The organism is Marinobacter sp. JSM 1782161 (genome assembly GCF_011421605.1).
In the GTDB taxonomy this organism is placed as follows: Bacteria; Pseudomonadota; Gammaproteobacteria; order Pseudomonadales; family Oleiphilaceae; genus Marinobacter_A; species Marinobacter_A bohaiensis.
In genome coordinates, this window is sequence record NZ_WSSA01000002.1 from 2,124,429 (window position 1) to 2,179,882 (window position 55,454).

The following is a 55,454-nucleotide window of genomic DNA, read 5'->3' on the forward strand; positions in this document are numbered from 1 at the left end:
CAGCGGCAGCCGCCGAAGTCCTTGTGCTTCTCGTCGCAGGAGCGACAGGGCTCGGGCATCCAGGCGTCGCCGCGGTAATGGTTGAAGCCGGAGCTGTCGTACCAGATCGACTGCAGGGCGTGTTCCTGCACGTTGGGAAACTCGATCGGCAGGATGCGAGCGCTGTGGCACGGCAGCGCGGTACCGTCCGGCGTGACGGTCAGGAAGATGCTGCCCCAGCCGTTCATGCAGGCCTTGGGGCGCTCTTCGTAATAGTCCGGGGTGACGAAGATCAGCTGCATGGCCGAGCCGGCCGCCTGCAGTCGCTCGCGGTGTTCGTTGACCGTCTTCTCGGCGGTGGCCAGTTGCGCCGCCGACGGCATCAGCCCCTCGCGGTTTTCGAAAGCCCAGCCGTAGTACTGGCAGGTGGCCAGTTCGACATAGTCCGCGCCCAGCTCTTCACACAGGCGGATAATGTCGTCCATCTGGTGGATGTTGTGGCGATGGATGACGAAGTTGAGGACCATCGGATAGCCCTCGGCGTGCACCGCCCGGGCCATGGCCAGCTTGCTGTCGAATGCCTTGCGCGAGCCCGCGACGGCGTTGTTCAGTTCCGGGTCGGAGGCCTGGAAACTGACCTGGATGTGGTCCAGCCCGGCCTCGCGGAACTGTTTGACCTTGCCTTCGGTCAGGCCGATGCCGGACGTAATGAGATTGGTGTAGAAGCCCAGCTGGCGCGCTTCGGCGATCAGCTCGGGCAGGTCCGGGCGCACCAGCGGCTCACCGCCGGAGAAACCCAGTTGGGCCGCGCCCATGGCCCGGGCTTCGCGCAACACGCGGATCCAGGCCTCGGTGTCCAGCTCCTGCCCCTGCTGGGCGAAATCCAGCGGGTTGGAGCAGTACGGACACTGCAGCGGGCAGCGGTAGGTCAGTTCCGCCAGCAGCCAGAACGGCGGTCCCGGCCGGGGGTTACTCAAGGATGATCCAGTGTCGCTCACGGGCTTCCTCCAGGAACTGGCAGATGTCCTCGGACAGGTCACCGGCGTCGGGGAATCGGGCCTGCAGGCTGTCGATGATCTGGCCGACGGTTTGCTCGCCGTTCACTTCCCCAAGAATAGCACCGGCGCTCTCGTTGAGCTTAACCATGCCCTCCGGGTACAGCAGCACGTGGGCCTGCTGGGCCGGCTCCCACTGGAAGCGGAAACCCGGGCGCAGTTTCGGCGTTTGCGTTTTCATCGATCGAGTCCCCGATGCCAGACCTGGGCATCCGTCACGGTATGGTACGGCGGCGTCTTGTGGACGTAGGCCATGGTCAGCGCGTCGAGCAGGCTCCAGAGGATGTCCAGTTTGAACTGCAGGATGTCCAGCGCCCGCTGCTGCTGTTCCGCCGTGGTGAAATGATCCAGGGTGATGGTCAGGCCGTGTTCCACGTCGCGGCGGGCCTCGCCCAGGCGCTTGCGGAAGTAGCCGTATCCATTGTCCTCGATCCAGGGGTAGTGCTGCGGCCAGCTGTCCAGCCGCGACTGGTGGATCTCCGGCGCAAACAGCTCGGTCAGTGACGAGCAGGCCGCCTCCTGCCAGGTCGCCCGCCGCGCGAAGTGGTAGTAGGCGTCCACCGCAAAGCGCACTCCGGGCAGCACGTGGCGCTGATCAATCACCTCGCCCCGGCTCAGGCCGACCGCTTCGGCCAGCCCCAGCCAGGCTTCGATGCCGCCGTCCTCGCCTTCGGCGCCGTCGTGATCGAGCACCCGCTGCAGCCACTGGCGCCGCACTGAGGCATCCGGGCAGTTGGCCATGATGGCGGCATCCTTGCGCGGGATGTTCACCTGGTAGTAGTAGCGGTTCGCCACCCAGCCCTGGATCTGTTCGCGGGTGCATTCCCCGGCGTACATGGCCCGGTGGTACGGGTGGTGGATGTGGTAGTACTGGCCTTTGTCGCGCAGGGCCTGCTCAAAGGCGGCCCGGTCCAGCGGCTGTTCGATGCGGCTCATTCGGTTCCCCCCTCCCGTTCCAGGTCCAGATGCATCCCGTCCCAGGCCACTTCGATGCCGTGGCGGTCGAGGATCGCGCGCTCCGGGGAATCCTCGTCCAGGATCGGGTTGGTGTTGTTGATGTGAATCAGGATCTTGCGTCGCGCCGGCATCGTATCGAGCAACTCGATCATGCCGCCCGGGCCATTCTGGGCCAGGTGCCCCATCTCCTGACCGGTCTTGCTGCCCACGCCCCGGCGTTTCATTTCATCGTCGTCCCACACGGTGCCGTCCACCAGCAAGATGTCGGCGCGGCGCATCCAGGCTTTCAGACGGTCGTCCGGCTGGCCCAGGCCCGGCGCGTAAAGCACCGTGGTGCCGCTGCGGGTGTCCTCGATGAACAGGCCCACGTTGTCCCCCGGGATGGTCTTGCCGCGGCGCGGCGAATACGGCGGCGCGTTGCTCAGCAGCGGCAGGGCCGTCAGGCGCAGGGACGGGGCGGCGGGCATCGTGAACACGGTCTCGTCGCCATAGGGCATCTCGTGCCAGTTCAGGCCGCCGTTCCAGTGCTCCAGCATGGTGAACAGCGGGAAACCGGTGGACAGGTCCTCATGGACTTGGGGCGTGCACCAGACATCGAACGGGCAGCCTTCGCGCAGAGTCAGCAGGCCGGTGGTGTGGTCGATCTGGCTGTCCATCAGCAGCACCGCATCGATGCCCGTGTCACGCACGGCGCGGGCCGGCTGCAAGGGGGCAAACGCCGCCAGCTGGGCGCGTATATCGGGGGAGGCATTGCACAGGATCCAGCGCTCGCCGTCTTCGCTAATGACAATCGACGACTGGGTGCGCGCACGGGCATTGAGGGTGCCGTCGCGCAGGCCCTGGCAGTTGGTGCAATTGCAGTTCCACTGGGGGAAGCCCCCTCCGGCAGCGGAACCGAGAACATGAATCTGCATGGGGGATCTCCGGAACGCAAACGGCCGGCTGTGGGAGCCGGCCGTTCAATCAATCTGCTTACGCAGCTGAAACTTCAACGGTTGGCGAAGTACATGGTGACTTCGAAACCGATGCGCATGTCTTCAAACGCGGGCTTGGTCCACATAGACGTTACCTCTTACCTGTTGCGGGTGAATGAATGCCACTCTTCGATCCTAGAAGGAATCGCGCAGGGTCAACATGATACTTTGGAACGAACTTCGTAGGGATCGTTCCCTCCTTGCGTGCAATGGGTGTCATTCCAGGAAGCAAGACGGCGCCGGACCCGGCGGGCCGACCATATCGTTTGCTTGCTAACATAATACACCGAATACGCCAACACCGCATGCCCGCACGACGTCGAACGCCCGGATTAACGGGGTTTCTTTCGGTATTTACGGAGCTGCCGGAGCATCAGATGATACCGGGGCAAGCGGCGGTCACCGCCTCTCCGTCCACGGAATCGCCAGCGACCGGTCAATCACCGTCCCGGCCATCATCGACAGGAAACCCGAACACGGCACTCCAGATTAAAGTCTTATATTTCATTGGCTTAAAATTAAAAACGCCTTGGCGTCGGTCAAACCACCTAGCCTTTAGTCTTATCGACCAATGTCGACATTGCCAGCGCCGCAAACGGCTTCTAGCCTCACATATGTATGATGTATGACAACAGACAGCCGCCTCGCAGGATTCGACACGGCTGTCCTGAGTCAGTCACCAACGTCATGCCGCGATAACGTCAAAAACAAGAAACCGGAACAAGGATGACCAGTGAACTTCTCTCAACGCGATGTCATTAACGCGGTCGGGGACGGCCTGCTTTCGTTTCCCGTTACCGACTTCGACGCCAACGGCCAGTTCGACGCCGAAAGCTACCGCCAACGCCTGGAATGGTTTGTCAGTCACGATATCTCCGCGGTATTCGTGGCCGGCGGAACCGGTGAGTTCTTCAGCCTGACGCTGGACGAGTACCGCCAGATCGTTGCCCTGGCCGTTGATACGGTGGGCGGCCGGGTGCCGGTGATTGCCAGCGCCGGGCTGAGCGTCCGGGCCGGTCAGGCGTATGCCCGGGCCGCCGAAGAGGCCGGCGCCGACGGCATTCTGCTGATGCCGCCCTACCTCACCGAGTGCCCGCAGGAGGGCCTGGTGGAATACGCCCGGCAGATTTGCGAGGCCACCTCCATCAACGTGATCTACTACAACCGCGGCAACGGCATCCTCAACGCCGCGTCGGTCAAACACCTGGCCGCAACCTGCCCCAACCTGATCGGCCTGAAAGATGGCAACGGCGATATCCAGGCGCTCAACCGGATCATCAAGACCGTCGGCGACCGGCTGATCTACATTGGCGGTGTTCCCACGGCGGAAATCCTCGCCGAAGCCTATCTCTCCATCGGCGTGACCACCTATTCCTCGGCGGTCTTCAACGTCGTGCCGGACATGGCGCTGACGTTCTACCGGGCCCTCAGGAACGGCAACCGAGAGGTGGTCGGCGAGATAACCCGGCGGTTCTTCATTCCCTTTGTCGAACTACGCGAAAACCGGAAGGGCTATGCGGTCAGCCTGATCAAGGAAGGCGCCGCCCTCATCGGCAAACCCGCCGGACACGTCCGCCCGCCGCTGGTGATGCCAACCGCGGACGAGCGGCAACAACTCAAGGGACTGATCGATACCGCCCAACACCTGTAACGACAAAACAAACAACTCAACAGGAGCCATATCATGCCTACAACAAAGCGCTTTTCTGTCACCGGTTGTCTGAAAATCACGGCGATGGCAGGCGCCCTCAGCGCCATGGCCCTGCCGGTCCAGGCAGAACAGTGGCGCGGCTGGAACATCCACCCGCCGGGCTACCCGAACAGCGAGGCCCTGGAAAGCTTCGCTGAGGAAGTCGCCGAGAAAACCGACGGGCGCGTCGAGCCCAAGGTCTATCACAACGCGGTGCTGGGCGATCAGCCCGACGCCATCGAGCAGACCCGCAGCGGCGCACTGGATTTCGCCAACTTCAACATGGGGCCGATGGGTCCGATCGTGCCGGCGACCAACGTGCTGTCCCTGCCGTTCATCTTCAACAGCGTCGACGATATGTACCGGATCATGGACGGCGAGATCGGCCAGCGCTTTGCCGATGCCCTCGCCGAGAAGAACCTGATCGCCCTGTCCTGGTTCGGCTCCGGGGCGCGCAGCCTGTACAACACCGACCATGCGGTCAATACGCCGGCTGACGTCCAGGGCATCAAGGTGCGGGTCATGAACAACGACCTGTACGTGGACATGATCGACAACCTGGGCGGCAACGCCACGCCGATGGCCTACAGCGAGGTCTACCAGTCGCTGAAGACCGGCGTCATCGACGGCGCGGAGAACAACTACCCGTCCTACGAAACCAGCGGCCACTACGAAGTCGCCCAGTACTACTCGCTGACCGAGCACCTGATCCTGCCGGAATGCCTGTGCATCGCCAAATCCAGTTGGGAGGAACTCAGCGCGGAGGACCAGCAGGCGGTTCGCCAGGCCGCCGAGAACGCCGCTAAAACGCAGCGGCAGCTCTGGGCGGAGCGCGTCGAGAAGAGTCGGCAAACCGTCCTGGATGCGGGCGTGAAGATCAACGACGTGGCCGACAAGTCCGCCTTCCAGGACAAGATGCAGCCCATCTACGATGACTTCATCGCCCAGAACCCGCAGCTTGAATCGCTCGTCAAAGACATTCAGGCGGCGCAGTAACCCCTGGCACCATCATCACAACAGTCCCTCAACGCTCCGGCCCGGCAGTGCACCGGAGCGTTGAGGAAGGGTGAGCTACCGTGAATTCCTACTCCGATCAACTCAACGAGCCGGTGGCCGAAACGCCGATGGCCGACACCGGGCGCAAGGCGCTGCTCGATCGCTCGCTGGATGGGCTCGCCCATCTCTGCATCATCGTGGCGGGCGTGCTGATGGTCTTCCTGATCATGACCTTCGGCTGGCTGGTGTTCGGCCGCTATGTGCTCAACGACACGCCCACCTGGGTGGAGCAGTCCTCCCTGGTGATCGTCGTCTACATCACCTGTCTCGGGGCGGCAGCGGGCGTCCGCAACAACAGCCACCTGAGCATCGATTTCGTGCGCGAAGCGTTACCACGCGTTCCCCGCACCATCATGCGTTACCTGTCGGATCTGTTCGTCGCCTGCTTCGGCGTTTTCATGGCCTGGCAGGGCGGCTATCTGGTCATGGAAAACCTGGACCGCCCGGTGCCCATGATCGGTATCTCCGAAAGCTGGCGGGCGGCGCCACTGGTGATCTGCGGCGCGCTGATGGTGCTGTTCTCGGGCGTGAACATCGTCCAGCGCCTGTTCAAGTTGAGGGAGGTTTGACGCCATGGGACTGATGATCCTGTTCGGTCTGTTTTTCCTGGGTCTCGTGGTCGGCGCGCCGGTGGCCTTTGCGGTCGGCATGGCCGCGGTGGGGACGTTTCTCTACGAGGGGCTGCCTCTGTTCGTCGGGTTCCAGCGGATTCTCTCCGGCATTTCCGTGTTTTCGCTGCTGGCCATTCCCTTCTTCATCTTCGCCGGCGAGCTGATGCTGCACGGCGGTATTTCCACGCGTCTGGTACGCCTGGCGTCGGCGGCGGTGGGTCGCGTGCGCGGAGGGCTGGGCATGGTCAATGTCAGCTCGTCCATGCTGTTCGGCGGCATCTCGGGTTCGGCGGTGGCCGACACTTCGGCGCTGGGCTCGCTGCTCATTCCGGTGATGAAAGAAAAAGGCTATGACGCCGACTACTCGGTCAACGTAACCGTCACCTCGTCGGTCGCCGGGGTGGTGATTCCGCCCAGCCACAACATGATTCTCTATGCGGTGGCGGCGGGCGGCGGCATCTCGATCACCCAACTGTTCATCGCCGGCATCGTACCGGGCATCCTGATGTGTCTGGCGTTGGCGGTGGCCGCTTACGTGGTGGCGGTGAAGCGGGGCTATCAGGGCGAGCCGTTCCCCGGATGGTCAGCGCTGATCATCAGCTTCGCGGCGGCGATTCCCGGGCTGATGACCGCGGTGATCATCGTCGGCGGGGTGCTGTCGGGTGTCCTGACCGTGACCGAGTCCGGCGCCTTCGGAGCCATCTACGCCATCGTGGTGACCGGGCTGGTCTATCGCGAGCTGCGCTGGGAATCCTTCAAGCGGGCCGTCTACCAGGCGGTGCGCACCACGTCGCTGGTGATGATCCTGGTGGGTTGCGCCTCGGCGTTTTCCTACCTGCTGGCGCTGTACAGCGTGCCGGAACTGCTGACGGACACCCTGCTGGGCATCTCCGACAACCCTTACGTCATCCTGCTGATGCTCAACCTGTTGCTGCTGGGGCTGGGGATGATCATGGACATGGCGGCGCTGATCCTGATCTGCACGCCGATCTTCCTGCCCGTGGCCGCGCAGTTCGGCATGGACCCGATCCAGTTCGGCATCATCATGATGATGAACCTCGGCCTGGGCCTGTGCACGCCGCCGGTCGGCTCCTGCCTGTTCGTTGGCAGTGTGATCGGCAAGATCAAGATCGAGCAGGCGGTGCGCACCATCTGGCCGTTCTACCTGGCGCTGTTCGCGGTGCTGATGCTGGTGACCTACGTACCGGCGATCTCGCTGACGCTGCCCGGCTTCCTCGAGCAGTGAGTTTCCTCTATTCGTTCATGGGCTAACCGACATGAAGATTGAACGCATACACACGCACATTCTCGACTACAAACTCGAGCAGGCCTTCGAAAGCGCGTCGATGCGCTTCGAAAGACGCCAGCACTGTCTGGTGGAAGTGGTCTGCGACGACGGCACGGTGGGCTGGGGCGAGTGCCTGGGCCCGGCGAAACCCAACGCCGCCGTCGTCGACACCTACGCCGCCGCCCTGATCGGCCGCAATCCGCTGGAAACCGAAAAACTCTGGCTCGACCTCTACAACCGCCTGCGCGACCAGGGCCAGCGCGGGCTGACCGTCACCGCCCTGAGCGGGATCGATATCGCGCTGTGGGACATCAAGGGCAAGCACTACGGTGCGCCGGTCAGCGAGCTGTTGGGCGGGCGCTTCCGGGACAGCGTACGGGCCTATGCCACGGGCTCGTTCCGCCGCGAAGGCGTCGACCGGGTGCAGGATGTCGCCGATGAAGTGGCCGGCTACGCCCGCGAAGGCTTCCACGGCGTCAAGATCAAGATCGGCTTCGACGTGGAGGAAGACCTGCGCGCCATCGCCGCCGCGCGCGACGCCATCGGTCCAGAGCGGCGGCTGATGATCGACGCTAACCACGGTTACGACCTGCTGGAAGCGCTGGACGTCGGCAAACGCGCCGAGCGCTACCGGATCGACTGGTTCGAGGAACCGGTCCTGCCCGAGCAGATAGCCACCTACCGTGCGGTCCGCGATGGCCAGCCCATACCGGTGGCCAGCGGCGAGAACTGGCACGGTCGCTACGCCATGCTCGAACCGCTCTCGACCCGCGCGGTGGATATCGTCCAGCCCGATGTCTGCGGCGTAGGCGGGTTCTCGGAAATGCGCCGGGTGGTCGACATGGCCGCCCTATTCGGGGTGCGCCTGGTGCCGCACGTGTGGGGTACGGCGGTCTGTCTCGCAGCCAGCCTGCAGGTCATGGCGGCGCTGCCGCCCAACCCGCCCCGGCGCAAGCCCATCGAGCCGATCATGGAATTCGATCGCACCAAGAATCCCTTCCGTCAGGCTGTCGTGCAAACGCCGATCGAGCACAACCAGAGCGTGGTGCCGATTCCGGACGGTCCCGGCCTGGGCATCGAGATCAACCGCGATGCCCTGCGCCAATTCGCTTTGAAGGAGACATAAGCGTGTCAGAGATTCCCGCCAACACCCGCCCGCTCGAAGGTCCGGCGCCCAGACTCAAGGCGCCGGCCGGAGCCACCGACTGCCACATTCACCTGTACCTGCCGGGCTACGAAGCCCAGCCCGGCGGGCCGATGATTCCCGAGCTGGCCACGGTCGAGGACTATCGCAAGCTCCAGCAATGGCTGTCGCTCGACCGCGTCGTGGTCACCCAGCCCAACGCCTACCAGCGGGACAACCGCGCCCTGCTTGCGGCCCTGGAGCAGCTGGGCCCCGACACCGCCCGCGGTGTGGCGGCGGTCACGCCCGACACACCGGACCGCGACCTGCAGGCCTGGCACGACAGAGGCATTCGCGGGGCGCGGATCATGAACCTGCCGGGCGGTGCGGTCACCCATGCGGACATGCTCGCCGTCGAGAAGCGCATCCGCCCGCTGGGCTGGCACCTGATGGTGCAGTTCAACGGCTGCCAGCTGAACGACTATCTCGACAACCTGCAGCGCCTCGAAAGCGAATACATCATCGACCACATCGGCAAATTCATGCCCCCGGTGCCGGCGGACGACGCCCGGGTCGACGACATCCTGCGGCTGCTCGATCGCGGCAACGCCTGGTTCAAGATCTGCGCCGGCTACGAAGCCAGCCAGACCGGCGGCCCCCACTACGCCGATGTCGGGGCGATTGCCAGGCGCGTCATCGCCCATGCGCCCGAGCGCATCATCTGGGGCACCAACTGGCCCCACGTCGGCGTTTCCCGGGACAACTACCCCAGCGACGCCGACCAGCTCGACATGCTGCTCGACTGGGCGACTCCGGAGCAGCAACAGAAGATTCTGGTCGACAACCCGGCGAGGCTCTACGGCTTCTGAGTCGAAACCGACATCCATCAAGCGATGCCAGCGCGCCAACCACGCTGGCCGGCAAAGTAAGGAGACAACCATGCTCAAACGTTTATTGGTGACCGGCGCCGCCGGTGGCGTGGGTTCCGCGATTCGCCCGCACCTGAACAAACTGGCCGAGACCGTGCGCCTGTCCGATATCGCCGATCTCGGCGAAGCCGCCGCCCATGAAGAGCTGGTCCCCTGTGACCTCGCCGATGCCCAGGCCGTCCGTGAACTGGTCAGGGACTGCGACGGCATCATCCACCTGGGCGGCGTGTCGGTGGAGCAGCCCTGGAACAGCATCCTCCAGGCCAACATCATCGGCGCCTACAACCTCTACGAAGCGGCCCGCCACCTGGGCAAGCCGCGCATCGTGTTCGCCAGCTCCAACCACACCATCGGCTATTACCCGCGCACCACGCGCATCGATACCGAGGTGCCGCGCCGGCCCGACTCCCTGTACGGCCTGTCCAAATGCTTCGGCGAGGATCTGGCGAGCCTGTATCACGACAAGTTCGGCATGGAGACCCTCAGCGTGCGCATTGGCTCCTGTTTTCCCCAGCCGAAAGACACGCGAATGATGGCCACCTGGCTGAGCGTGGAGGATTTCATGCGCCTGATGAAGCGAGCCTTCGTGGCGCCCAAGCTCGGCTACACCGTCATCTATGGTGCCTCCGCCAATACAGAGCTGTGGTGGGACAACAGCAAGTCAGCCTTCCTCGGCTGGGTCCCGCAGGACAGCTCCGAGCCCTGGCGGGCGGAAGTCGAGGCGCAGGACAACGACATCGACCCGCGCGACCCGGCGGTGGTCTACCAGGGCGGCAAGTTCGTTGCGGCCGGTCATCCGGACGACAACGGCTAAGTCAGGCAACACGTCCCGGCACAGGAGCGATCTCCATGACGGAACACACCAGACTGTCGCTCGATGAAGCCTGGCAGTTGAGCGTTGAGGTCCTTGAGCATCATGGCTTCTCGAACGAACACGCCGCTGCGATCGCCCGGAGCATGGTGGCGGCCCAGCGCGACGAGTGCCATTCGCACGGGCTTTACCGGTTGCTGGACTGCGTGCGCACGGTCCGTCACGGAGGCGTTGATCCCCGGGCGGTGCCACAGGTATCCGACCGGGCCCCCGGGGTGGTCAACGTCGACGCCGCCGGCGGCTGCTCGCTGCTCGCTTTCGAGACGGCGCGCCAGGCACTGGTCGATAAGGCCCGCAGCCAGGGTGTGGCGGTGCTGGCCATCAACAACGCCTTTCACTTCTCGGCACTGTGGCCCGAAGTGGAATCCCTGGCGGAACAGGGGCTGGCGGCGCTGGCGATGACGCCGAGTCACGCGTATGTGGCACCGGCCAGCGGGCATTCGCCGCTGCTGGGCACCAACCCCATCGCCTTCGCCTGGCCCCGGCCGGACGGTCTGCCGTTTGTGTTCGATTTCGCCACCAGTGCCGTCGCGCGTGGCGAGATCGAACTGCATCGTCGGGCCGGGAAACCGCTCACCGAAGGCTGGGCACTCGATGAGGTCGGCCAGCCGACAACCGATCCGACGGCGGCCCTGGCCGGGGCGCTACTGCCTTTCGGCGGGCACAAGGGCACCGCCCTGTCGATCATGATCGAGCTGTTGGCCGGCCCGCTCATCGGCGACTGCCTGGGGCACCAGACGCAGCCAGCGAATGCCAATGGCGACGGCAAGCCGCAGCATGGGGAATTCATTCTGGCGCTGGACCCGCACGCCTTTCTCGGAGCGGATACCGAGGCCCACCTGCAACGGGCCGAGACACTGTTTTCCGGTGTCCTCGACCAGGGTGCCCGCTTGCCGTCCCAACGTCGCCACGCGGCCAGAAGGCGCAGCCTGGCGGAGGGCATTACGATTCCCAAGGCGCTTCACGACGACTTACTCCGGCTTCTGGAAGGTCGGGAGAACTGATGGCCTGGGCCGATCGGCGGACCTCGCCGATACCCGGGAATGAGCTGAATGCACATCGCACCGTGGCTTGGTGGAGTCCGATATGACAGGCAAGAGTGACGCGACAAATGGCTTGTGGGCGCTGAACGTACAAAGCGTCTCGCGACCAGGCAGCCTATCGATACACGTGGCGGACCAGTTGGAAACGCTGATCGTCAACGGCGAAATCCCCGTCGGTGAGAAGCTGCCCACGGAAAGCGGGCTGTGCGACTCCTTCGGGGTCAGCCGGACGGTCATCCGCGAGGCGATAACCCACCTCAAGTCACTGGGGCTGGTTGCCACGCGGCGGGGCGTGGGCACTACCGTGTTGCGCAATACCGCCCTCGAGGCCATGCCTGCCAACCGGATCTGCCCGACCACCGTGGAGGACATCCTGCATGTGCTCGAATTGCGCCTGAACCTGGAACCGGCCGCCGCCGAGCTGGCGGCGTTGCGTCATAATGACGAGGACCGGCGCATCCTGCGCGACAGGCACGAAGCCTTCATCCGGGCCCGCGCCGAGCATTCCCAGGCGCGCACCGAGGACTACGAGTTCCACCACGCCATCGCTTCCGCGACCCACAACCCGTTTTTCAAGTCGCTCTACGAGCAGCTCAGCCAGAGCGTTATTCCCCGAGCCAAGCTGATGAGCATCGAGATCAACACCTCGGCCACCGACAAGTACCTGAGCCGCGTCGAGGATGAGCACGCGGCCATTCTCGACGCCATCCTCGCCCGCGATGGCGAAGCCGCGCGAACCATGATGCACCAGCACCTCAACCGGGCCTGGCACATGTATGCGAAGTTTCAGGAATCGTAGGGACCGAGGCGTTGGCACGCTCGTGTAGCCGACGTTTCAGCTTCGGAGGCGCCGTCAGGTGCCCTGATCACCCTCAATTCCCGAGGTGTATCGGCAGGCTGGCGCCTGCTCCGAAGCTGAAGCTTCGGCTACATTTTCCGGGATACCTTCGGCTACAGCACCCTTAAAAAGCAGCCTGCAGGGACCGCAAAGAACGACAGGGAGACGCGCAGTTAGCCGTCAACTCGGGCACGTAGCCGACGCTTCAGCTTCGGAGGCGCCGTCAGGCGCCCTGATTCCCTCAATTCCCGAGGTGTACCGGTAGGTTGGCCCCTGCTCCGAAGCTGAAGCTTCGGCTACATTCTCCGGGATACCTTCGGCGACAGCACTTTTCGACACCCACAAAAAAGCGGCCCGGAGGGGCCGCTAAAATGGCAGGAGGACACAGACGCAACCTGACTTGGCCCGGCGACTCTTCCGGGCATCAGGGCCGACACGTCCCTGTGTCACCTCGCCTCGTCTACTGACTTCTCAGCCAGATTCGGGGCTTGCCGGGCCTCAGAAGAAGCCCAGCGGGTTGGTGTCGTAACTGATCAGCATGTTCTTGGTCTGCTGATAGTGTTCGAGCGCCAGCTTGTGGGTCTCGCGGCCGACACCGGATTTCTTGTAACCGCCGAAGGCGGCGTGCGCCGGATAGGCGTGATAGCAGTTCATCCACACCCGACCGGCCTGGATGGCACGGCCCATGCGGTACTGGCGGTTGGTGTCGCGGGTCCAGACGCCGGCGCCGAGACCAAACTCGGTGTCGTTGGCGATGGCCAGAGCTTCGGCTTCGTCCTTGAAGGTGGTGACACCCACCACCGGGCCGAAGATCTCTTCCTGGAAGACGCGCATCTTGTTGTCGCCCTTGAACAGGGTCGGCTGGATGTAAAAGCCATTGTTGAACTCCACATCCAGCTCTTCCTTGCCGCCACCGGTCAGCACTTCGGCGCCTTCCTGCTTGCCGATTTCCAGGTAGGACATGATCTTGTCGAACTGTTCCTTACTGGCCTGGGCGCCCACCTGCACGTCGGTGTCCAGCGGGTTGCCGCGCTTGATGGTCTTGGTGCGCTCGACCACCTTGGCCATGAACTCGTCGTAGATGTCCTCCTGCACCAGCGCCCGGGACGGGCAGGTGCAGACTTCGCCCTGGTTGAAGAACGCCAGCACCAGGCCCTCGACGCACTTGTCGATGAACTCCGGTTCGCCCTGCATGATGTCGGAGAAGTAGATGTTGGGCGACTTGCCGCCCAGCTCCACGGTGGACGGGATGATGTTCTCGGCGGCGCACTTCATGATGTGCGAGCCCACCGGGGTAGAGCCGGTGAAGGCGATCTTGGCAATACGCTTGCTGCTGGCCAGGGCCTGGCCGGCTTCGCTGCCGTAACCGTTGACGATGTTGATCACCCCCGGGGGCAGCAGGTCACCGATCAGCTCCATGACCAGCAGGATGGACGCCGGGGTCTGCTCGGCCGGCTTGAGCACGGTGCAGTTGCCGGCGGCCAGGCACGGCGCGAGCTTCCAGGCGGCCATCAGGATCGGGAAGTTCCAGGGAATGATCTGCCCCACCACACCCAGCGGCTCGTGGAAGTGATAGGCAATGGTGTTGCCGTCGATCTCACCCAGGTGGCCTTCCTGGGCGCGGATGCAGCCGGCGAAGTAGCGGAAATGGTCCACCGCCAGCGGGATGTCGGCGTTCAGGGTCTCGCGCACCGCCTTGCCGTTGTCCCAGGTCTCGGCCACGGCCAGCAGCTCCAGGTTCTGCTCGATGCGGTCGGCGATCTTCAGCAGGATGTTGGAACGCTCGGTGGCGGAGGTCTGGCCCCAGGCCGGAGCGGCCTTGTGGGCGGCGTCCAGCGCGACGTCGATGTCTTCGGCGGTGGAGCGCGGGATTTCACAGATCACATCACCGGTAATCGGGGTGATGTTGTCGAAGTACTGACCTTTCACCGGGGCGACCCATTCGCCACCGATGTAGTTTTCATAGCGGGGTTTGAAGGAGACGACGGAGCCTTCCTTGCCGGGTTGTGCGTAAATCATGATAGTGACCTCTCTTGTTATTGACCGCGACGGCGTTATTGGACCGCGACGGGCGCGGTAGCTGCCTTTACGATTTCACTCTAGCGACCACCTGTTGGCTTAAAAATGGTCCCTTCGATGCGTCCGTCTCGTCATTTGGTAGTAGGTGAAAAACCACCGTTACGCAAGCGCCGAGCGGCCTGTTCCAAGAATGGATTTCAAAAACGGAAAAGGGCCGCCGCGCGGCCCTTTCCGGGTCGTTGCCGACACTCAACGGCTGGCGACGTTGCCGTTAGGCAGCTTGAAGGTCCAAACAGTTCCGCCCTGATTGAAATCTTTCACCACCTTGGCCACTTCACCGCCCCAGAGCGGCACCGCACCGCCCCAGCCGGTGCTGATCGAAACGTACTGCTCACCGCCCATCTTCCAGGTGATCGGCGTACCGACGATGCCCGTGCCGGTGTTGAAGCGGTACAGCTCCTCGCCGGTCCGGGCGTCGAACGCCTTCAGGTAGCCTTCCGGCGTGCCGGTGAACACCAAATTGCCGGCGGTGGTCATCACCCCGCCCCACAGCGGCGCGGTGTTCTCGTAGCGCCAGACTTCCTCGCCGGTTTTGGGGTCCATCGCCCGCAGTACGCCGATGTAGTCCTCGTTCGCCGGCTTGATGGTGAAGCCCGCGCCCAGATAGGCCGCACCCTTCTTGTAAGACACCGGCTCGTTCCAGATGTCCATGGACCACTCGTTGGAGGGCACGTAGAACAGTTCGGTCTCCGGATTGTAGGCCATGGGCATCCAGTTCTTGCCGCCCAGGAAGGCCGGCTGGGCCACCACCACATCGCCCTTGTCGCCGCTCATGTCCGCCGGGTTACCCGGACGTCCACCGTCGGTGAAGATCGGCCGGCCGTTGTCGTCCAGCCCCTCGGCCCAGGTGATCTTGTCCACGAACGGGAAGCCACGGATGAACTCGCCGCTCTCCCGGTTCAGCACGTACATGAAACCGTTGCGATCCGCCGTGGCGGCGGCTTTGACGGTCTCGCCATTCTCGTTCAGGTCGAAGGAAATCAGCTCGTTGACGCCATCGTAGTCCCAGCCGTCGTGCGGGGTGGTCTGGAAATGCCACTTGATGCGGCCGTCGTCCGGGTCGATGGCCAGACGGGAGGAAGAGAACAGGTTATCGCCGGGGCGCAGATGGGAGTTCCACGGGGCGGGGTTACCGGTGCCGAAGAACAGGCTGTCGGTCTCAGGATCGTAGGTGCCGCCCAGCCAAGTGGCGGCGCCGCCGTTCTTCCACATGTCGCCGGGCCAGGTCTGGCCGGCTTCGCCGCCGGAGATACCCGCCTCGACCTTCTTGCCGTCCTCGTAGACGTAGCCCATGTGGCCTTCCACGGTCGGGCGCGTCCAGACGATTTCGCCGGTGTTGGCGTCGTAGGCTTCCACCTTGCCGACGATGCCGAATTCACCGCCGGAAACGCCGGTGATCACCTTGCCTTTGACCACAATCGGCGCGGCGGTGATGGCGTAGCCGGCCTGGTAGTCGGCCACTTTCTTGATCCACTGGACCTTGCCGGTGTCCTTGTTGAGGGCCACCAGCTTGGCGTCCAGGGTGCCGAAGATGACCTTGTCGCCGTACAGGGCCACGCCCCGGTTGACAACGTCACAGCAGGGCATGATGCCGTCGGGCAGGCGCGCGTCGTACTGCCAGAGTTCCTCGCCGTTGGTGACGTCGATGGCGTAGACGCGGGAATAGGACGCGGACACGTACATCACGCCGTCCTTCACCAGCGGCTGGGATTCCTGGCCGCGCTGCTTCTCGCCGCCGAAGGAGAAAGCCCAGACGGGCTGCAGGGATTTGACGTTGTCGGTGTTGAGGTCGTTCATCGGGCTGAAGCGCTGGCCCTGGACGCCCATACCGTAAGTCACCACGTCATCGACGGTGTCCTGGTCGTTGAGGATATCGTCGTCGTTAACCGCGTAGGCGCTCATGGAAACCGCCAGGGCCAGCGCACTGGCCGCAAACCGTTTCCCCAGTCGTGTTGCATTCATGTTGCGCTCTCCAAGTCTCTTGTTGTCAGTTTCTGCGGCGAACCGGGATCGTTTCCCGCCTCTTTCCACATTCTTGGTTGCGAGGTACAGAGCAACAATTGACCGGCAGTGCCGGTTGTCTCATCACTTGGTAGTAAGACCCGGCTGAACGCCTCTTGGGTAAGCGGTCCCAATGTAGTCGGCAGCTCTGAGCAAAAAAGCCCGACGATGATAGCCGGGTATAACGTGACGGGCCCCCGCCTCAACGGGTGTCCTGCGGAATCAGGGCGGACCACAGGACACCGCTTTAGCTACTCCCCCGGCAACAGACGCAACGCCGCCTGCTCATAGCGGGGATACAGGTGCGTCGTCGTGCGGATCAGCTCGTAGGCGGCCTCGTCCACGTCGGCAAAACGCTCGGGAACCGGCGTGGTCATGACCTCATTGGCCGTGCGGCCCTGGGCGGCGCTGTCGCGGAGCAGGTCGTCGAGCCAGTCAATGTAGGCGTGCATCTGGTCGAACGCGCGGTGGTCGGAGACGGGCGGCCCGTGCCCGGGCACCAGTTGCCTGAACGGGATGGCCGCCAGCCGGTCCAGCTCGTCCTGCCAGACCGTAAGCCCGGGCGTCTGGGGTGTGGTCAGCGCACGCTTGAAGAACACCATGTCGCCGGCAAACAGCGTGCCGGTGGTCTCATCGAGGATCACCAGATCGGCGCCGGTATGGCCGGTGAACCGGTACAGCCGGAAGTCGTGGTCGCCCACAGTCAGCGGACCGGGTTCCAGCGCCCGGGTGGGCAGGGTCACCTCAGTGCCTCGCATCCAATCACCCACCAGCCGATACATATTGTCGGCGAAGGTGTCGCCCTGCGACGCCAGCATCTCCGTCGTCTCCGGCAAGGCCGCCAGCGCCCTTTCCGGGAACGCCTGGTTGCCGAACGTGTGGTCCGGGTGATGATGGGTCAGCCACACCTCGACAACCGGCTGGTCGGTGATCGCGCGAATGGCGTCGTGCAGGGCATCGCCGTACTGCAGCGACGGGCCGGTGTCGATAACCACCACCCCGGCGTCCGTAACGACAAACGCCGTGTTGACGATGTCGCCGCCGTTCGCGCGGGAGAAATTCTCCGTGGCGCCTTCCACCAGCCAGGTGTCCGGTGCGATCTGCCGGGGCGTCAGTTGATAGCGCAAGTCGGCGTTCGTCGGCGCAGCCAGCAACAGCAGCAGGAGGCTCTCCAGCAGGCGGATCATCGCGCCCCTCCATTGTCCACGATGCGTTCGAACTGATTGCCGTTGTTGTCGCGCATCCAGACGTCGTACACCGGCGGCGCGTCGGGCAGCTCGAACACGAACACCGGATTCTCGGCGGCGGATTCGGACAGGGTCATGGTGAGCAGGTTGGCCTCGCCCCGCCCGGCCCGCAGTTCCAGCCGCTCGATGTGGAAGGCGGGAATATTGCCCACCATGCCCGAATCCATCGGATGCCGGACGGACACCTTCAGCCGCGACCGGTCCACCGGCGAGAAGGCGCCGCCGCGGATCTGGCCGAAGGTCGCCTCCCAGTCCGGGTTGGCCGACGCCACGCTGGGCGCCGTACAGCCCCCACCGGCGGCATCCACGTGGGCGCTGCTGACGTGCCAGACGCCCGCGGCATCCTGCACCGCCGCGCGCACCGTCGTGGCCTGCTGCACCCGGAAGTTGAGGGACACCACGCTCACCCGCGTATTCGGCTCGACGGTGAACAGATGCGGAATGGGGTTGAGATCGACCCAGGTGATGACGGTCTGCACCGGCCGGTCGAAGGCGGACAGATCCACCGTCAGCGGCACCTGGGCGGAGTCCTCGGCGAACGGCGGCACCTTGAGGTCGATCCGCTCGTCCAGCACCACCTCGGCGCCGTCCCCCAGGTAGCGGTCCAGGTTGTAGTCCCACATGGGCGACCGGTAGGGATCGTCGGGATAGGCCGCCGCCAGGGTGGGCATCACCAAAGCCAGAAAACAGATCCCGCCGCGCATGCCTAACCTCCGCTGTCGCCGAGGATGGCGTCGTAGTAGGCCGGCTGGCTGTAGCGCAGGCCGTAGCGCTCGTAGATCGCCGCGATCTCGCCATTGCGCACCATGCGGTCGACGATCGCCTCGATGGCGTACTTGAGCTGCCGGTGGGTGTGGCGCACCGCCATGCCGATGTCCCACTGCTGCCGGGCAATGCCGGGAAAGCCGTTCTCCGCCAGGGCGAAGCGGTGGTCGGGATCGGTGGCCAGCAGGAAATCCACTTCCGCCCGCATGCCCATGATCGCCGTCACCTCCTCGGCCACCATGGCGTCAAAGGCCGCGCCCACGTTGCGGTAGTGCTGGGTCTGGTCGCGCATGCGCCCGCCGAAGGCGGAGGTGAGGTAGAAGTCCGGCAGGCTGTCGATTTCCACACCGATGGGGTTGTACTGGAACACCGCCACCGTGGGCACGCCGCCCTCCAGGTCGTCCGGGTCGTAGGCGATCTGCCACGTCTCCTTCTGGTAGGGGCCGAACATCACCACGCCCTCGTTGACCATTTCCCCGGTGGATTCGGTCATATAGGCGTAGTCGGTGTCGTACGGCACCCGCAGCATGACGTCGGCGATGCGGCGCTTGGCCAGGTAGTGGCCCTTCCAGACGTTGTTGCGCAGGTCGTCTTCCAGGGTTTCGTCGGGAATGATCCAGTGCACCTGGAACTCGATGCCCAGCGCCTCGGCGATGCGCCGCCCCAGGTCCACGTCCACGCCGGCGGGCTCGCCGTCCTGCCGGTAAGAATACGGCGGGAAATTCTCGTACACGCCCACCCGCAGATAGCCGGACTCGATCACCTTGTCGTAGGTCCGCTCCGGCGCCTGGGCAATGGGGGATTCCGCCCGGGCGACCAGGGCCATCCCGCAAACAACCACGGCAATCGCGATGCGCGCCCAGACCATACGCCCTCCTTACGCTGCCCGGCCGATGCCCGTCACTCAGGCTGCGGCACGGATTCGATGTAGGTCTTGATCGCCCAGATGGCGGTCTGGTCCAGGTTGGACTTGAACGACGGCATGCCACGTTCGGTGCCGTTCATGACCCGGCCGATGAAGTACTCGTCATCCCACTCGGTCAGTTCGCGCAGGTCCGGGGTCAGGCCGCCGGACATGGCCTCGATGCCGTGGCAGACCGCGCAGTTACCGGCATAGCCGGCCTTGCCGATCCGGACCGCGTCGGCATTGAGCTGGCCGTACTCGTTGCCCTCGCGGAACGGGTTCTCCACCAGGGCGTCCTTGCCCAGGTCGGGCAGCGGGCCGGTGTCCACGTGCTGGGGCGTCACATCGCCGTGGCCGAGCGCGACCGCCGAGCCCAGGATCAGCCCCGTCGCGACGAGTGCCCGGCCGGTAAAAGGAAAAGAAAGAGCCATAGTGCGTACCTCGATCAACAGATGCCGCCGGCCCGAATTGTGTTTGGATGGCCGGCTTGTTGATTCCAGTCTATGAACCCGGCCACACCATCCGAATGCCACTTTGGGGGCTTTGGCCTAGTTCCTTGGTCGTAATCAGAGCGGCGCGCTTTGGTCTGTCCAAGCGGAAATCGCAGCGTTATTACGACCTTCGTACCGCCTATTTGCGACTTTCCGAATATTTCCCGGCCCGCCGCGCTTACCTACTCTGGAAACAAACCCAACATCGATTGAGCCCCGCATGCCCGTTACTACCCCGACACGGCCGCTTACCTCCCTGCTGATCCTGGCCTTGCTGCTGGCCGGCCCCGTTGCATCGGCCTGGGCCCTGGACGTTCGGGTTGGCTACATCGAATGGCAGCCCGACCCGGGCCCGGTGCTCTCCACCACCCTGCACGCCCCCGACGACGCCGGCCTGCGCGGCGCGGAACTGGGCATCGCCGACAACAATTCCACCGGCCGCTTCCTCGACCAGCACTACACCCTGGACAGCGTGGTGGCCGACTCGCCCGAGGCGGCCCGTCAGGCCCTGGCCGACATGGCCGCCGCCGGCACCGGGCTGTTCGTGCTCAACGTGCCCGCCGACCTGCTGCGCTCGCTGGCCGACGCCGCCGGCGACGACGCCCTGGTGTTCAACGCCGGCGCCCGGGACGACGCCCTGCGCACCGCCGAGTGCCCCGCCAACCTGCTGCACACCGTGCCCAGCCGCGCCATGCTCACCGACGCCCTGGGCCAGTGGCTGAGCAAACGCCAGTGGCGCGAGGTGTTCGTGATCCCCGGCCCCACCGACGCCGACCGGGCCTGGACCGCCGCCTTCGAGCGCGCCGCCCAGCGCTTCGGCCTGGAGATCGTGGACGAGAAGCCCTGGACCTTCGACGCCGACCTGCGCCGTACCGCCTCCGCCGAGCTGCCCCGCTTCACCCAGGGGGACGACTACGACGTGGTGGTGGTCGCCGACGAGCGCGGCGATTTCGGCGAGTACGTGCCCTTCAACACCTGGCTGCCGCGCCCGGTGGTGGGCACCCAGGGCATGAGCCCGGAGGCCTGGCACCGGTCCATCGAGAACTGGGGCGCCGGCCAGTTGCAGAGCCGCTTCGAGGCGCTCACCGGCCGCTCCATGATCAGCGACGACTACGCCGCCTGGGCCGCCGTGCGCGCCATCGGCGAGGGCGTGATCCGCACCCAGCAGGCGAACGCCGGCGAGCTGCGCCGCTACCTGCTGTCCGACGACTTCCAACTCGGCGGCTTCAAGGGCCGCAAGCTCACCTTCCGCCGCTGGAACGGGCAACTGCGCCAGCCGATCCTGCTGGTACACCCGCGCGGGCTGGTGTCGCTGTCGCCGCAGGAAGGCTTCCTGCACCCCAACACCGAACTGGACACCCTCGGCTACGACGCGCCCGAAAGCCGCTGCCGGATCGCCGATTAACACCGCCCCAACCCGAACAACAAGAGGTACACCACCATGAACCCAACCCGACGCCTGCTAGGACTCACCCTCGGCCTGACCGCCGCCCTGCTGGCCCCCGCCGCCCTCGCGGACCTGGCCTACGTCTCCAACGAGAAGGACAACACCCTGTCGGTGATCGACATGACCAGCCTGGAAGTGGTGGAGACCATCGACGTGGGCCAGCGCCCACGGGGCATCCTCATGTCCAAGGACCGCACGCTGCTGTACATCTGCGCCAGCGACGACGACACGGTGCAGGTGCTGGACCTGGCCACCCGCAAGATCATCGACACCCTGCCCTCCGGCGAGGACCCGGAGCAGTTTGCGCTGCATCCCAACAACCGCCATCTTTATATCTCCAATGAAGACGACGCCATCGTCACCATCGTCGACGTGCAGACCAAGGAAGTGCTGGCGCAGATCGAGGTGGGCGTGGAACCGGAAGGCATGGCGGTCAGCCCGGATGGCAAGTGGGCGATCAACACCACCGAGACCTCCAACATGCTGCACTGGATCGACACCGAGACCATGCAGCTGGCCGACAACACCATGGTCGACCAGCGCCCCCGGCACGTGGAGTTCACCGACGACGGTGGCCGCGTGTGGGCCTCGTCGGAGATCGGCGGCACCGTTACCGTGGTGGACGTCGCCAGCCGCGACATCCTCAAGACCCTGACCTTCGAGATCCGCGGCGTGCACCCGGACAAGGTGCAGCCGGTGGGCGTCAAACTCACGAGTGACGGCCGCTACGCCTTCGTCGCCCTGGGCCCGGCCAACCACGTGGCGGTCGTCGACGCCCAGACCTTCGAGATCCTCGACTACCTGCTGGTGGGCGGGCGCGTCTGGCACATGGACCTGAGCGCCGACGAGTCCCTGCTGCTGACCACCAACGGCGTCACCGGGGACGTGTCGGTGATCGACGTGGTCGACCTCAAGGTCGTCAAATCCATCAAGGTGGGCCGCTACCCCTGGGGCGTGGTGGTCACCCCCGAAGCGGAAGGAGACGCGCCGGAAGCATGACCATCGAAGTGGATCGCGTCAGTTTCCAGTACGGGCGCCGGCCGGTGTTACGCGAGGTCAGCTTCGACCTCACGCCCGGCGCCTTCCACGCCATGCTCGGGCCCAACGGCGCGGGCAAGACCACCCTGTTCGGCCTGATCACCCGCCTGCTGGCCCTGCAGTCCGGCGACATCAGGCTGCGCGGCCGCTCCCTGCGCAAGCAACCCGCCGCCGCCATGCAGGCCATCGGCGTGGTGTTCCAGCAGAACGCGCTGGACATGGACCTGACCGTGCGCCAGAACCTGATGTACCACGCTGCGCTGCATGGTCTCTCCCGTAAAACCGCCCGCCAGCGCTGCGACGAAGAACTGGCCCGCTTCGAGCTGACCGAACGCGGCAACGACGCCGTGCGCCAGCTCAACGGCGGCCACCGCCGACGCGTGGAAATCGCCCGCGCCCTGCTGCACCGCCCCGGCATCCTGCTGCTGGACGAGCCCACCGCCGGCCTCGACATCCCCAGCCGCAAGGCGCTCAACGCCCACGTGCGCCGGCTGTGTGACGACGACGGCCTCACCGTGCTCTGGGCCACCCACCTGATCGAGGAAGTGGAGCGGGACGACCGCATCCTCATCCTGCACCAGGGCCAGCTCCTGGCGGACGGCCACGGCGACGCGATCTGCGAGGCCCAGGGCCAGCCCACCCTGGCGGACACGTTTCAGGCGCTCACCGGCGCCAGCCAACCATGAGAGCGCGTTGATATGAGACTGGCCCAGTACTGGCACTGTTTTGTCGGCATCCAGGTCCGTGAATGGCTGCGCTTCTGGCAGCAACGCACCCGCTTCGCCAGCGCCCTGGTGCGCCCGCTGCTGTGGCTCGTCGTGTTCGCCGCCGGCTTCCGCGCCGTACTGGGCGTGTCCATCATCCCGCCCTACGCCACCTACATCACCTACGAGACCTACATCGCCCCCGGCCTGTGCGGCATGATCATCCTGTTCAACTCCATGCAGGGCGCACTGTCCATGGTGTACGACCGGGAACTGGGCAGCATGCGCGTCCTGCTCATGAGCCCCCTGCCCCGGCCCTTCCTGCTGGTCACCAAACTGCTGGCCATGGGCGTGGTGTCCATCGGCCAGGTCTACGTGTTCCTGTTCATCGCCTTCTTTTTCGACGTCGAACCGCCCACCCCGGGCTACCTCGCCGTCTTCCCTGCCCTGCTGCTCACCGCCCTCATGCTCGGCGCCCTCGGCCTCATCATCGCCACCTGGGTGAAACAACTGGAAAACTTCGCCGGCGTGATGAACTTCGTCATCTTCCCCATGTTCTTCCTGTCCTCCGCGCTGTATCCGCTGTGGAAAATGCAGGATGCGAGTCCGGTGCTCTACTGGATCTGCCAGATCAACCCGTTTACGCATGCGGTTGAGGCGATCCGGTTTGCGCTGTATCTGCAGTGGAACACGGTGGCGTTTGGGGTGTTGGTGGGGGTGACGGTGGTGTTGGCGTTGGTGGCTACGGCGGGGTTTCGGCCTCAGAGGACGCGGATTGTTGGGGTTAAGGCTGGCTGATTTTTTACATCGTTTTTACGAAATTTTCTGATCGACGTCATGCAGGGTTTTGGTGGGTCGTCTATTCTTTTGGGATCGCTGATTATCTGACGCTGAGGGCGGCAGGTAGCTGAGAGCTTGCTTGGGCTTTTGGGGCTGTTCATGGAGGGATGAGCGGTGGACTTTTATGCTTTGTTTTGTTCTCTGCCTTCCTGAAAATACAGTCGTAACTTCTTATCTTGCTACGTGTAGGGCGGATTTATACACCCCTACCCCGGTTAGGAGGCGGGCGTATGATTTCCTAGAAAGCTGTGGCAGGCAGCTATACACCTTTTATTTTATGGCGTGCAACTTGAGCTGTATGCAAATTGTGATGTAATGATGCGAAGGAGTTTTATACGAACGCATTCGTATAATTGGCTGTTACGTATCCAACCGGAGGCAAATATGAGCACATATCCTCAACGTGTTGTAGACAATATATTGCCTCTGTCATTGGCAGGAACACTTCCTGAAGCATTTAAAGAGTGGTATTTCACTGAGAACATGGAGGATCACGAAATAGCAGAAGAGGACTGCGAGCTATGTAATCAGGAGCAGCTCAGGTATCACTTTGAGATAAAAAATAGGCATACCAACCACCGCATGTGGGTTAGATCCACCTGCATTTTGAAGTTCCAAGTTCAGGTCTTTGACAAGGGCGCTCTGCTAGATGCAAAAGGTTCAGCTAAAAAGCTTGAAAAGCTTAAAGAGACAATGAGGCTTGAGTCTTGTATTAAAGCGCTCAGAAAACTGGCCACTTCAGAAGACAATGACATACTCTCCAATGCTCTAGATTTCTACCTAAGAAACAAGTACCTAACTCCAAAATTTGCATTTGTCGTATTTTGGCGCTTGAACAGCAACAAGATTGACCACAGCCCTTCCTTTTTCAAGGTAAGCTTAAAGAAAGATAAATATAAGAGAGATTTAGCTCAGATGCCTCTAGATCGGGTTCGTATGATCTGGCCCGCACTATCAAGTAGCCAGCGAAAGCTTGCAATATCATATGGACATTTACCACCTGGCAACACATAACAAGTGTAGGGTGTCGGACAAATTACTCGCTGCACCTCTAGTTTGCTGCAGCTACTGGTTTTATGCAGTCAACCATTAAGGAGATATAGTGACAAATATTGGATTTAATTTTACGACGAATGATTTTAGGTATTGTGTTCTAGAAAAAGACGGTGAAAATATTAGCCTTGTTGAAAAAGACAAGATTGCTTACCCCAAAGCGCTAGATACGGTATCAATAGCAGGATGGCTTGAAACTCAGATCTGCCTGCTCCTCGATAAGCACACCCCTAATTGTATTGGCTATAAATTACCGCTAACCCTGAGTGCGACCAAGCCAATTCAAAACTCGCTATTCCCTCTGGGTGTACTGAACCTGTGTTGTCACAAGAGAAACCTTCCGGCAAGTCATTTTACTAGCCAGGGAATAAATGCAACTAAATTTGGGCTCTCCAAAAAACATGACGTGTACGCGTACGTCAATGAGCAGTTAGGAAGTCACCCGCCTTACTGGGACAAACCGACTAAAGATGCGGCGCTCGTGGCTTGGTTCCTTCTATGAAAAAGCCTGAAAAAATAAGAAAGTTTAAGGTAATAGATTTTCTAGGCAACGGAAACTTCGGATTTGTTTTCCAAGCATTTGATCCATTACTTAAAGCCGACAGAGCTATTAAGCTAATTCAGGTCCCCAAGCCCGAGAAATTTGTTGAGGCTGTGAAGGAGGCTCAAACTCTAGAGGCATGTCGACACAAACACATTGTCGATGTAAAGGAAGTAGATGTATCTGTCTATGAGGGAGCGCCGTGTGTATACATAGCAATGGAATACTTGGCGAAAGGCTCCATTCAAAAGCATTTAGAAAATCGTTTCATCTCTATAAACGAGGCATTGAACATTCTATCGCAAGCCCTCTTAGGGCTGGAGCATGCGCACAACAATAACGTGCTACATAGAGATATAAAGCCTGGGAATATCCTCTTTGGCGATAACGGAGAAGCAAAGCTTTCCGATTTCGGGTTAGCCCTCCATTACCATGTAGATCCGTCCGATACAGCGGGATACAGACCTCACCAACCTTTGGAGGTCATAGAGGGCAGCCCTATGGACAAGCTTAGCGACATATATGCCGCTGGAATCACCCTTTATCGTCTAATAAACAACATTCCAGAGATGGAGTTCGATTTTTCTTCTAGGGATGAATGGAAAGCAGCCGTAAGGAAAGGGAAGTACCCGGATCGCAAGTATGCGCCACATGTTCCGAGGAAAATTAAGAGCATTGTAAATAAGGCGATCAACAACGACCCGGGAAAGAGGTACCAAAGCGCCAGCGAATTTCGGCAGGCGCTAGAAAAATCGGTTTTATCAATCGACTGGACGCCAATTAACCAGCTTACATGGGTTGGCACTGGGTTAAGTGGGGATAGATATGAAATCGCTAGAAGAAAGAAGAGAACGGGCTGGGCAATTGATTACAAAAGGAATTCGAGAAGAGTTATGAATCTCTGCGTCGAACACTTGTGCGATGATGAAGTTCAAGATCGGTTCTTTCGTATTATGTGCGAGTCCGGTGCATGACAATTGCTTGTGGTCGGACTGGTTTTTCGCTGCGCTACAAAGCAGCCGCAAACACGAGTGTTATAAGCCAAGAAAATTCGGGATATGATCTTGAGGCTCGGGGTCGGATCTTGTAGCAAAAGAAAAGAATCTGATTCCCAGCGGTCGGCGTGCTGCGGCCGTGATGACACTGATTCAATCGGGGAAGCTGAACAGGCATGATCCCTATGGTTACGCGAAGGATTTGCTGACTCGCCTACTCACGCAGAAGAACAACGCTATTGATGAGCCATTGCCCCAAAACTGGAATCCGGCTACACCTGACAAGGTGTCGTGGCCGGACGCCTACCAAAATGATAGTTGATGGGCTAGCTTAGAATTCTTCGAGCGCTTGGGTGGGATAGGGCGTGTTATCGGCGACTAGCGTGATCTCGAAGTGCCAATTGGTGTCGATCCCAATCTATAGAATTTTGATCAAGTCTTTCGTTCGAAACAGAATGACTACTGCATATGGTGCCAAGTGTTCCAGGTCGACGATTACAGTTATGGGAGACAAAACATTGCGAGGCACTTTGGGCGGCGTTCAATTTGAAAATCTAGTATTCAGCAGGCGGTAGCTGGAGAATCCCAAGAACGTATGGATAAGGCCCGTCTACCGCAATAGCAGTCTCCTGAATTGGCATGGTTTCTGGTTCCCGCGGGAACCAGATTCGGGCATCGGAAACTCGATATCCAAAGCCCCCATCATCTTGAAGCTTAGATAAAAGTGATCTAGGGGGGACTTCGATAGTTCGCTTTCTCGTAGCTAAAACAGCTCCCGAACGGTACGCAGCATCGTTCATTCTTGCCCAAAGTAGAAAGCCATCTCGCGCAGCAACTACAATCGTGCGGTGTGGCGCTATTTCCACCCATTTAAGAGCAGCAGCCATTCGGGATACGCCATACCTCGATCGACAGTGCTCGAGCAAGTCTAAACCCATGTCTTGGCCATTCACTTGTGCTCGAAAGTCGTCGAGAGGCATCAAAAGATAGGAGGCAAAGGTATCTGCTTCTGCCTCAATAGCTCGAATAGGAGAGTCCCAGTCATAGAGGTCGCGTTCTGAGCACTCGAACGACTCATACTGATCCCGATGCAACAGAAAATGGCCAAACTCGTGAGCTAAAGTAAATCTTATTCGGCCTGGAGACCCATGAGACCCGTTATAGGCGAGCAACCACTTTGTTCGCTTTCTATTGGGTTTTAAACATCCTTCAAAACTCGGTATGTCGAGCTCTTTGATCTCGGCAATATAAGAGTCTGGCGATGTTGCTTCGCTATAATCTAGAGCGAGTTTTTCGACATTGACCGGAAATCTGTTCGGCCCCAACACCTGAGATAGCACCTTAGATACTTGGTTTGCTCTCGCCTTTGGGCTCACCTTTAGTCCTCTTTTTCCCAAGCATCAAGCACGTCTCTGAGTCGCTTTTTATCACGTGGCTCCATATTCTGATAGCGTCTAAAAAATGCTTTATCTTCCACCGACTCATCAGGATAGGTGGCTTCTGCCTCCCAAAGATACTCGGGAGTAACCCCCAGAGCCTTAGCAATGCTGTTTAGCTTTTCGGCAGAAGGCTTAGGTTTGTCGCGGTTCTCCAATTCCCAGATATAGCTCTTACTTGATTCGGTCAACCTAGCGAGAGCCTCAAGGCTGATTTTGAGCTGGGTCCGACGCGCTCTTATTTTCTCACCTAGTGGCGATGCCATGGATTCTCCTCCACAAATGAGCTGCCGATACTACCTGTACACCGAACGATTCTCTACCTCTTGACAGAATAGCATAACCGTGAGAGGCTCGAAGCTGTGTTCGGTACACCGAACGAAAAAGTATTCATGGGGAGAATTGAAAATGACGAACGAACGAAACAATCAAGTAGCATCGGGTGATCCATGCATTGGTAATGGAGCTTCGGTATCAATCAATGGTCAAGCTATAGCTCTGGACGATCCGACACCGACCCCGCGTCAGTTGCTCCAGCGCAGCGGCTTCAGCCCAGCTACGGAATATCTGTTCCTAGAGTGGCCATCAAACGGCCCTACGAAATCGCTAGGCCTTGATGAGTCGCTCTATTTGAGCGTTGGTGAAAATCGTTTCTTCGCTTTCAAGACAGATGCAGCATTCTTTTTCACATTGGACGGCGTACGCTACGAGTGGAAAAAAGAGCTAACGGGTGAAGAACTGAGACGTGTGGCTCGTGTTCCAGAGAACCGTCAAGTGCGCTTGGACTTGAAGCACAAGAAGGACCAACTATTCCCAGCCAACGAGGAAGTCAGCCTCGGTGACAATGGCGTTGAACGCTTCTATACCGTGAAAAAAACTTGGAAGCTTGATGTCCAGGGGGAGTTAATTACTTGGAATAGTCCGACTATTTCCGTAAGGGATGCACTCACTCAGGCGAGTTTTGATCCAAACAAGTCTTGGATTATTACTTTGAAAGTGAATGGGCAGGGAAAGCAAAAAGTAAAAGTTGATGACATCATCGACCTTACCACGCCCGGTATTGAGAGGCTCCGTGTACTGAAAGGCGAGGTAAATAATGGGGAGGCTCCTCCCCGGCGGCAGTTTGATCTCTTGCCTAAAGACAATGCTTACTTGGATAGGCAGAATCTCTACTGGGAAACACTTTGTAACGGCGGTCGTTGGCTGTTATTAAAAAGCTATCCATTGCCAACAGGATACAATTATTCATCCTGCAACATCGCAATCTCCATCCCGAATCAATATCCGGATGCGAAGCTGGATATGTTCTTCTGCGATCCTCCGTTGGCTCTTAAGAATGGCAGGGCCATACCCAGAACAGAATCAATGCAAACGATTGAGGGCAGGAGCTTTCAGCGGTGGTCTCGACACCCAACTGCCCCCTGGAATCCTAGCGAGGACTCAATTCGGACTCACATGGCATTAATCGATGAGTCGATAAACCGGGAGGTAGAAGCATGAAAAGCTCCACCTCTACGTTGGTTATTTCAGGTAAGCATTATCACCAACTGATCCATCATCTTTTTCCTGGCGACGGCAAGGAGGCCGCCGCCATATTACTCTGTTCAAGGATTCAAAATCCTAGGCTCAGGATGATGGTAAGGAATGTCCATTATGTCCCTCATGATGAATGTGATCGGAAGAGGGATTACCTGACTTGGCCTGGCCAACATATCGAGGATTGCTTGACCGAAGCTGAGAACGACGACTTATCATTGATTCTGGTCCATTCGCATCCTGGAGGTCTTCGGCAATTCTCTAGCACTGACGATGCCTCCGATCTTGAAATCATGAAATCGCTGTTTCTGGACAGATCTGCTGGCCGGCAGGGTGAGATGTTTCACGGATCAGCCATAATGACGCCGGATGGGTGGATGGCTGCACGTGTCTACAACTATAAATCGCAACGGATTGATCTCGACCTGGTGAATATTGTCGGGGACGAGCTTCTCTACTTTTATAAGCATGAGGAGCTGAATCGGCCTGTGCTTCCGTTCTCTTCAGGTATGCGGGACAGATTACAAGAAATGCACGTCGGCGTGGTTGGTATCTCGGGGACTGGCTCTGTGGTATCCGAACAACTGTTGAGGCTGGGCGTTGGTAAGCTCACGGTAGTAGATCATGATGTTGTTGAGCCAAAGAACCTGAATCGCATTCTCAACTCTACTCACGAGGACGCCGCTCAGGACGAAGCTAAAGTTAAGGTGTTCCAGCGCCACGCTCGGAAGGTGTTCCCTGAGAGCCTTGTCTGTGCCATATGTCATGAAGTAGGTACTCAAGAGGCTATTAGAGCGTTAACCGGAGTGGATGTCGTCTTTAGCTGCGTTGACACCTTACATGGACGCAATATCTGTCAACGATTATCAACTTCTTTGCTGATCCCTTTATTCGATGTTGGTGTCGTTATTCCGGTGAGGGAAAATTCCAGTGGCGATATTGTCATTCAAGAGATCCAGGGGCGCATAGATTACATCCAACCTGGAGGGTCATCCTTAGATACGCGAGGTGTATATACGCCAGAAGACCTGAGTGCAGAGTTTCTACGGGAGAGTGATCCAGAAGGGTTTGAGCGGCAAGCTGAGGAAGGCTACATGCCGGGGCTTGATGAAGAAGCTCCGTCCGTTATTACCGTGAACATGAGAGCGGCGAGTATGGTTGTTCAGGAATTTCTGGCGAGGACTTTTCCATATCGCCTTGATGGAAATCGGCAGTGCGCGAGAACTCTTTTTAGTCTCGCAACTGAAGAGACCGACTACTTCACGGAAGATGAGTTTGAACCCAGCAATAGTCCACAATTTGCCGCCGCGTTGAAAAGCCCGCTTCTGGGGCTGCCTGCTTTGGGGAGGGCCAAATGGGACTGCTGAAAAACTGGCTCCACAAAGTTTTAGCATTCTTTTCTTCAAGACCCTCCCTGTTATCGGTGGAAATAATTAAGGGGGACGTGTTTCCTAAGCAAGTACCAAAGGGGCGGATCGTTCTACTGGAGGATGATGGCTTTTATGCTGTTGCGTTTCTTTGCCCTTGTGGCTGCGGAGAGAGCATCGAGCTTATGGTCATGGACGGGGTTAATCCTAGGTGGTCTATCGAGATCGATAAGCGTGGTAAACCCACACTTTCTCCTTCCATTTGGCGGACTGCGGGGTGTCGCTCCCACTTTTGGGTCAGGCACGGCCAGGTTGTTTGGTGCAATTAGGTGGTAATGACCCAATTAAACAAGACTCGGGGTCAAACAAGACTCGGGGTCAGGTCTTGCGTTTTGCCCCTGCCATACAGATAGCAAAAGGCAAGACCTGACCCTGGGCATTCCAGTTGCCTACTCAAAGTTCTGGGAAATGAATTCTGAAAGGTTAGCTATATCCTCATCACTCAAATCTCGCGCATTCGGAATCATCAGCGCGGAGTTTGCGCCCACCCTCTCGCCGGCTCTGTAGGTTTCAAGACGGGATTTAAGGTAGTTCGCGTCACGACCTGCAAGGGATGGAAAACTGGCCATGCCTTTGGCCGTAGGGCCGTGACACTGGGCACAATTATTCGAATACAGTGTTTTGCCCGCCTCCTGATCCGCCGCCTGCAGAGGTGTGCAGAGCAACGATATGGTCATCGCACACGTCACAATACGTACCACGGTTTTTCCTCACATATTTTGTGGCACCCGCACTGCCCCGTGGCAGTGCGGGTGCCCGTTTACTCTGCGGTAAACCGATGAATCTGACCTTCATCAACCGCAGCATAGAGAGAACCGTCCGGCCCCATCACCAGGCTCCGGAAACGGGCCGGGCCGGCTGAAAGAGGCATCTCTTTGTTATCCATGATGGTTGGCCCCCACGGCATCAGGTCGATGACGTTAATACGCTGGCCCACCGGCGTACCACCAAAGCCAATGCCTAGGAAACTGACAACCAGGCGACCATTCCAGTCACCCCACTGCTCACCCTCCAGGAAAGCCGCACTGCTGATGCCCTGAGAATAATTGTCGTTGGTCCACAGTGGCCTCATGGCATCCGGGTAGGTTTCATAATCGGTCATCGGCATGTATTTCCTTCTTTCTTCAGGGTCCATGCCTTCGTTCTGGTTTGGCTGATAGCCGCAGTAGTTGTCAGGACAATCATCACGCCCCGCCATGTTAGGTCGGGGGTCCCACCCACTATTTCCACCGGGCACCAGGGCATTTACTTCATCGGTATGCCATGGGCCATGCTCGGTGATAATGGGCTGATGAGTTTGCGGATGAAATGCAATGCCCTGAACGTTGCGGTGGCCGTAGGTGAAAGTGCGAGCGTCGAATCCATCAGGTAACGCGTCAACATTCATCGGAGCTGCCTTGCCATCACGGTCAATACGCAGAACCTTGGAGCCGAGATTGTCTCCGAATTGCGGCAGGCTGCTGTTGTGGTTGTCACCTGTGGTCACGTAGAGGAAACCATCACCCGGATTAAAGCGGATGCGCCCTCCATTATGAGCGCCGGCGTCACCGAAGGGGTGATCTGTGGGAGCCTGCTTGTACGGAATGTTCTCAACGATGTCTGTACGGTTTGAGACACTGGAAAAATCATCGCTGACAGACAGTCGTACCACACGGTTCGTTGCAGGATCGTCGCCCATACGGGAGGCGGAATAAACAAAGACAGTTCTGTTGCTGTCGAAGTTGGGGTCGAGAGCCACACCATTCATGCCCGCTTGTCCGTTACAGAACAGATCGTCGGCGGTCACGGAATAGCCGTCGGTGCCTCCCATACCTAGGAGGTTATTGACCGTACCATCCGGGAGTCGGACCGAGAGGCCTTTACACTTTTCAGTAAAAAACATGGTTCCATCAGACAGGAAGGCCATGTCCCAGGGGTTTTCGAGGCCTTCCATGAACACAGTTTGGCTGATTTGGGGCGCCTGGGCCTGTAGGCTCATCGGCAAACCGAACAACACCGACGAGGCTGCCACGACACCCACATAACGTATGGAGGAGGATTTTTTCATGATTGTTGGACCATCCGTGCTGTTTTTGTGCTTTAGGAAAACACCACATAAACAAGATTAGATCTGGCTAAAAATTCGTCAACCCTGTCCCTTATCCCCCCGGAGGCCTTTCCGGTTAAAGGGGTCGGTTAAAGGGGGCAGAGTGCATTAATTTCTCAGCGGAGAGTTTGTGTAGCCAGCCTCCCGGCGGCCAGGCGCGCGCGGGCTATGGGTTGAATGAAAGGCGCTAAACGACCGGAGGCGGGTCCGGTAGCCGCCGCTCTCGTTATAGGATACGTTGTCCCGCATGGGGCACTGGTTGAGCGACGGTCCGTTATCTCGGTTCACGCGTTGCAGCCGTCCGCTCTTTTCCAACCTCCTCACCACCGGGCGCTCATCATGAATGCGGATAAAGCTAAGAAGCGTATCGCAAAGCAGGTCAAGAAAGGCTTCCATGGCTACCCGTTGATTTCACTGGAGTACTTTGGAGAAACGCCGGATCGGGCATCGGAAGTCGTCATCTCATTTATCGCTGAAGAGAACGCCGAACCCCAGAAGCAGACCTTCGTGAGCGGCAAGGACGCCCGGGAGGACGAGGCGATTCTGTCGGCTCTTGTGAAAATCATTGAGCGAGCGGATGCCCAAACCGTGGCAGAACAGGAAGGCGTTTCCATCCTTCACTAACAGACGGTCCATGAGGCTCACGGGCAGGTCTTGCGTTTTGCCCCGGCAAGGCAAGCAAAAGACAAGACCTGACCCCGCTGATAGATCGCTCCTCACCTGCCCCCGACTTACCCACTCAGCGGCGCCCCGCCAAAGCAACTTCAGGATCCACGCTTCACCCAGGAATACGGGCAATCACCTTGATCTCGAAGTCGAACCCCGCCAGCCAGTTCACGCCGAGCGCGGTCCAGTTTGGGTACGGCGCTTCCGGAAAAATATCGCCTTTCACGGCCATGACTGTGTCGAACTGGTTTTCCGGATCGGTGTGGAAGGTTGTCAGGTCGACGATGTCCTCCAACCCGCATCCCGCCGCTTTCAGGGTCGCCTTGAGATTGTCGAAAGCGAGACGGACCTGGGCTTCGAAGTCCGGCTCCGGTGAGGCGTCGCTGCGGCTGCCGACCTGCCCGGAGACGAACAGCAGATCGCCGGATTTGATCGCGGCTGAATAACCATGCTTGTTGTAGAGGTCATGCCGACCGGCCGGGAAAATGGTTTCACGTTGGGTCATGTCAAAATGCTCCTGTGGTGGGTCGATCCCGACCCTGAATGGATCCTGGGAAAACTTTATCCATCCGCTATGGGTGGATAAACGGCGCTTTTCGAAACACACTGTTTGCAGGTAACAAACAATCGTGGGGCGCAGGAAGAACAATGGATCGGCTCAATGCCATGCGGGCCTTTGTCCGGGTTGTGGAAACGGGCAGCTTTACCAGGGCCGCGGACACGCTCCACATGAGCAAGACCAGCGTGACGCAGCACGTGCAGTACCTGGAGGCCCGGCTGCGGGTGAAACTGCTCAACCGCACCACGCGCAAGGTGAACGTGACGGCCGCCGGCGCCACCTATTACGACCGTGTGGTCAAGCTGCTGGCCGACCTGGACGACGCCGAAACAGGCCTGTCCAACGCCTCGGCGCTGCCCCGGGGCCGACTGCGCGTGGACGTGCCCAGCCCCCTGGCCCGCCTGATCCTGATTCCCGCACTGCCCGGGTTCCGTGAGCAGTACCCCGACATCCAGCTGGAACTGGGCGTCAGTGACCGGGTGGTGGATCTGATTGAGGACGGGGTGGACTGCGTCGTCCGGGGCGGGGAGATCACCGAGGCCTCGTTGGTGGCCCGTCGGGTGGGCGAATTGCCGATCGGCGTTTACGCGGCGCCGAGCTATCTGGAAAGCGCCGGGACGCCTGAACACCCGCAGGATCTGGCGACGCCCGATCACTACACCGTGGGGTTCACCTGGACCTCCACCGGCTTCTTTCCCTCGGTGATGCGTCGCGACGGCGAAGTGGTCAAAACCCAGGGGCATCACGCCGTCGCCGTCGACGACGGCAACGCCTACCTGGCCGCCGGCGTGGCTGGTCTCGGAGTGCTGTGGTTGCCGGACTACATGGCCCGGGACCCCGTCACGCGGGGCGAACTGGTGCGGTTATTCGATGGCTGGCACATGGACCCGATCCCGCTGTACGTGGCGTTTCCGTCCAATCGGTACATCAGTACGAAACTGCGGGTGTTCATCGACTGGGTCGCCGAGCTGATGGCCGAGCATGCCCCTGTTGCGACACTCCGCGCGCAGGATGCGGGACACCTTTAATCTGGTGTTCCCGTCCGGGGTGATTAAGGGGGTCGGTGATTAAGGGGGCGATTAAAGGGGTCAGAGTGCATTAACTTTAAGAGTGCATTAACTTTGATCAGCCACGAGTGATTCGGGGCCAGATAACGACCCAACCACTACCCCACAAGGAGGGCTCAAAGGTGATGGAGCACTTACTGCCTCTCGAAGGCGAATGCCGATGCGGCAAGGTGGGCATCCGTGTCGATGCGCCGCCGATCCTGACCATGGCCTGCCACTGCACCGGGTGCCAGAAGATGAGTGCCAGCGCGTACTCGCTGACGGCGGCCATTCCTCGCGATGCCTTTTCCGTGACACGCGGCGATCCCGTCATCGGCGGCCTCCGCGGCCCGGATGCCCGGCACTTCTTCTGCCCGGATTGCATGACCTGGATGTTCACCCGGTTCGATGCCGCCCTGCCCTTCGTGAACGTCCGCCCCACCCTGCTGGACGACTGCGGGTGGTTCGTGCCGTTTATCGAAACCTACACCTCCGAGAAATTGCCCTGGGCGAGCACTCCGGCTGCCCATAGTTTTGAGGCATTTCCGCCGCCCGAATCCTTCGAAAGCCTCGCGGGGGAGTACGCGCAGAGTATCCGGCGGTATTAGTGCGAGCAGGACGGGTCAGCCGGCGACAAACAGCGACTACACGTACCCGGAACGCTGCCAGACAAATCAAGAGAGCAGCGGGGCTCACGTCCCGGCTCCCTCAGTAATCAGTAGTCTCGAAATAGTCAGTGGTCCCGGCACTCCCTACACGCTCACGGCTGGCGGCATTGCGATCACTCACCGGCGGACGTCCAAACATTCGGGCGTATTCCCGGCTGAATTGGGAGACGCTCTGGTACCCTACGTCAAAGGCCGCCCGGCTTGCCGTTTTGCCTTTTTCCAACATCTGTCGCCGCGCCTCGATCAGTCGCAGCTGTTTCTGGAACTGCAATGGCGTGACAGAGGTAACGGCTCGGAAATGCCTGTGGAACGCGGATCGCCCCATACCAGCCTCAGCGGCGAGTTGATCAATCGAGAGGTGATCGGCATATGCCCGGTGCAGAAGAGCGATAGCGCGGCCAATCCGTCGGACCTGGCCGTCCGGTAGGCCCAACTCGCCAATCGCCCGCCCATGCTTCCCCATCAGCAGCCAATAATGGATCTCACGCACCAATTGGTGTTGCAGCACGGCCAGGGAGTCAGGCCGATCCAGCAGTTTAACCAGTCGAAACACGGCCTGCTCAAGATCGGCATCGGGAGATTCACCGCTGTTCTTCGACCGCGTTGTGATTGTGGCTATTACCCTGTTCAGGTCGGCTATCACCGTGGGTTCCAGCACCAAGGCCACCGCGAGGTAAGGTTTTGCAATGGTCGCTTCGCTGATTCGGCTCACAGTCGGCGCGCTGGTGGTGACGATCATCGAATCCCCGGCCGTAAATGCATGGTCCCGGCCGCCGATCGATACGCGCTTGGCACCCTGGAGCACAAGGCACAACAGCGGCTTGACGATGGCGTGTTCAAGCTCTGTCGGCGACGTGCCCTCCACCAGGTGCAAACCGGGTACAGATGTCATGGCAATGCCAGTGCCATCGGCATGCTTTCGGGTATAGCTGTGAACGATCTGGAGCAGAGAAGTTGTCATGTCCGATTCTTGCCGCAAACCCACAGCGGCGTAAACCGAAAGTGGACAATCAGGCAAAACAGAACGAGCTTCAGGCACCCTGCGTCCGGTCGCTGTCACTAGAGTGGGAACCTCATCATAGGAGGAAGACCATGAAAGACACCCGAGATTCAGAAACACAAAAAAATGCCCGTCGCCCGGGTCCAATCCCGCATCCGTCTCCGGCTCAACCGGCTCGCCCACACCGGGGCGTCGAGGTTCTCGGAGACCACGGCGATGAGGGCCGTAAAGCCTTCTATATCCATATCGAAGCGCTCCCCGGCATGGAGTCCGATGTGGTCCGGATGTTAGAGGACATTCTTCGATGCGTGCAGGATGAACCCGCAACCGGTCCCTGGTATGCCGTGCGTTATTCCCGGTCGACCTTCGGGATTTTTGAGGTTTTTCCGGATCTGGCTGGCCGTCAGGCCCATGTGGATGGTGGTGGGGGCGATATCTTTCGGGACGTGGAGCGGATGAATGCCATCCTCGCCTATCCGGCACAGGTTTATCGCGTGGATGTACTATTGGGCAAGGAAGTATTCGCTTAGTCGACTCTGGGTCAGCGCAAAGCTCCGGGGCGGGCACCATTCTGGAGAACGATACACCTTCGCGAAGGGCGTGCCGTCGTTTGCCTGGGTCACTTGCCGAGCAACCATCGCTGGTCCACGATGGCAGGTCCATTCCCTGCCTGGAGACCCGCATGAACGCGAATGCACCTGTCGTCATGGTCAGTGGCGCCAACCGCGGCATGGGCGCTGTCATCGCCGACACTCTGCACGCTGCTGGTTGGCGGGTCAGCCTCGGCTGCCGCACGCCGCCCTCTTCGCCGCCTGATGACGACCAGTGTCGTGTTTTCCACTACGACGCACTGGATGACGACAGCGGCCGAGCTTGGGTCGGCTCGACTATCTCCGCCTTTGGCCGGATCGATGCAGTGGTCAACAACGCCGGCATTCTCAGTCGTTCGTCCGTGCTCGAAGCCAGCGGCGATGAATTCGACCGCATCATGGCGGTAAACGCCAAGGCACCGATGCTGCTGACCCAGCACGCCTGGCCCCACTTAATCGAAGCGCCCCAGGGCAAAGTGGTCACGATCACGTCGTTGTCTGGCAAACGGGTGAAATCGGCGGCTTCCGGGCTCTACGCCATGAGCAAGTTCGCCGCCCAGGCCTTTGTTCATGGTCTTCGCCAATGCAGCGCCGACACGCGAGTGCGCGCCACGGCCATCTGCCCGGGCCCGGTCGCTACCGATATGGCCATCGAAGGCGGTCTGGATGGCGACCACATTACTCGCCCCGATGAAGTAGCGCAGGTCGTCAGGCTGGTACTTGAGCTACCGCCCAGCGCCGCGATTGCGGAGGTACCCATTCACTGGCAGGTGGAAAGCACGGTCTGATAGGGATCTAAAGGGGTCTGAGTAAATAAACATACCAATCGGTCTCGGCCTTTTCGGCCGGGTCGCTCTTGATCTCTAACAGTCGACGAGACAACCGTGGCGATATCCAATGAATGCGCCCCTACCCTGGTTGCCTCGAACATTCCAGAACACCAGCACCTGGAATCCCTCAAGCACGGCTTTGCCCACCATGCGCCCGGGGTCCAGCTCCGCGTGTGCCACCTTGAGGTTATCGGCGATGATGGTGCCCAGGCGCTTGCCGGCGATCGCGCGGACCGGAAACCGGAGCCTCATTAGCCTGCCTGAGTCAAGGCATCGCACGAAAACGGACAGATTTCTTCTAGTGCTCGGGTTTGGACTGCCAACCCGGCAAAATATTTCTGTCCCGGTTTTCCTTTCAACGACGCACGACGCTGACATAGCCCCCGCTCATCATCGAAAACCAAGCAGGTGCGGGCTGGCCGACTCTGCTCGCAAAGTGAGACACCTCAGCTTGGGGCCTTCGGCAAAGAATCACTTACCGCTGTGATCACCGCAATCACGCCGGACAACACAAGTCCGGGCGACTACATCGAATCAAGGCCGCACGAGGACTTTCCCGATAACCCTGGAGAACTCCAACGCCTCGTGAGCCTCGACAATGTCATCCAGAGGATTGCTCAGGCCGATATGCGGCGAGTAGGCTCCGGCCTCAAGGCATGCGTTGATATCCACTATCGCGCTCTGCTTAACCTCCTTGGGTACGTTATAGATGTAGACGAAACGGAAAACACAACCATGCATCATGGCCTTTAGCAATGGGACAGGAAGTTCATCCGTCGCACTCCCTGTTGCATAGGCACTAATAACACCACCTTGGGACAGGCAGCCGAGGTTCACGTCGAGATTGGACTTCAGAGCGACATCGACAATGCGGTCAACGCCCAGCCCTCCCGTTGCGTCCATAATCCGGCTCGCAACATCGTCCGACTGTCTGCGGAGGACCACATCCGCGCCATTCGCCTCAGCGATAGCAGCCTGCTCATCGCTCATCACCGTTGTTGCGACCCACGCCCCCGCCCACTTCGCCAACTGAATCGCAGCTGTTCCGACGACCCCGGCACCGCCGTGAACCAGTACGTGGCGGTCTTTAAGGTTGCCATCGGCAAACAGACAACGGTGGGCTGTAAGCGCGGGAATCCCCAACGAGGCCCCAACCTCAAAAGTCGTCGTATGGGGCAAGTGAACGGCCTGATCGGAAGGCACTACGACGAACTCGGCCGCCGTCCCCATCGACCGGCCAAACTGGGCCTCGTAGACCCAAACCCGCTCACCCAGTCTATCGGACGAGACACCTTCGCCGATCGCGTCAATCACGCCGGCGCCATCCTGATGGGGAATGATCCGCGGGTAAGGCATTCCCGCAGAGAAGCCGGTTCTCGCCTTAACATCGGTCGGATTTATTCCGGATACGTGAACCCGTATGCGCACCTCATTCGGACCTGGTTCTGGCATGGATAATTCACCGACAACCAGAACGTCACGGGCGTTGCCCTGAGCCTCATAATAGGCGGCTTTCATAAAATTCTCCTTCTACTCCCAATGCGATGAATGTACACGGCCCTGGCACGAACCGCGCTTAGAAGGCATTTTATGCTGCTGCATATTTATTGATAAGTAGGCACATTATTGTTATATAGGGATAATATATATACTAATGAAGCTAGCCAAACATGAAAAAACAGGAAGCAGCAGGATACCGATGCACCGTGGAAGCGACGGTTGCCGTGGCGGGCGGCAAATGGAAACCGCTGATCATTTACTACTTGTTAAGCGGAACCAAACGATTTGGTGAGCTTCGCAAGCTCATTGGCGGAGTGAGCCAGCGGTCGCTGACGTTGCAGCTTCGAGAACTTGAGACTCATGGCATCGTTTCCCGCGAGGTGTTTGCGGAAGTACCGCCTCGCGTCGAATATTCGCTCACGGACATTGGACTGACGCTTGCCCCGGTACTTGAGGCAATGAAAGAGTGGGGAGACAGCTACATCATCTGGCAACAAGCCAGCGGACGGGAAAGCGGGTCGGAATAACCGGCCTTTCCACTCCGGCACGCGGGCACCACCTGACGTTGGCGATCATTCATCGTCCGGCCTCCTCCATTCCAGCCCAACGATGAGTCAGGTTAACCTCTGACACGATGACTATTTCGTGGATTCATTCAATCCAACGGTGCCTGACAGGTAAATCGTGACCTGCACCCTACAAGCCTGGGAAATAACATGGCCAATCTACGATCCCTGGACCTTAACCTGTTGGTCGTCCTGCATGCTCTGCTCGATGAGCAACACGTCACACGGGCAGCGCGACGCCTGGCACTGTCGCAACCTGCCACCAGTAATGCCCTGGAAAGGTGCCGACATATTTTCAATGACCCATTGCTGGAACGCGTCGCCGGCGAGATGCGACTGACCGCCAAGGCCAGATCTCTGCGAGAGCCCCTATCCCAAGCATTAGCTGCGATATCGGCCGTTGTGGAAGCGCCCGAAATCAAACTATCCCAGATTCGTCAGACAGTGCGCCTGGTCATGGCGGATCAGCCAGGCCTGACTGTCATAACAAGCCTTCTATCCCGGCTGAACAGCAGTGCTCCGTTGGTAAACCTCGCGTTACTCCCTTGGCACGGGAGTCAGGATGCCCTTCATCGCCTGGAAAGTGGCGAGGCTGATATTGCTATTTCGACGTTCTCCGCCTTACCGCCAAAGTTTCATCGCATAACTATTGGACAACAGGACTATGTGGTCGCCATGCGTGCGGAGCATCCTGCCAGTCAGGCATTCAACATGGAAAAGTGGTTGGCCTGGCCGCACGTTGTTGTTTCAGGAAAAGGCAGTGTTCGTGGGTCACTGGAAGAAATTCTCGCTCAGCAGGGACAAACACGCCACGTTGGTGCCGTTGTCCCCAGCTTCACGATCGTCGAACCCCTGATAAAAGCATCCGATATGATTGCCACGGCCCCCATGAATTGCCTCTCCGCCCCTGAATCTCTGGCTATCTTTGCCCCACCGATCAAGATTCCCGGCTTTAGCCTGCACTTGGCCTGGCATACGCGACGAGACAGCGATCCAGTCGTTCAGCATGTGATCAAGACGCTGCAAAGTCTTTTTAGAGCTGAAGGAATACTTCAGGCCCCTGGCTATAAACACGCTTGAAAAAGCGGACATGAATTACTGGCGAGGAGCCGCCGGGGACGTGAGCCGGTGGCGAAGGAGATCGTTCAGCGATCCCCCAACAGGCAACGGCAAACCGCATTGGGTCTCCGTTACTCACTCAACAGCTGCTCCGTCGTCAGCACCTTACAGAACTCATTGTGCAAGCTGGCTAAATGGATGGCGCAAATCTCTTCAGCGCTGTACTCACGACCATCCGGTCCCACCCTGTTGAATGTTGCGGTGGCGTCGGACACCAGCAACGCCTTAAAACCAAGATTTCCGGCCATACGGGTGGTTGTTGATACACAGTGATCGGTCGTCAAACCAACAATAACCAGATTTTCAATGCGTTCAGATCTGAGGTGTGATTCCAGATTCGTCCCAATAAAAGCACTGTTCACAGACTTCTGAAAGACCACTTCGCCCTCGCAAGGCTCGAACTGCCGCTTGAAGGCCACTCCGGACTGATCCGCGCGTAACGGAGAGTTCGCTTCCAGGGAGCAGTGCTGGACGTGAATCACGGGACGCTTGCGCTTCCGCCAGAGACAAAGCAAGCGAGATATATTGGCTTCCGCATTTGGGTTATTCCTCGTTCCCCAGGAAGGGTCGTCAAAACCTTCCTGGACATCAATCAAGAGAAGCGCTGTGTTTGAATCTGGGTGACTATCCACGTTTTTCTCCAATCTTGGTTTGCAGCCTGAAGAGCTGCAAACCGGGTTTAATTCACCGCCCCGGACAGACGACGTTTAACGCCCCCGATCGTTCAAACCGACTGGGGCTCAGACGCCACAATCCAGTTATTTAACTGCTGCGCATAACGGCTTCCCTCGAGTTTGAGTTCGCCTGGAGACAGCCCGTTGGCCCGGTATACGATAAAGGGAGAACTCCAAGCCAAGCCACACCGGTGAGCCATGGCTCGAAGTGGCGCCAGCAATTCGAGCATGGTGAACATATTACGTCCGTTTTTACGGTAGGCCTCTGGCGTGTTGCCGGCTGTTACCGAGATCATTACAGGCAGGCCTTGCAGCCTGCGTCCCTCCGACTCGTAGCTGATGTAGAACATGTGCGTTAACACAGCATCCAGCCATGCCTGCAATATCGCCGGGGTCGCGTACCACTGCATCGGATATTGCAGAACAAGCCGGTCCGCGGCCAGCAACCGATTTACTTCGACGTCAGTGTCGATATCGCCACCGGGATAGATGCGCTGTACATCGACAATTTCAACACCGTCGATGCCGTGAATGGCAGACAAGAGACCAGCATTGGCACGAGAACGCGCGATATCAGGATGAAAAGCCAGAACAAGTGTTTTAGACATGGGATCACTCCGGTTAAAAGGTCCCATTTAGCATTGCCATGCCATAAAAATCTGTCTAATGGATAATCGGCATGCCTCACCATTGATACAGTGAATATCAAAAAAACACAGAAACGGCCCACTCTCCGCGTGTTCATCGCTCGCGGCGCCAGCACAACTCAAGATACCGTGGAACTATGCGACGGCTCAGTTCCCCACCAGCTCGAGAGCCAGCGTTTCAACAAGCTCTGCGGCCGGCCGTGCGCGGGCTAGTGGAGCGCCCTGCCCCGCCCATTGCGCAGCAAACTCGGTATTACCCAGCTTGGCTGCAGCGGCCGCCAATTGTTTGGCCGCGTCATAGGCAACGGGGTAGGCGGGCGGCTCCGGGCTGCCAGCCGCCTCGCCGTATCGCACCAACCGGTTGACGAGGCCCCGGGCCGGACGGCCGGAAAGCACTCGGGTCAGCCGGGTTGTCGCAGCCCGGGTGCTCTTGAGATTCTGACGATAGTGCTCGTTGGCGGAAGACTCCGGGCACATAATAAACGCCGTGCCCAACTGCGCGGCAGACGCGCCCAGGTCGAGCACGGCTCGAATGCCCTGCCCATCCATGATCCCGCCTGCGGCGATCACGGGCCGCCGGGCCCTTTTTACCAGCATCCGGACGAGTACGGACGTGGCCAGCCCCTCATCGTTGGCGTCCGGATCAAATATGCCACGATGTCCGCCAGCCTCTATCCCCTGCGCCACTATGGCATCGATGCCGGCCTTCTCAATGAGATCGGCTTCGTACAAATGGGTCGCGGTCGCCATCGTGTAGATGCCAGCCTGCCCCAGGGCCTGGACCCGTTCGGGCGATGGCAATCCGAAGTGAAAACTGATCACCGGTGGGCGCTGCTCAAGCAGCATGTCGAATACGTCTTCGTCTTCCAGGAAGGACGTGTAGATCTCACTGAGAGCCGCAGGGGGTTCAGCGTCGGCCTCTGCGAACAGCGGAACCAGATGCTCCAGCCAGGCGGCTTCGCGTTCCGGGTCGCGTTGGGCGGGGGCGTGGCAAAACACGTTGACGTTGAAGGGGCGGTCCGTCAAAGCACGTGTCACTTCGATTTGTTGACGCCCCTGGTCGGCTGAAACGGCACCGATCCCAATCGATCCCAGGCCGCCCGCGTTGGAGACGGCCGCGGCAAGCTGAGGCGTTGACACCCCGGCCATCGGCGCCTGGACAATCGGAAGGCGGATGCCGAGTCTGGCGACAAGTTCCTGATCGACGTTCATGGCTTTTCCTTCTGGACTTGAGAACAAACTAGATGATATATTTCCTAAAACAGAATATTTGACAGAAAAGATTCTCTCAAGAGGAAAAGCATGGATTCCGAATCACTCCGAATCTTCTGCACTGTGGCTAGCGAGTTGAGCATCACCCATGCCGCCAACCGGCTGGGGCGGGCCCCGTCCAACGTGACCACTCGTATCCAGCAACTGGAAGCGGATTTAGGCGCGGATCTGTTCGTGCGGATCGGAAAGCGATTGTCGCTGTCCGCCGCGGGCGAGGATTTTCTCGGCTATGCGAAACGCATGATGGCCCTTGAAGATGAGGCCCGGCATGTCGTCTCTGGAGGCGTGAACGGCGGTACCCTGCGCATCGGCAGCATGGAGAGCACGGCGGCGAGCCGGTTGCCTTCGGTGCTGGCCGGCTACCACGCCGGTTTCCCGGAGACACGCCTGGAACTGACCACCGGTCCATCGCGCCCGCTGCTTGAGAAGGTGCGTGCCGGCCAGCTTGATTGCGCCTTTATCGCGCTTCCGCAATCCTTTGAGAACGCTTCGGCGCTGGACGACCTGGGACTGACATCCCTAACCCTGTGGTGTGAAAATCTTCGACTACTGCTGCCCGCTCATGAATCCAGTTGCGATCAGGTCGCCGACATTCAGACGCGCTCACTGGCCGCCTTTCCCCAAGGCTGCACCTACCGCAGCATAGCCGAGCATCTGCTCGGAATGGCCGGTTCGACGTCCTGGAAAGTCCAGGAAATGGCCTCCTATCATGCGATAACGGCTTGCGTTGCAGCAGGGGCTAGCGTGGCGCTACTACCCGAGAGTGTGCTGAAGCTGACAAGTACGCCGTCCGACTGCAAAACGCTGCCAGCAGGCCATGCCGACACCCTGCTTGTCTGGCGAGAGGGCTATAACGTTCCCGCTTTTCAGCATCTGATGCAGCAACTGGACGGTGTGCGTCCGTGAACACATCGTCCACCGTGCAATCGGCCCAACGTTCCGACTGGAAATCTGCCATCCAGGCGTCCATGGTTCTGACCATTGGCATGGGCTTCGGCCGCTTTGCCTTTACGGCGATTTACCCACACATGGTGGACGAAGGGGTACTCAGCCTGCGCGGTGGCAGTTTGGCAGCCTCCGCCAATTACGCTGGCTATCTGCTGGGCGCCCTGCTCGCCGTTCGCCTTCGTGCCCACAAAGCCCACTGGTTTTGCCAACTGTCGACCCTGGGCACCGCCCTCTGCCTGGCAGTGCTCGCGCTGCTGACTTCGACCGGAGCAATTGTCGCGGTACGTGGCGTGGCTGGCCTGTTCAGTGCACTGTCCATGGTCGCTGCCTCTCTGTGGCTGCTTGAGCACCGAGGTCATTCATGGGGTGCTCCGCTGCTCTATGCTGGTGTGGGCGTCGGAATTGCCTTGTCGGCGGAGTTGCTGGTAGTGGCAGAATCGTTAGGCCTGGCCAGCGCCGGTATGTGGCTGATACTGGGCTTCGCGGCACTGATCATGGGCCTGGCGGCTGCGCCGGCCTTCCTGACAGGCGATCGTGGTAACAACACACGCCAGGGCTTACGTGAAACGACGCCTTCGAACACCGATACAACCGTCGTTGCAGCCTGGCCGCTCGTCCTGATTTATGGTCTCGCCGGCCTGGGCTATATCGTCACCGCCACCTATCTCCCGACACTGGTCAAAACCGCATTCCCCGATCTGGACCCGGCTCACGTCTGGACCGTATTCGGACTGGGCGCGGCACCGTCCTGCTATCTCTGGCATCGCGCTCACGAACGGCTGGGAACCCGTCATACCCTGCGCCTTAACCTTATCGTCCAGGCATGTGGTGTCGCCCTGCCTGTTGTTTTGGACTCGGGGGCCGGCTATCTCCTGAGCGCCCTGTTAGTTGGCGGCACGTTCATGGGCACAGTGACCATCGCCATGCCTGCAGCGCAACGTGCGGCGCGTCAGTCCGGCGCCAACCTGCTGGCGACGATGACACTGGCTTACGGCCTCGGTCAGATCATCGGGCCGCTCCTGGCGGACAGTCTGTATGCGCTGAGCCACACCTTCGCCAGCGCCTTGCTGTCCGCCGCCGTTGCCCTGGTCATCGCAACGCTCATAAGTCTTCGTCTATAAACGGTCCTGCAAGATCGATTTCATCTACCAGCGAACGCGTCCCGGGCACCAGACACTCACCTGCACACAAGGAGACACGTACATGCCACTACTCAAGTTCGACCTCATCGAAGGGCGCAGTGAAGAAGAAGTGCGCCAACTCCTGGACGCTGCCCACGAATCGATGGTCCAGGCATTCGAGGTGCCTTCGAGTGATCGCTATCAGTCCGTTACTCAGCACCGCCCCGGCGAACTCATTCTCGAAGACACTGGGCTGGGCTATAGGAGAACAAACGCTGTCGTGTTGCTAAGCGTCGTTTCCCGACCTCGCCCTCAACCCCAGAAGATCAGGTTCTATAAGCTGTTGGCCCAAAAACTGGAAGCAAGCTGTGGCGTTTCTCCTGATGACCTCATTGTCTCCGTTGTCGAGAACACCGACGCCGACTGGTCTTTCGGGCAAGGGCGTGCGCAGTTCCTGACTGGAGAACTCCAGGCGTGAATACAAATGTTGCGCAATAGCGTTGTTCGCCTCAAGCAGGTTGAACGCCCGCTCACGATTCTGGCACAAGCTTTGGGGGGCTGTTTTGGCTCTGTGCGGGGGTTGAAGTCTACAAACTCTACGTCGCCAGATCGTCGAAAGAACCCGACTATTTATTCTTCACGATGGGCGGTGGTGTATTCGCAGCGCTACTTTATCTATGTATTGCCTACTTTTGCGCTCTTAAGACCTTCCAGAAGACTTCACCGTCTGAGCGAGTGCCGAAACGGTTCGTCCACATACAGGAAATCGGAGCGATCGTGGTCGCAACTTTCTTTATTTACGCCACCGCAGCTACTGTGTTCGACAATTTAACCCATTAAGGCGAAGAGCAAGGCCGCGAGGAAATATTATTGAAAACCAACTGCGTACTGATTGATATCGAAAACGTCCAGCCAAACAATCTTGAGCTACTTAAGGGCCACGGGGTTAAGGTCATCGTTTTTGTTGGCTCGAATCAGGTAAAGATCTCATTCGATTTAGCGTGCGCCATGCAATCTTGATCTACGCGGCCTCGATCCCTGCCGGTATCGCGCAGTGACGAGACGCCGCCACAGTCTTCCTCACCCGGGCTGCGTCACAACCCCACCCTCCACTCGCCACCGGCAGTACGATGTCGATGGTTTCCATCGCTCCAAGACCCAAACGGCCCCAAAGCGCGGCAAGCCGCAAAAGGACGTCGCACTTAAAGAGTCCATGATCAGATCTAATGGGTAACTGAAGTTAATTCATTTTTACTCATCGATAGCCCGGCATAAGATAGCCACTGTTCTCAATAGCCGACATCACGAAGGCTACTGAGCGGGAAACGCGGAACACCGCAAGACAGGAAAAGAGTTCAGGTTATATCTCAGGAATCAGGATACCGGGTCGCCATGAGTCACGAGTTCACGTTCGCCATCAAGCGTATTGGTTTCGATGAGCACTATCGCCCATCGGACAGCACGCGCATCACCACCAATTTTGCCAACCTCGCCCGGGGAGACAGGCGCCAGGAGAACCTGCGCGACACGTTGACGATGATCGACAACCGGTTTAATGCCCTCGCGCACTGGGACAACCCAAACGGTGACCGTTATTCCGTGCGGCATGAAATCGTGTCCGTCGACCTGGACATTGAAGGCAATGGCGATACCTTCCCGACGATCGAGATACTGCAAACGACGGTGTTTGATCGCACAACCAACCAGCACATTGAAGGCATTGTCGGGAATAACTTTTCATCCTATGTGCGGGATTACGATTTCAGCATCGCACTGCGGAACCACAACAAGGATCAGCCAGAATTCAGCGTTCCGGATGATTTTGGCGATTTACATGGCAAGCTTTTCAAGCACTTCGTGAACTCCAGTGCTTACACCGAAAATTTCTCCAAGCCGCCCGTCATATGCATCAGCGTGTCGGAGAACAAGACCTATTTGCGCACGGACAACCAGCACCCAGTCCTGGGCTTTGAGTACCGGCCGAACGAATCGTCGCTGACCGAGCGCTACTTCCGGAAAATGGGGCTGAATGTCCGCTATTTCATGCCGCCGAACAGCGTGGCGCCTTTGGCCTTTTTCTTCTTTGGCGATCTGCTTAACAATTACACGAATCTGGAGCTGATCAGCACGATCAGCACCATGGAGACGTTCCAGAGAATCTATCGGCCCGAGATTTACAACGCCAATTCCGAGGCGGGCAAATGCTTTAAGCCGAGCCTGAATCACTCCGACTATTCGTGGACACGGATCAACTATGATCGAGAGGAGCGCAGTCAGCTCGCGGTCAAGCAGGGCCAGTTCACTGAAGAATACCTTATCGAACCCTACCGGGATGTCCTTGAGCGGTGGGCGGCCCATGACGCTCTTTAACGAACCACATCAGGCGACCGTATTGACTATGAAAACATTACTACCGACTTCGACGGCGGGCAGCTTACCCAAACCCGCCTGGCTGGCAGAGCCCGAGAAACTCTGGTCCCCCTGGAAGCTGCAAGGTGAGGCTTTGACGGAGGGCAAACAGGATGCCTTGCGTGTGTCCCTGCTCGAACAGCAGTTGGCAGGCATCGATATTGTCAGCGATGGCGAGCAAACGCGGCAGCACTTTGTCACCACGTTTATCGAGCACCTCGACGGCGTTGATTTCGAGAAGCGCGAAACCGTTAAGATCCGTGATCGCTATGACGCGAGCGTGCCGACGGTCGTTGGCGCGGTCAGCCGCCAGAAGCCGGTTTTCGTGGACGATGCCCGTTTCTTGCGCCAGCAAACCCGGCAGCCCATCAAATGGGCCCTGCCAGGCCCGATGACGATGATCGATACGCTGTACGATGCCCATTACAAAAGCCGTGAAAAACTGGCCTGGGAATTCGCCGGGATCCTCAACCAGGAAGCCAAAGAGCTGGAAGCGGCCGGCGTGGACATCATTCAGTTTGACGAACCCGCGTTCAATGTCTTCTTCGACGAGGTCAACGACTGGGGCGTGGCCACGCTGGAAAGAGCCATTGAAGGCCTCAAGTGCGAAACCGCCGTCCATATTTGCTACGGCTATGGCATCAAGGCCAATACGGATTGGAAAAAGACGCTGGGTGCGGAGTGGCGGCAATATGAAGAGACCTTCCCCAAGCTGCAGGCTTCCGCCATCGATATCGTCTCACTGGAATGCCACAACTCGCATGTGCCGATGGATCTGATCGAGCTCATTCGCGGCAAGAAAGTGATGGTGGGGGCGATCGATGTCGCCACCCATGCCATTGAGACTCCGGAGGACGTCGCCGATACGCTGCGACGAGCGCTCCAGTTTGTCGATGCCGACAAGCTCTATCCCTGCACCAACTGCGGTATGGCGCCCTTGCCCCGCCAGGTCGCGAGAGGCAAGTTGAGCGCCTTGGGTGCGGGTGCCGACATCGTCCGGAAAGAGCTTACCCAGCCGGGCTGAACACGGCTGACGCCAGCCAACGGCCAGGACCGCTGGGCTTTTCAGGCCCGCAAAACACTCGGAACCTGATAAGACGTCCGAGCGGTACACGATTGTCTGGAGTCACCGACTCTCTGGAATCACTGATTTTCTGGAACCACCGTTTTTCTGGAACCAATATGTCACCTCCTCATTCGGCTATTGATCCACTGCGCTTCCGCGAGGCGCTCGGGCACTTCGCGTCCGGCGTCACGGTGATCACCTCACTCGTTGATAACGAGCCGATTGGCTTCACGTGCCAGTCGTTCTACAGCGTGTCGACCAACCCGCCGCTGGTGTCGTTCAGCGTGATGTCGAGTTCGTACAGCTACCCCAAAATTCGCCGGGCGGGTCGATTCGCCGTCAATATCCTGTCCGATGAACAGGCCCGGCTTTCCAGTCAGTTCGCCCGGCAAGGCGCGGACAAGTGGCTCGGCGTCGAATGGCAGGCATCGCCGCTGCGCAATCCGATCATCGGTGGCAGCCTGCACTGGCTCGACTGCGAGATTCACGCCGAACACGCCGTCGGCGATCACCTGATCGTGATTGGTGAAGTGAAAGCGTTGAATCGGCAGGAAACGGCCGCTACGCAGCCCTTGCTGTATTTCAAAGGGCAGTATCGCGACCTCGCCGCTCATGGCGCCGGTTGATGACTTTCGATCACCCCGATCACCGCGGCCCCCAGTTCTTTCAGGGCGGCATTGCGGGTCCTGAAGTCGGCGTCGGCATCCGAGATGTAGAGGGTGACGATGCGCGGGGCGCCGTCGTCCGGGGTGATCAGCGCCACGATGTTGCGGGTGGTGTCGCCGCTGCCGGACTTGTCGGCGATGTGCCAGCTCGCGGGTGCGTCGTCGCGAAGCAGCGCACCGGTCACGCCGCCGTGACTCATCCATGCCACCAGTTGGTCGCGGGAGTCGGCGGTCAAGGCCTCCCCCAGCAACAGCTTGCTCAGGGTGCCGGACATGGCAACGGGCCGGGTCGTATCCTGGGGGTCGCCTGGTGCACCGGTGTTCAACGCCGGCTCGTAGCGGTCTGAGCGGGATACCGAATCACCGATGCGGCGCAGGAACCGGGTGACCGACGCCGGGCCGCCCAGGTGTTCGAGCAGCAGGTTGGCGGCGGTGTTGTCGCTCATGTCCAGCGCGGCGTAGCACAGCTCGCCGAGGGTCATGTCCTGCCCCACCTGCTCCTTGGTGACCGGCGCGTAAGACAGGATGTCGTCCTGGCGAACCGGCAGCGGGTCCGCAAGTGCCATCGCCCCCTCATCCACCCGCGCCAGTACGGCTCCGCAAATCAGCACTTTGATCGTGCTGTTCATCAGGAAACGCTCGTCCGCGCGGTGTGCCCAGGAAAAGTCCGAGCCCGTGTCCACAAGCGAGAGGCCGACCCGGGCGTCGAGTTGGTTTTCAACCTTCTCGACGGTATCGGAAAGGCGTTCCAGAGAGGTCTTTGCTACAGCGGCGGTCGTCATGCACAGCCCGAGGGCGAGCCCCAACGCGGTACGAGTCAGAATGGAAGTGCGGGAATGCATCGATGAGTCCTTATTGATGCGGATACAGGTTGTCCAGGTGTACGGCTTCCGTCAGCCGTGGAACGCGCTACCTGGCGTGTTTTCTGGCCCGATGCGCGGCGGCCTTCATCCGGTTGCCGCAGGTGGCCATGCTGCACCAGCGACGACGGTGCGATTTGGTTTGATCGTGGAACAGCAGGACGCAGTCGGAGGCTTCGCACTCCTTCACAAGCTGCAGGTCTTCCTCCGTCAGTAACTCGACCAGAGCCCGCGCCACAGGTTGCAACAGGCTTTCGCTCTGCTGGTCGCGCGGGTACTCCTTTCTCTCAAACACGGCGTCCGTTGGTTCCCATTCGATCCTCTCGATGGGGCGCCCCCGTTCCAGCACCCGGTTGACCGTGCCGGGATCCGCCACTTGACCGTCTTTGGCGGAAGCAATCAACGCCTTCATGTTGTCACGCAATGCCCGGGCGAGATTCACCAGCCCCTCAGGCGGGCTTTCCAGTTCGTCGGCTAACGCATGGGCCTGCCGCAGCCAGTCGACGACACTGCCGTCGTCATCCAGACAATCACGCCGCTCGGCCCCTACGCCGAACTGCGTGTTGATGAAATCGAGAGCGAGGTTGCTTGCGACAAACGGCGGCGTAATTCCTGATGACATACCCAATAACCTTTAATTTGATATTTGACAGGTTACCCTGAAACCTCATAACCTGCAAAAACACTCATTAACGGTTACCGAGGGAAGCACTCATGACACACGACGACCTGACGACGTCCACCCATTCCGCCGAAGCCCTGCCAACCGGGCGCAAACAGGCTGACGATGCCCACTCACGGGCAACAGCGCAGACCCACTACCGCTACGCGAGCGTAGGCGATGTCAACGTGTTCTACCGGGAAGCCGGAGACCCGGCAGCACCGACGGTTCTGCTGTTGCACGGGTTCGCGGCCTCGTCGTACATGTGGCGCGATGTGATCGAAGCCCTCGCCGACAGTTATCACGTGGTTGCCCCGGATTTGCCGGCCTTTGGCTACACGGAGGCGCCGGAACGCGGCCTGTACGAATACACCTTCGCCGGTCTTACAAAGACGATCGATCAGTTTACTGACCAGCTAAAGCTCGACCGTTACGCCATTGCGGTTCATGACTACGGCGCGCCGGTGGGATGGCGTTTGGCCCTGGCCCATCCGTCCAAGGTGACGGCGATCGTTTCGCAGAACGGCAATGCCTATGAAGAAGGCCTTTCAGAAGGGTGGGACCCCATCCGGGCGTACTGGAACAACCCGACGCCGGAGAACCGTGAAGCCCTCAGCGACTTTCCGACGCCGGCGTCCATCCAATGGCAGTACGTGGAAGGGGTCAGCGATACCAGCGCCGTGGCGCCGGACGCCTACACGCTGGAAGGCGCGCATATTTCGCGCCCCGGCATGGCAGACATTCAACTCGACTTACTGCTGGATTACGCAACCAATGTGGCGAAGTACCCGGAATTTCAGGCCTACTTCCGGGAGCACCAACCGCCCTTGCTCGCGGTCTGGGGGGAACACGACCCGTTCTTCCTGCCACCCGGTGCTGAGGCGTGGAAGCGGGATATACCGGAGGCCGACATTCGCTTTTACGACACCGGGCATTTCGCCCTGGAAACCCATGGTGATGTGATCATCCCGGCAATCCGGGGATTCCTGGATAAACACTTGAAAGCCTGGCAGCCTAAACCATGACAGCATTGCAGTAACCCTGTGAGAGATCCCGGGGATCAGGTTACCTCTCGCCTGGTCCCGACTTATACGCCCAGCGACAGCCGGGAACATCGGAGGCAGGCCCTGAAGGATCGGATTGTTGTAACGGAAGGGGCCGGTGGCCCCGCGCGACAGTATGGGGCGACACTTCGCCCATGCTCAGCCCGTATCACAAAGCACACACCAACGCTTTGCCGGCAGAGAACCGGGAATATCAACTCTGGCGCTTTGTTCTTGAGAGACCTCGATGGCGAAGAACGGGAGCCCAACCCGGACGCTTCAGCGAAGAGCTTCACATTCCAGGCATCAGTGCGTAAAGCATGCGTAAGCCGGCCCCTCATCCGGCTGATCGCGATTCACCAAGAGCAGAAATGCAGGGAAGGACAAAATATCACCAAACTCCATGACCCGTTTACGAGGTACGCTGTAATACCAGTTGAAGCCTCGACTGCGCGCCGCTGGCGGAGCAATCCAAAAAATCCCATCGCCGAATTGCTGCTCATGGCCGGAGTAAATCTCTCGCAAATTTGCCGCCGACGGCAGATGCCAGCCATCGCTTTTAAACCGGTTCAGAAGACGATCACGCTGATGAGCACCGATAAGGCTCATGGCATTGTGCCCACAGGCTTCCGGGACCTCGTGCACAGAGTGAGCTTGAACAGGCGCATCGGGGGACGGTGTTGCACCAACAACGCCAGCCAACGCAAGCAACAGGAAGCCAATCCGACAATACCCCCAACGGCACAAGCGCCTGCGCATCACACCGCTCCACTTGCGTCCATGACTTCCAGCATCCGGATACCGGAACCATCGCTCGTCCTGACGCCCGGGCGCTCTTCAACCAGCCCCCCCGCATTTAGCCGAAAAACACGATCATAGGATGCCAAAGCGTCCGGATTATGCGTAATCACAATAACCAGCTTGCTCTTGCCCAGGTCAGCCAACTCTCTCTGGATCCTCCCGGCGGACGCATGGTCGATATGGGAAGTTGGCTCATCGAGGACGAGGATATCGGCACTCGCGACCAGGGCGCGGGCAATCCCGATTCGCTGCCGAATACCGCCCGAAAGATTCTGTCCCTTTTCCATAACGTAACTCTGCAGACCAGCCGGCTGGCCGGCCACAAACTCTTTAAGACCAGCAACCGCGATGGCGTTCCAAAGCTCTTCCTCAGAATAGCTCTGTGCACACGCCACAATATTCTGAAGGATCGTGCCGGCAAACAATGAAGTGTGCTGATCAAGAACGCCAAACAGGCTCCGGGACTGCCGATTACTCGCTGTATTGAGCTCAACACCTCCAACGCGAACCATCCCTTTATAATCTGGCCTCAGACCCAGCAGGATCTCTGTCAGCGTCGTTTTCCCAGAACCGTTTTCGCCGACAATCGCGATACTCTCCCGTTCAGACAGCCTGAGGTTCAACTGTCGCAGCACCGGAAAAGCATCATTCGGGTACTGATAACTCAGATCTCGAATGTCGATTAGGCCTGCATACTGAGTCGCATGCTTGGATAACGCGGGCCGGGTTGGGGGCGACTCATGAAGGAAGTCAGAAATGAACTTGGCAGCGACACTGACATCCTCGAACTGTCGTGCAATATCTCCGCTGCCGATCAAAGGGCCAGTAACCCTCCCCATCAGTAGCTGAACTGCAATGATCTCTCCGGCACTCATAGAACCGTTGGCCAGTTTTATGCAGCCTATCAGGATAGCCACCAATGCAATCAGCCGTCCTGCAGCCTGACTATTGATGAAAAGCCGGCGGGTTTTATAGGAAATTGATCCAAAAAGTGCGTTGTATTTATCAACGGCCAAGCTCCATTTCTTGTAGCCAAAAGGCTCTAGCCGAAGCTTTTTGATTGTTGAATAGCCGCTGATGCTTTCATTAAGGCAGTTCAGTTTCTCGCTATCACTGGAGTAAAAATTCAGAGATTCCGAATACAGCTCGGAGAAGCCACGCTTCAATAACACAAAAAAAACGAGGCAGAGGACTGAAACAACGGTGCCTATCAGATAGTCGTAAAAGAAGATGACAACAATCGCCAAAACAGCCACACCGAGCTCAAATATCGCCTGCGGAATCAGATTGATAATACCATCGCGCAACCTGGATATTTGATTGAACAAATACAACACCGAGGCATCACGGCCTTTTACGGATCCGTACCCCATCCGAAAGAGGTGAACAAATAAACGCCGCGACAACCGGTCATCAAAGAACCGGCTAAGCTCTATAATCTTCCGGCTTCTGACCGCCGAGGCGAGATACTCTCCCAAGACCAGCAGAGGAGCCAGAAAAAAAAGCCCAAAAACATCGGCTTTAAAGCCATCCGTGCGAATTATGTCGATAGCCTGCTGAATGGTGACAGGCACCGACAGGGCGCAGAAATAGACCACCAGACTGCAAATGGCTATCACCGACAACGCCTGCCGACGCAGGCCGACTATTTTCCGAAATGGCGTCCACTTTCTACTGAAACGAACCATCTTCCCTCTGAAGTCCATTCAGAGAATCCATGAACGTCAGGACGGCTCCGG

At 59.3% G+C, this 55,454-nt stretch carries 60 protein-coding genes and 1 pseudogene (2 of these 61 cut by a window edge); 34 read left to right on the forward strand and 27 right to left on the reverse strand.

The genetic code is table 11. The annotated features are described in order from the left end of the window. The 5 genes from pqqE to pqqA form a co-directional block, all read right to left on the reverse strand. A protein-coding gene (gene pqqE / locus GQB00_RS09445) for a pyrroloquinoline quinone biosynthesis protein PqqE (protein WP_207950647.1) crosses the window boundary here: on the reverse strand, positions 1-956 show its 5' portion. 172 nt of this gene lie to the left of the window's left edge; the window shows 956 of its 1,128 coding nt (coding positions 1-956); the start codon lies at positions 954-956; the stop codon falls past the left edge of the window. Further along, on the reverse strand, positions 949-1,215 hold the full coding sequence (gene pqqD / locus GQB00_RS09450; RefSeq protein ID WP_165856025.1) for a pyrroloquinoline quinone biosynthesis peptide chaperone PqqD: 267 nt from the start codon (positions 1,213-1,215) through the stop codon (positions 949-951). Before pqqD ends, pqqE begins: the two co-directional genes overlap by 8 nt. Continuing rightward, entirely contained in the window at positions 1,212-1,970 is a 759-nt protein-coding gene (pqqC, locus tag GQB00_RS09455; RefSeq protein WP_165856026.1) for a pyrroloquinoline-quinone synthase PqqC, read from the reverse strand. Before pqqC ends, pqqD begins: the two co-directional genes overlap by 4 nt. Then, positions 1,967-2,905 (reverse strand): pyrroloquinoline quinone biosynthesis protein PqqB, encoded by a 939-nt coding sequence (gene pqqB, locus GQB00_RS09460; RefSeq protein WP_165856027.1) that lies wholly within the window; start codon positions 2,903-2,905, stop codon positions 1,967-1,969. Before pqqB ends, pqqC begins: the two co-directional genes overlap by 4 nt. Before the next feature lie 74 nt (positions 2,906-2,979). After that, entirely contained in the window at positions 2,980-3,051 is a 72-nt protein-coding gene (pqqA, locus tag GQB00_RS09465) for a pyrroloquinoline quinone precursor peptide PqqA (protein ID WP_111496744.1), read from the reverse strand. 647 nt (positions 3,052-3,698) lie between these two features. Between pqqA and kdgD the strand changes: the two genes are divergently transcribed. The 9 genes from kdgD to GQB00_RS09510 all read left to right on the forward strand — a co-directional run bounded on the left by kdgD (position 3,699) and on the right by GQB00_RS09510 (position 12,375). Beyond that, the gene (gene kdgD / locus GQB00_RS09470; protein WP_165856028.1) at positions 3,699-4,616 is read left to right on the forward strand and encodes a 5-dehydro-4-deoxyglucarate dehydratase; all 918 of its coding nucleotides are present in this window, start codon (positions 3,699-3,701) and stop codon (positions 4,614-4,616) included. A 33-nt stretch (positions 4,617-4,649) separates the two neighbouring features. Beyond that, positions 4,650-5,651 carry a TRAP transporter substrate-binding protein gene (locus tag GQB00_RS09475; RefSeq protein ID WP_165856029.1) on the forward strand — a complete coding sequence of 334 codons (1,002 nt, stop codon included), beginning with the start codon at positions 4,650-4,652 and terminating at the stop codon, positions 5,649-5,651. Between the two features lie 80 nt (positions 5,652-5,731). Beyond that, positions 5,732-6,280, forward strand: coding sequence for a TRAP transporter small permease (locus tag GQB00_RS09480; protein ID WP_323127264.1), 549 nt, complete (start codon positions 5,732-5,734; stop codon positions 6,278-6,280). Between the two features lie 4 nt (positions 6,281-6,284). Beyond that, a complete protein-coding gene (locus GQB00_RS09485; protein WP_111494289.1) occupies positions 6,285-7,568 on the forward strand; it encodes a TRAP transporter large permease in 1,284 nt (427 codons plus the stop codon). A gap of 31 nt (positions 7,569-7,599) precedes the next feature. Continuing rightward, positions 7,600-8,736, forward strand: coding sequence for a mandelate racemase/muconate lactonizing enzyme family protein (locus tag GQB00_RS09490; RefSeq protein ID WP_165856030.1), 1,137 nt, complete (start codon positions 7,600-7,602; stop codon positions 8,734-8,736). Between the two features lie 2 nt (positions 8,737-8,738). Continuing rightward, on the forward strand, positions 8,739-9,602 hold the full coding sequence (locus GQB00_RS09495; protein WP_165856031.1) for an amidohydrolase family protein: 864 nt from the start codon (positions 8,739-8,741) through the stop codon (positions 9,600-9,602). Between the two features lie 70 nt (positions 9,603-9,672). After that, complete coding sequence (locus GQB00_RS09500; protein ID WP_111494283.1) at positions 9,673-10,476, forward strand: NAD-dependent epimerase/dehydratase family protein; 804 nt, start codon at positions 9,673-9,675, stop codon at positions 10,474-10,476. 35 nt (positions 10,477-10,511) lie between these two features. After that, entirely contained in the window at positions 10,512-11,537 is a 1,026-nt protein-coding gene (locus tag GQB00_RS09505; protein WP_165856032.1) for an Ldh family oxidoreductase, read from the forward strand. Between the two features lie 82 nt (positions 11,538-11,619). Further along, the gene (locus GQB00_RS09510; protein ID WP_165856033.1) at positions 11,620-12,375 is read left to right on the forward strand and encodes a FadR/GntR family transcriptional regulator; all 756 of its coding nucleotides are present in this window, start codon (positions 11,620-11,622) and stop codon (positions 12,373-12,375) included. 537 nt (positions 12,376-12,912) lie between these two features. On the opposite strand, the gene GQB00_RS09515 is transcribed toward GQB00_RS09510, so the two are convergent. The 6 genes from GQB00_RS09515 to pedF form a co-directional block, all read right to left on the reverse strand. After that, a complete protein-coding gene (locus tag GQB00_RS09515; protein ID WP_165856034.1) occupies positions 12,913-14,433 on the reverse strand; it encodes an aldehyde dehydrogenase family protein in 1,521 nt (506 codons plus the stop codon). 249 nt (positions 14,434-14,682) lie between these two features. Further along, on the reverse strand, positions 14,683-16,455 hold the full coding sequence (locus tag GQB00_RS09520; protein ID WP_111494277.1) for a PQQ-dependent methanol/ethanol family dehydrogenase: 1,773 nt from the start codon (positions 16,453-16,455) through the stop codon (positions 14,683-14,685). 290 nt (positions 16,456-16,745) lie between these two features. After that, on the reverse strand, positions 16,746-17,681 hold the full coding sequence (locus GQB00_RS09525) for a quinoprotein relay system zinc metallohydrolase 1 (protein WP_207950648.1): 936 nt from the start codon (positions 17,679-17,681) through the stop codon (positions 16,746-16,748). Continuing rightward, entirely contained in the window at positions 17,678-18,445 is a 768-nt protein-coding gene (locus GQB00_RS09530; protein ID WP_165856035.1) for a quinoprotein dehydrogenase-associated SoxYZ-like carrier, read from the reverse strand. Before GQB00_RS09530 ends, GQB00_RS09525 begins: the two co-directional genes overlap by 4 nt. A gap of 2 nt (positions 18,446-18,447) precedes the next feature. Continuing rightward, complete coding sequence (locus GQB00_RS09535; RefSeq protein ID WP_165856036.1) at positions 18,448-19,374, reverse strand: substrate-binding periplasmic protein; 927 nt, start codon at positions 19,372-19,374, stop codon at positions 18,448-18,450. A gap of 32 nt (positions 19,375-19,406) precedes the next feature. Further along, positions 19,407-19,841, reverse strand: a complete 435-nt coding sequence (pedF, locus tag GQB00_RS09540) for a cytochrome c-550 PedF (protein ID WP_165856037.1) — start codon at positions 19,839-19,841, stop codon at positions 19,407-19,409. 280 nt (positions 19,842-20,121) lie between these two features. Here pedF and GQB00_RS09545 point away from each other — a divergent pair, with 280 nt between their 5' ends. From GQB00_RS09545 to GQB00_RS09580, 8 genes and pseudogenes are all read left to right on the forward strand, one after another. Beyond that, on the forward strand, positions 20,122-21,306 hold the full coding sequence (locus GQB00_RS09545; protein ID WP_165856038.1) for an ABC transporter substrate-binding protein: 1,185 nt from the start codon (positions 20,122-20,124) through the stop codon (positions 21,304-21,306). 36 nt (positions 21,307-21,342) lie between these two features. Beyond that, entirely contained in the window at positions 21,343-22,347 is a 1,005-nt protein-coding gene (locus GQB00_RS09550; RefSeq protein ID WP_165856039.1) for a YVTN family beta-propeller repeat protein, read from the forward strand. Further along, the gene (locus tag GQB00_RS09555) at positions 22,344-23,072 is read left to right on the forward strand and encodes an ABC transporter ATP-binding protein (RefSeq protein ID WP_111494266.1); all 729 of its coding nucleotides are present in this window, start codon (positions 22,344-22,346) and stop codon (positions 23,070-23,072) included. The genes GQB00_RS09550 and GQB00_RS09555 overlap by 4 nt, the downstream gene beginning before the upstream one ends. A 12-nt stretch (positions 23,073-23,084) precedes the next feature. After that, complete coding sequence (locus GQB00_RS09560; RefSeq protein ID WP_165856040.1) at positions 23,085-23,888, forward strand: ABC transporter permease; 804 nt, start codon at positions 23,085-23,087, stop codon at positions 23,886-23,888. A gap of 426 nt (positions 23,889-24,314) precedes the next feature. Next, the gene (locus GQB00_RS09565; protein ID WP_165856041.1) at positions 24,315-24,944 is read left to right on the forward strand and encodes a hypothetical protein; all 630 of its coding nucleotides are present in this window, start codon (positions 24,315-24,317) and stop codon (positions 24,942-24,944) included. 88 nt (positions 24,945-25,032) lie between these two features. Continuing rightward, a complete protein-coding gene (locus GQB00_RS09570; protein ID WP_165856042.1) occupies positions 25,033-25,485 on the forward strand; it encodes a hypothetical protein in 453 nt (150 codons plus the stop codon). Continuing rightward, positions 25,482-26,498 carry a serine/threonine-protein kinase gene (locus tag GQB00_RS09575; RefSeq protein WP_165856043.1) on the forward strand — a complete coding sequence of 339 codons (1,017 nt, stop codon included), beginning with the start codon at positions 25,482-25,484 and terminating at the stop codon, positions 26,496-26,498. The genes GQB00_RS09570 and GQB00_RS09575 overlap by 4 nt, the downstream gene beginning before the upstream one ends. A gap of 139 nt (positions 26,499-26,637) precedes the next feature. Next, positions 26,638-26,841 (forward strand): annotated as a pseudogene (locus GQB00_RS09580) (transposase domain-containing protein); the annotation flags it as partial. A 232-nt stretch (positions 26,842-27,073) separates the two neighbouring features. Here the strand turns inward: GQB00_RS09580 and GQB00_RS22140 are convergent. Beyond that, positions 27,074-27,895, reverse strand: coding sequence for an ImmA/IrrE family metallo-endopeptidase (locus GQB00_RS22140; RefSeq protein WP_165856044.1), 822 nt, complete (start codon positions 27,893-27,895; stop codon positions 27,074-27,076). Positions 27,896-27,897: 2 nt separating this feature from the next. Continuing rightward, positions 27,898-28,221, reverse strand: a complete 324-nt coding sequence (locus tag GQB00_RS09590; RefSeq protein ID WP_165856045.1) for a helix-turn-helix domain-containing protein — start codon at positions 28,219-28,221, stop codon at positions 27,898-27,900. A 142-nt stretch (positions 28,222-28,363) separates the two neighbouring features. On the opposite strand from GQB00_RS09590, the gene GQB00_RS09595 reads away from it, so the two are divergent. The 3 genes from GQB00_RS09595 to GQB00_RS22145 are packed head-to-tail and all read left to right on the forward strand — an operon-like array spanning position 28,364 to position 31,187. Further along, entirely contained in the window at positions 28,364-29,455 is a 1,092-nt protein-coding gene (locus GQB00_RS09595; protein WP_165856046.1) for a multiubiquitin domain-containing protein, read from the forward strand. Continuing rightward, positions 29,452-30,858: a ThiF family adenylyltransferase gene (locus GQB00_RS09600; protein WP_165856047.1), complete on the forward strand. Its 1,407-nt coding sequence runs from the start codon at positions 29,452-29,454 to the stop codon at positions 30,856-30,858. Before GQB00_RS09595 ends, GQB00_RS09600 begins: the two co-directional genes overlap by 4 nt. Next, the gene (locus GQB00_RS22145; RefSeq protein WP_416234146.1) at positions 30,846-31,187 is read left to right on the forward strand and encodes a DUF6527 family protein; all 342 of its coding nucleotides are present in this window, start codon (positions 30,846-30,848) and stop codon (positions 31,185-31,187) included. The genes GQB00_RS09600 and GQB00_RS22145 overlap by 13 nt, the downstream gene beginning before the upstream one ends. Before the next feature lie 120 nt (positions 31,188-31,307). Here the strand turns inward: GQB00_RS22145 and GQB00_RS22150 are convergent, their stop codons facing one another. Then, positions 31,308-31,595 carry a c-type cytochrome gene (locus tag GQB00_RS22150; protein WP_165856584.1) on the reverse strand — a complete coding sequence of 96 codons (288 nt, stop codon included), beginning with the start codon at positions 31,593-31,595 and terminating at the stop codon, positions 31,308-31,310. 83 nt (positions 31,596-31,678) lie between these two features. Further along, positions 31,679-32,965: a PQQ-dependent sugar dehydrogenase gene (locus GQB00_RS09610; protein WP_165856048.1), complete on the reverse strand. Its 1,287-nt coding sequence runs from the start codon at positions 32,963-32,965 to the stop codon at positions 31,679-31,681. Between the two features lie 378 nt (positions 32,966-33,343). On the opposite strand from GQB00_RS09610, the gene GQB00_RS09615 reads away from it, so the two are divergent. Next, positions 33,344-33,628 (forward strand): hypothetical protein, encoded by a 285-nt coding sequence (locus GQB00_RS09615; RefSeq protein WP_165856049.1) that lies wholly within the window; start codon positions 33,344-33,346, stop codon positions 33,626-33,628. A 154-nt stretch (positions 33,629-33,782) separates the two neighbouring features. On the opposite strand, the gene GQB00_RS09620 is transcribed toward GQB00_RS09615, so the two are convergent. Then, positions 33,783-34,175: a RidA family protein gene (locus GQB00_RS09620; RefSeq protein ID WP_165856050.1), complete on the reverse strand. Its 393-nt coding sequence runs from the start codon at positions 34,173-34,175 to the stop codon at positions 33,783-33,785. A gap of 143 nt (positions 34,176-34,318) precedes the next feature. Between GQB00_RS09620 and GQB00_RS09625 the strand changes: the two genes are divergently transcribed. Both GQB00_RS09625 and GQB00_RS09630 read left to right on the forward strand, forming a co-directional pair. Next, on the forward strand, positions 34,319-35,257 hold the full coding sequence (locus tag GQB00_RS09625; protein WP_165856051.1) for a LysR family transcriptional regulator: 939 nt from the start codon (positions 34,319-34,321) through the stop codon (positions 35,255-35,257). A 164-nt stretch (positions 35,258-35,421) separates the two neighbouring features. Continuing rightward, positions 35,422-35,883: a GFA family protein gene (locus GQB00_RS09630; RefSeq protein WP_207950650.1), complete on the forward strand. Its 462-nt coding sequence runs from the start codon at positions 35,422-35,424 to the stop codon at positions 35,881-35,883. A 100-nt stretch (positions 35,884-35,983) separates the two neighbouring features. Here the strand turns inward: GQB00_RS09630 and GQB00_RS09635 are convergent, their stop codons facing one another. Further along, entirely contained in the window at positions 35,984-36,904 is a 921-nt protein-coding gene (locus tag GQB00_RS09635; RefSeq protein WP_165856053.1) for an AraC family transcriptional regulator, read from the reverse strand. Positions 36,905-37,035: 131 nt separating this feature from the next. Between GQB00_RS09635 and GQB00_RS09640 the strand changes: the two genes are divergently transcribed. Further along, positions 37,036-37,473: a hypothetical protein gene (locus GQB00_RS09640; protein WP_207950651.1), complete on the forward strand. Its 438-nt coding sequence runs from the start codon at positions 37,036-37,038 to the stop codon at positions 37,471-37,473. Positions 37,474-37,625: 152 nt separating this feature from the next. Beyond that, entirely contained in the window at positions 37,626-38,321 is a 696-nt protein-coding gene (locus GQB00_RS09645; protein WP_165856054.1) for an SDR family NAD(P)-dependent oxidoreductase, read from the forward strand. 75 nt (positions 38,322-38,396) lie between these two features. On the opposite strand, the gene GQB00_RS21720 is transcribed toward GQB00_RS09645, so the two are convergent. Both GQB00_RS21720 and GQB00_RS09655 read right to left on the reverse strand, forming a co-directional pair. Continuing rightward, entirely contained in the window at positions 38,397-38,615 is a 219-nt protein-coding gene (locus tag GQB00_RS21720; RefSeq protein WP_207950652.1) for a hypothetical protein, read from the reverse strand. A gap of 282 nt (positions 38,616-38,897) precedes the next feature. Beyond that, complete coding sequence (locus GQB00_RS09655) at positions 38,898-39,881, reverse strand: NADPH:quinone reductase (RefSeq protein WP_165856055.1); 984 nt, start codon at positions 39,879-39,881, stop codon at positions 38,898-38,900. Positions 39,882-40,033: 152 nt separating this feature from the next. On the opposite strand from GQB00_RS09655, the gene GQB00_RS09660 reads away from it, so the two are divergent. Together GQB00_RS09660 and GQB00_RS09665 are read left to right on the forward strand one after the other, a co-directional pair. After that, on the forward strand, positions 40,034-40,390 hold the full coding sequence (locus GQB00_RS09660) for a winged helix-turn-helix transcriptional regulator (RefSeq protein ID WP_165856056.1): 357 nt from the start codon (positions 40,034-40,036) through the stop codon (positions 40,388-40,390). 189 nt (positions 40,391-40,579) lie between these two features. Continuing rightward, entirely contained in the window at positions 40,580-41,509 is a 930-nt protein-coding gene (locus GQB00_RS09665; RefSeq protein ID WP_165856057.1) for a LysR family transcriptional regulator, read from the forward strand. Between the two features lie 110 nt (positions 41,510-41,619). Here the strand turns inward: GQB00_RS09665 and GQB00_RS09670 are convergent, their stop codons facing one another. The 3 genes from GQB00_RS09670 to GQB00_RS09680 all read right to left on the reverse strand — a co-directional run bounded on the left by GQB00_RS09670 (position 41,620) and on the right by GQB00_RS09680 (position 44,081). Beyond that, a complete protein-coding gene (locus GQB00_RS09670; RefSeq protein WP_165856058.1) occupies positions 41,620-42,180 on the reverse strand; it encodes a cysteine hydrolase family protein in 561 nt (186 codons plus the stop codon). Positions 42,181-42,272: 92 nt separating this feature from the next. Further along, positions 42,273-42,830: an NAD(P)H-dependent oxidoreductase gene (locus tag GQB00_RS09675; RefSeq protein ID WP_165856059.1), complete on the reverse strand. Its 558-nt coding sequence runs from the start codon at positions 42,828-42,830 to the stop codon at positions 42,273-42,275. Between the two features lie 186 nt (positions 42,831-43,016). Continuing rightward, positions 43,017-44,081 (reverse strand): NAD(P)H-dependent flavin oxidoreductase, encoded by a 1,065-nt coding sequence (locus GQB00_RS09680; RefSeq protein WP_165856060.1) that lies wholly within the window; start codon positions 44,079-44,081, stop codon positions 43,017-43,019. A 90-nt stretch (positions 44,082-44,171) separates the two neighbouring features. Between GQB00_RS09680 and GQB00_RS09685 the strand changes: the two genes are divergently transcribed. The 6 genes from GQB00_RS09685 (at position 44,172) to GQB00_RS09710 (ending at position 50,311) form a co-directional block, all read left to right on the forward strand. After that, entirely contained in the window at positions 44,172-45,047 is an 876-nt protein-coding gene (locus GQB00_RS09685) for a LysR family transcriptional regulator (RefSeq protein ID WP_165856061.1), read from the forward strand. Further along, the gene (locus tag GQB00_RS09690) at positions 45,044-46,210 is read left to right on the forward strand and encodes a YbfB/YjiJ family MFS transporter (RefSeq protein ID WP_323127265.1); all 1,167 of its coding nucleotides are present in this window, start codon (positions 45,044-45,046) and stop codon (positions 46,208-46,210) included. The genes GQB00_RS09685 and GQB00_RS09690 overlap by 4 nt, the downstream gene beginning before the upstream one ends. A gap of 82 nt (positions 46,211-46,292) precedes the next feature. Further along, on the forward strand, positions 46,293-46,688 hold the full coding sequence (locus GQB00_RS09695) for a tautomerase family protein (protein ID WP_111494232.1): 396 nt from the start codon (positions 46,293-46,295) through the stop codon (positions 46,686-46,688). Positions 46,689-47,602: 914 nt separating this feature from the next. Beyond that, on the forward strand, positions 47,603-48,580 hold the full coding sequence (locus GQB00_RS09700; RefSeq protein WP_165856062.1) for a DUF1852 domain-containing protein: 978 nt from the start codon (positions 47,603-47,605) through the stop codon (positions 48,578-48,580). Positions 48,581-48,608: 28 nt separating this feature from the next. Beyond that, positions 48,609-49,643, forward strand: a complete 1,035-nt coding sequence (locus tag GQB00_RS09705; RefSeq protein ID WP_165856587.1) for a methionine synthase — start codon at positions 48,609-48,611, stop codon at positions 49,641-49,643. Between the two features lie 158 nt (positions 49,644-49,801). Beyond that, complete coding sequence (locus GQB00_RS09710; RefSeq protein WP_165856588.1) at positions 49,802-50,311, forward strand: flavin reductase family protein; 510 nt, start codon at positions 49,802-49,804, stop codon at positions 50,309-50,311. On the opposite strand, the gene bla is transcribed toward GQB00_RS09710, so the two are convergent. After that, entirely contained in the window at positions 50,296-51,192 is an 897-nt protein-coding gene (gene bla / locus GQB00_RS09715; RefSeq protein ID WP_165856063.1) for a class A beta-lactamase, read from the reverse strand. The two genes, GQB00_RS09710 and bla, sit on opposite strands and share 16 nt — an antisense overlap. 67 nt (positions 51,193-51,259) lie before the next feature. After that, positions 51,260-51,832 carry a CGNR zinc finger domain-containing protein gene (locus tag GQB00_RS09720; RefSeq protein WP_165856064.1) on the reverse strand — a complete coding sequence of 191 codons (573 nt, stop codon included), beginning with the start codon at positions 51,830-51,832 and terminating at the stop codon, positions 51,260-51,262. Positions 51,833-51,924: 92 nt separating this feature from the next. Between GQB00_RS09720 and GQB00_RS09725 the strand changes: the two genes are divergently transcribed. Then, positions 51,925-52,896 carry an alpha/beta fold hydrolase gene (locus GQB00_RS09725; protein ID WP_165856065.1) on the forward strand — a complete coding sequence of 324 codons (972 nt, stop codon included), beginning with the start codon at positions 51,925-51,927 and terminating at the stop codon, positions 52,894-52,896. A 324-nt stretch (positions 52,897-53,220) separates the two neighbouring features. On the opposite strand, the gene GQB00_RS09730 is transcribed toward GQB00_RS09725, so the two are convergent. The 3 genes from GQB00_RS09730 to GQB00_RS09740 form a co-directional block, all read right to left on the reverse strand. Continuing rightward, positions 53,221-53,523 (reverse strand): hypothetical protein, encoded by a 303-nt coding sequence (locus GQB00_RS09730; protein ID WP_165856066.1) that lies wholly within the window; start codon positions 53,521-53,523, stop codon positions 53,221-53,223. A gap of 149 nt (positions 53,524-53,672) precedes the next feature. After that, positions 53,673-55,403: a peptidase domain-containing ABC transporter gene (locus GQB00_RS09735; protein WP_165856067.1), complete on the reverse strand. Its 1,731-nt coding sequence runs from the start codon at positions 55,401-55,403 to the stop codon at positions 53,673-53,675. Further along, positions 55,387-55,454, reverse strand: partial view of an alpha/beta hydrolase gene (locus GQB00_RS09740; protein WP_165856068.1) — the 3' portion only. It continues 1,498 nt past the right edge of the window; only the last 68 of its 1,566 coding nucleotides appear in the window; the start codon falls outside the window, past its right edge; the stop codon is at positions 55,387-55,389. Before GQB00_RS09740 ends, GQB00_RS09735 begins: the two co-directional genes overlap by 17 nt.

Bases quoted from the DNA above. Each gene is read 5' to 3' on its own strand.
- GQB00_RS09705 (WP_165856587.1), top strand. From the start codon at position 48,609: ATGAAAACATTACTACCGACTTCGACGGCGGGCAGCTTACCCAAACCC.
- GQB00_RS09565 (WP_165856041.1), top strand. From the start codon at position 24,315: ATGAGCACATATCCTCAACGTGTTGTAGACAATATATTGCCTCTGTCA.
- GQB00_RS09535 (WP_165856036.1), bottom strand. From the start codon at position 19,374: ATGGTCTGGGCGCGCATCGCGATTGCCGTGGTTGTTTGCGGGATGGCC.
- GQB00_RS09635 (WP_165856053.1), bottom strand. From the start codon at position 36,904: ATGACAACTTCTCTGCTCCAGATCGTTCACAGCTATACCCGAAAGCAT.
- GQB00_RS09550 (WP_165856039.1), top strand. From the start codon at position 21,343: ATGAACCCAACCCGACGCCTGCTAGGACTCACCCTCGGCCTGACCGCC.
- GQB00_RS09530 (WP_165856035.1), bottom strand. From the start codon at position 18,445: ATGCGCGGCGGGATCTGTTTTCTGGCTTTGGTGATGCCCACCCTGGCG.
- GQB00_RS09645 (WP_165856054.1), top strand. From the start codon at position 37,626: ATGAACGCGAATGCACCTGTCGTCATGGTCAGTGGCGCCAACCGCGGC.
- GQB00_RS09710 (WP_165856588.1), top strand. From the start codon at position 49,802: ATGTCACCTCCTCATTCGGCTATTGATCCACTGCGCTTCCGCGAGGCG.
- GQB00_RS09700 (WP_165856062.1), top strand. From the start codon at position 47,603: ATGAGTCACGAGTTCACGTTCGCCATCAAGCGTATTGGTTTCGATGAG.
- GQB00_RS09615 (WP_165856049.1), top strand. From the start codon at position 33,344: ATGAATGCGGATAAAGCTAAGAAGCGTATCGCAAAGCAGGTCAAGAAA.
- GQB00_RS09620 (WP_165856050.1), bottom strand. From the start codon at position 34,175: ATGACCCAACGTGAAACCATTTTCCCGGCCGGTCGGCATGACCTCTAC.
- GQB00_RS09510 (WP_165856033.1), top strand. From the start codon at position 11,620: ATGACAGGCAAGAGTGACGCGACAAATGGCTTGTGGGCGCTGAACGTA.
- GQB00_RS09575 (WP_165856043.1), top strand. From the start codon at position 25,482: ATGAAAAAGCCTGAAAAAATAAGAAAGTTTAAGGTAATAGATTTTCTA.
- GQB00_RS09560 (WP_165856040.1), top strand. From the start codon at position 23,085: ATGAGACTGGCCCAGTACTGGCACTGTTTTGTCGGCATCCAGGTCCGT.
- GQB00_RS21720 (WP_207950652.1), bottom strand. From the start codon at position 38,615: ATGAGGCTCCGGTTTCCGGTCCGCGCGATCGCCGGCAAGCGCCTGGGC.
- GQB00_RS09630 (WP_207950650.1), top strand. From the start codon at position 35,422: ATGGAGCACTTACTGCCTCTCGAAGGCGAATGCCGATGCGGCAAGGTG.
- GQB00_RS09735 (WP_165856067.1), bottom strand. From the start codon at position 55,403: ATGGTTCGTTTCAGTAGAAAGTGGACGCCATTTCGGAAAATAGTCGGC.
- GQB00_RS09525 (WP_207950648.1), bottom strand. From the start codon at position 17,681: ATGATCCGCCTGCTGGAGAGCCTCCTGCTGCTGTTGCTGGCTGCGCCG.
- pedF (WP_165856037.1), bottom strand. From the start codon at position 19,841: ATGGCTCTTTCTTTTCCTTTTACCGGCCGGGCACTCGTCGCGACGGGG.
- bla (WP_165856063.1), bottom strand. From the start codon at position 51,192: ATGCATTCCCGCACTTCCATTCTGACTCGTACCGCGTTGGGGCTCGCC.
- GQB00_RS09600 (WP_165856047.1), top strand. From the start codon at position 29,452: ATGAAAAGCTCCACCTCTACGTTGGTTATTTCAGGTAAGCATTATCAC.
- GQB00_RS09655 (WP_165856055.1), bottom strand. From the start codon at position 39,881: ATGAAAGCCGCCTATTATGAGGCTCAGGGCAACGCCCGTGACGTTCTG.
- pqqB (WP_165856027.1), bottom strand. From the start codon at position 2,905: ATGCAGATTCATGTTCTCGGTTCCGCTGCCGGAGGGGGCTTCCCCCAG.
- GQB00_RS09610 (WP_165856048.1), bottom strand. From the start codon at position 32,965: ATGAAAAAATCCTCCTCCATACGTTATGTGGGTGTCGTGGCAGCCTCG.
- GQB00_RS09640 (WP_207950651.1), top strand. From the start codon at position 37,036: ATGAAAGACACCCGAGATTCAGAAACACAAAAAAATGCCCGTCGCCCG.
- GQB00_RS09595 (WP_165856046.1), top strand. From the start codon at position 28,364: ATGACGAACGAACGAAACAATCAAGTAGCATCGGGTGATCCATGCATT.
- GQB00_RS09590 (WP_165856045.1), bottom strand. From the start codon at position 28,221: ATGGCATCGCCACTAGGTGAGAAAATAAGAGCGCGTCGGACCCAGCTC.
- GQB00_RS09475 (WP_165856029.1), top strand. From the start codon at position 4,650: ATGCCTACAACAAAGCGCTTTTCTGTCACCGGTTGTCTGAAAATCACG.
- pqqC (WP_165856026.1), bottom strand. From the start codon at position 1,970: ATGAGCCGCATCGAACAGCCGCTGGACCGGGCCGCCTTTGAGCAGGCC.
- GQB00_RS09695 (WP_111494232.1), top strand. From the start codon at position 46,293: ATGCCACTACTCAAGTTCGACCTCATCGAAGGGCGCAGTGAAGAAGAA.
- GQB00_RS09680 (WP_165856060.1), bottom strand. From the start codon at position 44,081: ATGAACGTCGATCAGGAACTTGTCGCCAGACTCGGCATCCGCCTTCCG.
- GQB00_RS09545 (WP_165856038.1), top strand. From the start codon at position 20,122: ATGCCCGTTACTACCCCGACACGGCCGCTTACCTCCCTGCTGATCCTG.
- GQB00_RS09660 (WP_165856056.1), top strand. From the start codon at position 40,034: ATGAAAAAACAGGAAGCAGCAGGATACCGATGCACCGTGGAAGCGACG.
- GQB00_RS09555 (WP_111494266.1), top strand. From the start codon at position 22,344: ATGACCATCGAAGTGGATCGCGTCAGTTTCCAGTACGGGCGCCGGCCG.
- GQB00_RS09720 (WP_165856064.1), bottom strand. From the start codon at position 51,832: ATGTCATCAGGAATTACGCCGCCGTTTGTCGCAAGCAACCTCGCTCTC.
- GQB00_RS09485 (WP_111494289.1), top strand. From the start codon at position 6,285: ATGGGACTGATGATCCTGTTCGGTCTGTTTTTCCTGGGTCTCGTGGTC.
- GQB00_RS22145 (WP_416234146.1), top strand. From the start codon at position 30,846: ATGGGACTGCTGAAAAACTGGCTCCACAAAGTTTTAGCATTCTTTTCT.
- GQB00_RS09500 (WP_111494283.1), top strand. From the start codon at position 9,673: ATGCTCAAACGTTTATTGGTGACCGGCGCCGCCGGTGGCGTGGGTTCC.
- GQB00_RS09520 (WP_111494277.1), bottom strand. From the start codon at position 16,455: ATGAATGCAACACGACTGGGGAAACGGTTTGCGGCCAGTGCGCTGGCC.
- GQB00_RS09665 (WP_165856057.1), top strand. From the start codon at position 40,580: ATGGCCAATCTACGATCCCTGGACCTTAACCTGTTGGTCGTCCTGCAT.
- GQB00_RS22150 (WP_165856584.1), bottom strand. From the start codon at position 31,595: ATGACCATATCGTTGCTCTGCACACCTCTGCAGGCGGCGGATCAGGAG.
- GQB00_RS09515 (WP_165856034.1), bottom strand. From the start codon at position 14,433: ATGATTTACGCACAACCCGGCAAGGAAGGCTCCGTCGTCTCCTTCAAA.
- GQB00_RS09685 (WP_165856061.1), top strand. From the start codon at position 44,172: ATGGATTCCGAATCACTCCGAATCTTCTGCACTGTGGCTAGCGAGTTG.
- pqqD (WP_165856025.1), bottom strand. From the start codon at position 1,215: ATGAAAACGCAAACGCCGAAACTGCGCCCGGGTTTCCGCTTCCAGTGG.
- GQB00_RS09675 (WP_165856059.1), bottom strand. From the start codon at position 42,830: ATGTCTAAAACACTTGTTCTGGCTTTTCATCCTGATATCGCGCGTTCT.
- GQB00_RS09725 (WP_165856065.1), top strand. From the start codon at position 51,925: ATGACACACGACGACCTGACGACGTCCACCCATTCCGCCGAAGCCCTG.
- GQB00_RS09625 (WP_165856051.1), top strand. From the start codon at position 34,319: ATGGATCGGCTCAATGCCATGCGGGCCTTTGTCCGGGTTGTGGAAACG.
- GQB00_RS09730 (WP_165856066.1), bottom strand. From the start codon at position 53,523: ATGAGCCTTATCGGTGCTCATCAGCGTGATCGTCTTCTGAACCGGTTT.
- GQB00_RS09490 (WP_165856030.1), top strand. From the start codon at position 7,600: ATGAAGATTGAACGCATACACACGCACATTCTCGACTACAAACTCGAG.
- GQB00_RS09505 (WP_165856032.1), top strand. From the start codon at position 10,512: ATGACGGAACACACCAGACTGTCGCTCGATGAAGCCTGGCAGTTGAGC.